Below are 56739 nucleotides of genomic sequence, written 5' to 3' on the forward strand. Positions count from 1 at the left end.
AAGGAGGGATCAAGGTAATGACCGGTCGGTTGATTCATCTGCTGCGACTCGACGGTTACTTCAGCACCATGGCCTGGGTGCTGGCAGCGCTGTTGTTCATCAATCGCCTGAGCAGCATGGTCAAGCTGTTCATGGCGCTGTATCTGCGTCAGGAACTGGGCTTCGCCATCGAGACCGTTGGTTGGCTATTGGCGGCGTATGGCGGCGGGCTGTTGATCGGTTCGATGCTGGGCGGCTTGCTCAGTGACCATGTCCGCACCGCTCGGCTGACGGCGGCACTGTTCTTCGTTTCAGCGTGGGTGCTGCTCGGGCTCGGGCTGGTCACGCAGGTGCCGTTGCTGGCCGGGCTGCTGTTGCTCAGCGGTACGATCGACGGCGCGATCCGTACGCTGCATCAACGCTTGATCATGGAGTATTGCGAGGTTGCGCAGCGCCCACGGGCGCAGGCCTTGAGCCGTATCGCGCGAAACCTCGGGATGGCCGCCGCCGGTATCGCGGGCGGTGTGCTGGCGCAGACGGATTTTCGCTGGGTGTTCTTCATCAGTGCGGCGCTGACGCTGGTGGCGTTGCTCTGGTTTGTCCGCACGACCTGGCGGCGACCGATCCTTGTCCCGCAAGAAACACCTGAGGCGCAGACCGGCTCCGGCCTGCCATACCGCGACAAGCCATTCCTCTGGCTGCTGGCGGCGACCGTCCTGCTCGGCATGGCGTTCGACACGGTCTACAGCACGCTCGGCAACTACCTGCGCGATTACTATCGCTTGAGCACCGAAGCCATTGGCTGGCAGTTCGCGATCAACGCAGTCCTTGTCGTGGCGTTGCAGATTCCAATCTCGCATTGGGGCGAACGCTGGGGCTCGTGTCGGCCATTGATTGCCGGCTGCATACTGCTGGCGGTCGGGCTCGGCATGTTGCCGCTGGGTTCCGGTTTGTTTTATGCCTGCCTGTCGACGGTGGTTTGGACCCTCGGTGAAGCGCTGTTCATGCCGCCGCTGAATGTGCTGGTCATGCAGCATGCGCAACGCGGAAAAAGCGGTCAGTACTTTGGTCTGTTTTTCATGGCCTGGAGTGCGAGCGCGCTGCTGTCACCGGTGCTGAGCGGTCAGCTTTACGGGCAGTTCGGTGGTCACAGCGTCTGGCTGGCCAGTGCGGCGCTGGCGCTGATGTCCGTCCCGTTGGTGTATCTGGCGACCCGTTTGCGGGTGACGGGCAAGCAGCCCTTGCAAACCCGCAAGGCCGCCTCGCTTAGCTGATCCGGTTATGGAGGTTATTCGAAAGCGGTCTGTCCACCCGCAGCAATTATGGGCATTGGTTAGCGTCCTATCTGGTGAACCCGGCTGATCGGAACTAGATTTTATTCAGCGCCGGATCGGCACTCTGGCTTCAATCACGAAAGGATGGAAACGCTCATGAGCATTTTTCAACGCATAGTGTTGTTGCTTAAGGTTTTGGTGATGCTGACGCTCGGCACCACGGCGGCATGGGCGAGTACTGGCGGCCCACCGCAAGGTTTTAACGCTACCCATGGCCACGCAGCGGTGATCATGCTCGCCAAGTCCGAGTCCGAACCGGGTGATCAGGATCAGGGCGGCAGCAAGGACGATGACGACTCGACCACCGACGAGCCGGATACCGATGATCCGGATGATGGCGACAGCCAGACGTAGATTGCAGACAAAAGAAAACCCCTTCTTCCCCGACTGATGCGCAATCGAAGAAGAAGAGGTTTGGTCAACGCTTGAACGACCCGCCCCGGCAACAGGGCGGGTTTTTTATGCCGCGCCGTCGAGGAACTGCTCGGCGTAGTGGCACGCTACCTGACGGGTGTCGAGCTGGCGCAGGGCCGGCTCTTCTGCGCTGCAACGTTCGGTCGCGTACGGGCAGCGCTTGTGGAACGCGCAACCCGGTGGCGGGTTCAGCGGGTTTGGCAACTCGCCGACGATTTTGATTTTCGGCTTGTCCGGATCCGGATGGATGGTCGGAGTCGCCGATAGCAGAGCCTGGGTGTACGGATGCAGAGGCCGGGCGTAGATGTCATCCTTCGGACCGATTTCCACCGGGCGGCCGAGGTACATCACCATCACGTCATCGGCCACGTGCTGCACCACCGCCAGGTTGTGCGAGATGAACACGTAACCGGTGTTGAACTCCTGCTGCATGTCCATGAACAGGTTCAGCACCTGCGCCTGGATCGATACGTCCAGCGCCGAAGTCGGTTCGTCCGCCACCAGCACTTTCGGTTGCAGCATCATCGCTCGGGCCAGCGCGATACGCTGACGCTGACCGCCGGAGAACATGTGCGGATAGCGCTGATAGTGCTCGGGACGCAAGCCGACCTGCTTCATCATCGCCTGGACTTTCTCGCGACGTTCGGCGGCCGACAGGTTGGTGTTGATCAGCAGCGGCTCGGCCAGTTGATCACCGATCTTCTGCCGTGGGTTCAACGAGGCGTACGGGCTCTGGAACACCATCTGCACGTCTTTGCGCAGTTGCTTGCGCTGGGCCTTGTCGGCCCCGGCCACTTCCTGGCCGGCGATTTTCAGGGAACCGGACGACGGCTCCTCGATCAGGGTCAGGGCACGGGCCAGGGTGGATTTGCCGCAGCCCGATTCGCCCACAACGGCGAGGGTCTTGCCGGCTTCCAGTTCGAACGACACACCGTTGAGGGCGCGTACGGTCGCGTGGCCCTTGAACAGGCCACGGGAGACTTCGTAGTGACGGGTCAGGTCGCGGGCGGTAAGTACGACGGCCATTACGCCACCTCCTGGTTCAACGGGTAGAAGCAGCGGGCGAGGCTGTGGCTTTTCGGGTCAAGGGTCGGACGCTGCGCGCGGCAGCTGTCTTGCACGTACGGGCAGCGTGGCGACAACAGGCAGCCTTGCGGACGGTCGTAGCGGCCGGGAACGATGCCCGGCAGGGTCGCCAGACGCTCGGCACCCTGGCTGTGTTCCGGAATCGCCTTGAGCAGCGCTTCGCTGTACGGGTGGGCCGGGATGTCGAACAGTTGCGGCACCTGACCGACTTCAACGGCTTGACCGGCGTACATCACGCACACGCGCTGGGCGGTTTCGGCCACCACGGCGAGGTCGTGGGTGATCAGCACCAGGCCCATGTTCTGCTCTTTCTGCAACGCCAGCAGCAGGTCCATGATCTGCGCCTGGATCGTTACGTCGAGTGCGGTGGTCGGCTCGTCCGCGATCAGCAGTTTCGGCTCGCCGGCAATCGCCATGGCAATTGCCACACGTTGGCTCATACCGCCGGACAGTTGGTGCGGATAGGCGTCCATGCGGCTGGAGGCACCCGGGATTTCAACCTTTTCCAGCAGTTCGATGGCGCGCTTGCGGGCGGCCTTACCGGACATTTTCAGGTGCAGGCGCAGCACTTCTTCGATCTGGAAACCGACGGTGTAGCTCGGGTTGAGCGCGGTCATCGGGTCCTGGAACACCATGGACAGGTCTTTGCCGACGATCTGCCGACGCTGGCGATTGCTCAGCTTGAGCATGTCTTTGCCGTCGAAACTCAGGGAGTCGGCAGTCACGATCCCCGGGTGCTCGATCAGGCCCATCAGCGCCATCATGGTCACGGACTTGCCGGAACCCGATTCGCCCACGATGGCCAGGACTTCGCCCTTGTCCACTTTGAGGTCGAGGCCGTCGACCACCGGTGTGGCGTTCTTGTCGCCGAAGCGTACGTTGAGATTCTTGATTTCTAACAGTGACATGGGAATCTCCTCAGGCGGCGTTCTTGAGTTTCGGGTCCAGCGCATCGCGCAGGCCGTCGCCCATCAAGTTGATTGCCAGCACGCTGAGCAAAATGGTCAAACCAGGCAGACTCACGACCCACCAGGCGCGTTCGATGTAGTCGCGGGCCGAAGCCAGCATGGTGCCCCACTCAGGGGTTGGCGGCTGTACGCCGAGGCCGAGGAAGCCCAGGGCGGCGGCGTCGAGGATCGCCGAGGAGAAGCTCAGGGTTGCCTGAACGATCAGCGGTGCCATGCAGTTCGGCAGCACGGTGATGAACATCAGGCGTGGCAGGCTGGCACCGGCCAGGCGTGCGGCGGTCACGTAGTCGCGGTTCAGTTCGCCCATCACCGCAGCACGGGTCAGGCGCACGTAGGACGGCAGCGAAACCACGGCGATGGCGATCACGGTGTTGATCAGGCCAGGGCCGAGGATGGCGACGATCGCCACGGCCAGCAGCAGCGACGGCAGGGCCAGCATGATGTCCATCAGACGCATGATGGTCGGACCGAGGATCTTCGGGAAGAAACCGGCCAGCAGGCCCATGAATATACCCGGGATCAGCGACATCACCACCGAGGACAGACCGATCAGCAGCGACAGGCGCGAACCCTGGATCAGGCGGGACAGCAAGTCGCGTCCCAGTTCGTCGGTGCCGAGGATGAACTGCCATTGCCCGCCTTCCAGCCACACCGGTGGGGTGAGCAGGAAGTCACGGTATTGCTCGCTCGGATTGTGCGGCGCGACCCAGGGGGCAAAGATCGCGCAGAACACGATCAGGGTGAAGAACGCCAGACCGGCGACGGCGCCCTTGTTCTTGGCGAATGCTTGCCAGAACTCCTTGTACGGCGACGGATACAGCAGGCTTTGATCCACGTTCGAGGTGGCGGTGGCTACTGAGGATGTTGGAGTGCTCATGGGTATTGACCTCAGCGCTGGTGACGAATGCGTGGGTTGGCAAAGCCGTAGAGGATGTCCACCACGAAGTTGACCAGAATCACAATGCAGGCAATCAGCAAGATGCCGTTTTGCACGACCGGATAGTCCCGGGCGCCAATGGCTTCGATCAGCCATTTGCCGATGCCGGGCCAGGAGAAGATGGTTTCGGTCAGGACGGCGCCGGCCAGCAGGGTGCCGACTTGCAGGCCGACCACGGTCAGCACCGGGATCAACGCGTTGCGCAGGCCGTGGACGAACACCACGCGTGCTGGCGACAGGCCTTTGGCACGGGCGGTACGGATGTAGTCTTCGCGCAGCACTTCGAGCATCGAGGAACGGGTCATCCGGGCGATCACCGCCAGCGGAATGGTGCCCAGCACAATGGCGGGCAGGATCAGGTGATGCAGGTAGTCGAGCAGGGCGCCCGGTTCATCGCTGAGCCAGGTATCGATCAGCATGAAGTGCGTTTTGCGCTCAACGTCGATCAACAGGTCGTTCTGCCCGGAAACCGGCGTCCAGCCCAGGCTGACCGAGAAAAACATGATGAGAATCAGGCCCCACCAGAAGATGGGCATCGAGTATCCCGTGAGGGATATGCCCATTACTCCATGATCGAACAGGGACCCTCGCTTGAGGGCGGCAATGACGCCGGCCAGCAGCCCGAAGACACCGGCGAACAGCAGGGCAGCCATCGACAGTTCAAAGGTGGCCGGGAACAGTTGCGTGAACTCGGTCCAGACGCTTTCACGGGTACGCAGGGATTCGCCGAGGTCGCCGTGGGCAAGCTTGCCGATGTAATCCAGGTATTGGGCATACAGCGGCTTGTTCAGACCGAGGCGTTCCATTGCCTGAGCGTGCATTTCGGGATCGACCCGACGTTCGCCCATCATCACTTCCACGGGATCGCCGGGGATCATGCGAATCAACGCGAAAGTCAGCAAGGTGATGCCGAAAAACGTGGGGATCAACAACCCCAGTCGGCGGGCAATAAAACTTAACATCTTGTGTGGTACCTCATCGGCCGGTTAGGCGTGCCCGGCGACCCTGGGGTCAGGGAGGCCGGGAGTTTCTTATCTACTTCACCTGGGTGGTGGCGAAGTTATTGGTTGTCAGAGGGCTGATGTGATAACCCTCAACGTTGTTGCGCATTGCAGTGAACATCCGGGTGTGGGCCATGCTGATCCACGGCTGGTCCTGATTGAAGATGGCCTGGGCTTCTTCGTACAGTTTGGCGCGTTCGGCCGGATCTACTTTAGCCCGTGCTTCGTCGAGCAGGGTCTGGAATTTCTCGTTGCACCAGCGAGCGTAGTTTTCGCCGTTCTTGGCGGCTTCGCAACTGAGCATAGGCGTCAGGAAGTTATCCGGGTCGCCGTTGTCGCCCGCCCATCCGGCCGAAACCATATCGTGTTCGCCGGCTTTGGCGCGTTTGAGCATTTCGCCCCATTCCATCACGCGGATGTCGATCTTGATCCCGACTTTCGCCAGGTCAGCCTGCATCATTTGCGCGCCCAGCATCGGGTTCGGGTTGGTCGGGCCGCCGCCGTTGCGGGTGAACAGGGTGAACACGGTGCCTTCCGGCACGCCGGCTTCCTTGAGCAGTTTGCGCGCTGCATCGAGGTCACGTGGCGGGTTCTTCAGGTCGTGGTTGTAGCCCAGCAGGGTCGGCGGGTACGGGTTGACCGCGACCGACGCATTGCCCTTGCCGAACAGCGCGTTGACATAGGCTTCCTTGTCGAAGGCGATGTCGATCGCTTTACGCACCCGCACGTCGCTGATGTATTTGTGCTGGGTGTTCATGGCGATGTAGGAGACGGTCATCGCGTCCATTTCATCGACTTTCAGCTTGTCGTCTTTCTTGATGCTCGGGATGTCGTCCGGCTTCGGATACAGCGCGACCTGGCACTCGTTGGCCTTGAGTTTCTGCAGGCGAACGTTGTTGTCGGTGGCGATGGCCAGAATCAGGGCATCAGCCGGCGGCTTGCCACGGAAATAGTCCGGGTTGGCCTTGAAGCGAACCTGGGCGTCCTTGTTGTAGCGCTGGAAGACGAACGGGCCAGTGCCGACCGGCTTGTTGTTCAGGTCGCCGGTCTTGTTGGCCTTGAGCAACTGGTCGGCGTATTCGGCCGGGTAGATCGAGGAGAACGCCATGGCGATGTCGGCCAGGAACGGCGCTTCGCGGCGGGTCAGGGTGAACTTGACCGTGTTGTCGTCGACTTTCTCGACGCTCTTCAGCAGTTCCTTGAAGCCCATGCTTTCAAAGTACGGGAAGCCCACGCTCGACAGCTTGTGCCACGGGTGATTCGGGTCCAGCTGACGCTGGAAGCTCCAGACCACGTCGTCGGCGTTCATGTCGCGAGTCGGCTTGAAGTATTCGGTGGTGTGGAACTTGACGCCTTTGCGCAGGTGGAACGTGTAGGTCAGGCCGTCGTCGCTGATGTCCCAGGACTCGGCAAGCGCCGGGATCACTTCAGTGGTGCCTGGCTTGAAGTCGGCCAGACGATTGAAGATGGTTTCGGCCACCGCGTCGGCAGTGACTGCAGTCGTGTACTGGACCATATCGAAGCCTTCCGGGCTGGCTTCGGTGCAGACCACCAAGGGTTTGGCCGAGACGCCGACAGCGACACTCAGCAACGCGGCAGCGATGGCCGCACGTAGGGGAAGCATTTTCATCAAGAACCCTCTGCAATCGGTTGAAGACAAAAAGCCGAACGGCCGACTCGTCACTGAGTCAGCCGTCGGCGTGCGTTTTTACAGGATGTTGAATGGTACGGTGGTCACGAGACGGAACTCGTTGATGCTGCCGTCAGCCTGGTTTTCGCTGGCGCGGTGAGCGGTGTAGGTGCCACGGATGGTGGTGGCCTTGAGTGGGCCGCTCTGTACGGCGTAGGTTGCACCGATGCCGTATTCGTAGTGGTGCTCGCCGTCCATGTTTTTCACGTCATACGCAGTGCCGGTGTAGTGAGTACCGTCGATGCCCCAGCCGCGAGCCTGGTAGATGTTGAACTTCAGGCCTGGCACGCCGTATTCGGCCATGTTCAGACCGTAGGCGACCTGGAAGGATTTCTCGTTCGGGCCGTTGAAGTCGGACAGCAGGGAGTTGGCCAGGTAGATGCCGTTGGTTTCGTGCAGGTAGTCGAAGTACTCGTTACCGTTAATTTCCTGGTACGAGAAGGTCAGGCTGTGGGCCTGGTGGGTCAGACCGAACGACAGGGAGTAGGTGTCGTTGTCGATGTTGCCCATCTCTTTTTTGCCGGTATCGACAGTTTTGTAGTAGTTCAGGCCGGTGGTCAGGCTTACGACGTTGCTGTCACCCAGTTCGTGGGTGGCGCCGAAGTAGTACTGGTTCCAGAAGTCTTCAACCTTGGAAGCGTACAGGCTGGTCTTCAGGCTTTTCAGCGGCTGGTAGTTCAGGCCGACGATGCTCACGCGATCGGTCTCGGCGCTGTTGTTGGTGTACTCGGAACGGAATTTCGACAGGCTCTCTTCGGTACGCGGCGATACGCGGTCGAAGCTGCCGGCATCGAACGACAGGTTGTTCAGCTCTTCGCTGTGCAGGCTGACACCTTCAAAGCTCGAAGGCAGCGCACGGTTGCCGATGGTGTCGACGATTGGCGTGCTGAAGTTCTGGCGACCGGCGGTCAGCGTGGTGTTGGAAACGCGGAACTTGACGTTGGCCAGGCCCAGTTTGCTCCACTGACCTTCAGCGTCGCCGCCTTCTTTGGTCAGCGTACGGTTGTTGCCTGCGCCTGGACGCGAACCCGGTGCGCCACCATTGTTGGAGGCCAGATCCTTACGATCGCGCTCCAGGGCAACGGCGTTGTACGCGGCCACTTCAGTGCTGACACCGACGGTGCCCTGAGTGAAGCCGGAGGTGTAGTTGACGATGGTGCCCTGCACCCAGTTGATACGACGATCGGTCGGGGTCGCGACACCGTCTTTGCGGTAGGTGAACTTGCCGCCACGTTTCAGTTGCTCGTTGGCGTACCAGTTACGGGTCGTGCCGCTGATCTTGGAGCCTTCGAGGAAACCGGTGGCTTCAGCCTGGGCGCTCTGCTCGTTGACGGTAACCGGGGTGTACGCCTGGCTCTGTTCCTCGGCATAAGCCGTGGCGGTGATGCTGCTGATGGCCAGAGCCAGTATCGCGGTGCTGCTCAGTTTCATGGGTGAAGCTCCTTTACTTTCTTTTTATGCCGGCTTTTTTGGGTTGGCCGGTTTTTGGTTTTAGAACTCATTCACACATCGCAAACGTTTGCAAAAGGCCTGATTGGCGAATTTTGGCAAAGCGCTTGCGTGAGGAGGTAGACGGACTCCTCAGCGTTGCGGCTAGTCGGTTTTTTGTTTAATCGATGCTGACACCCGAAAACACGTTGCGACCGAAGGGGCTGACCTTGAATCCTTCGATCCTGGCGCTTAACGGCTGGTTGACCGTCGAGTGGGCGACAGGCGTGATCGGCACTTGCTGCTTGAGCAACTGCTGGGCCTGCTTGTAGAGCACGGTGCGCTGGTCGCGGTCGGTGACGACCTTGGCCTCTTTGATCAGCTTGTCGTAAGCCGGGTCGCACCACATGGAGTAGTTGTTGCCGCCAATGGCGTCGCAGCTGTACAGCGTGCCGAGCCAGTTGTCCGGGTCCCCGTTGTCACCGGTCCAGCCGATCAGGCTGATGTCGTGTTCGCCATTCTTGGTGCGTTTGATGTATTCGCCCCATTCGTAGCTGACGATCTTCACTTTCAGACCGATCTTGGCCCAGTCAGCCTGGAGCATTTCGGCCATCAGTTTGGCGTTCGGGTTGTATGGACGTTGCACCGGCATGGCCCACAGGGTGATCTCGGTGCCTTCCTTGACGCCGGCAGCCTTGAGCAACTCCTTGGCTTTTTCCGGGTTATAGGCGGCGTCCTTGATCGTGGTGTCGTAGGACCATTGGGTCGGCGGCATGGCGTTGACCGCCAGTTGACCGGCACCCTGGTAAACAGCGTTGAGAATCCCTTGTTTATTCACCGCCATGTCCAGCGCCTGACGCACTTCGAGCTGGTCGAACGGTTTGTGGCGCACGTTGTAGGCGATGTAGCCAAGGTTGAAGCCCGGCTTTTCGATCAGTTGCAGTTTCGGGTCGTTCTTCAGTGCCGGCACATCGGCCGGGCGCGGATGCAGAGTGACCTGGCACTCGCCAGCCTTGAGCTTCTGCACGCGGACCGAAGCGTCGGTGTTGATCGCGAAAATCAGGTTCTTCAGCTTCACCCGGCTCTGATCCCAGTAATGCGGGTTGCCGGTGTAGCGGATGTTCGAGTCTTTCTGATAGCTCTTGAACACGAACGGGCCAGTGCCGATCGGCTTCTGGTTGATGTCGCTCGGCTTGCCTTCGGCCAACAGTTTGTCGGCGTATTCGGCAGACAGAATGGCGGCGAAGCTCATGGCGATGTTCTGGATGAACGCGGCGTCGACGCTGTTGAGCGTGAACTGCACGGTCAGCGGCCCGGTCTTCTCGACCTTGGCGATGTTCTTGTTCAGGCTCATCCCGTTGAAATACGGGAACTCGGTAGGATAAGCCTTACGGAATGGCTGTTGCGGATCGAGCATGCGGTTAAACGTGAACAGCACGTCGTCGGCGTTGAAATCACGGGTAGGTTTGAAGTACGCCGTTGTATGGAATTTCACCCCTTCACGCAGGTGAAAGGTGTACTTGAGGCCATCCTCGGAAATATCCCAGCTCGTTGCCAGGCCCGGTACGACATTGGTCGCGCCTTTTTCGAACTCGGCCAGGCGGTTGTACAGCGGCTCGGCGGCGTCGTTATCGGTCGCGGTCGTGTACTGCGCGGTATCGAAACCGGCCGGGCTGCCTTCGGAGCAGAACACCAGACTGTCGCTGGCGGCAAAACTCGCGGACGTGGCGGCCAACAGGCCGGCGCCCAGCAATGCGGAAAAAACCAAGGTGTGGCGCATGACGCTCCCTCTTTTCTCAGTGTTTTTCAATGCGCCGCGATCCCTTCCAGGGAAGTTGTGGCGGCATTGAGCTCAAACCCACAGCAAACCGATAGCCCACGCAGTCACTGGTCAGAACCTGACGGTAGGGGCCGCAGGTCTGGCAGTAAATGCGCTGAGTCCTAAAGACTCGTAGGAAAAGGCGACACGTCCTAAACCAACCTGGTAAGACCAAGTGGAAATGGATGTAGGCAAATTCCTGACTATTCGGCAGAAAAAAACAGCGGCGACGCTGAAAACGTCGCCGCCGGTTTTTTACTTGATGCTGACGCCGTAGAAGGAGTTCAAGCCGAATGGGCTGATCTTGAAGTCCTGCACGTTGGCGCGCATGGGTTGATACACCGTCGAGTGAGCGATAGGTGTCATAGGGACTGCATCTTTGAGGACGTGTTGCGCCTCTTTGTAGAGTTCGGTGCGCTTGGCCTGGTCAGTGGTGCGCTTGGCTTCTTTCACGAGGCCGTCGAATTTCTTGTCGCACCATTTGGAGAAGTTGTTGCCACTCAGGGAGTCGCAACCAAACAACACGTTGAGCCAGTTGTCCGGATCACCATTGTCACCGCTCCAGCCAATGATCATGGCCTGGTTCTCGCCACCTTTGGAGCGCTTGATGTACTCGCCCCACTCGTAGCTGGTGATCTTCACGTTCAGACCGATCTTCTTCCAGTCGGACTGGAGCATTTCGGCCATCAGTTTGGCGTTCGGGTTGTACGGACGCTGAACCGGCATCGCCCACAGGACGATCTCGGTACCTTCCTTGACGCCGGCTTCCTTGAGCAGCTGCTTGGCTTTCTCAGGATCGTACTTGGCGTCCTTGATGGTGGTGTCGTAGGACCACTGGGTCGGTGGCATGGCGTTGACGGCCAGTTGGCCCGCGCCCTGGTAAACCGAGTCGATGATCTGTGGCTTGTTGACGGCCATGTCCAGCGCCTGGCGAACGCGCAGGTCGGCCAGCGGGTTGGCTTCGTTGCTGCCCTTGACCTTGTCCATCACGTTGTAGGCGATGTAGCCCAGGTTGAAACCAGCCTGGTCAGGCATCTTCAGCGCCGGGTCTTCTTTCAGTGCCTTGAGGTCAGCCGGACGAGGGAACAGGGTGACCTGGCACTCGTTCTTCTTCAGCTTCTGGATACGTACCGACGGGTCGGTGGTGATGGCGAAGATCAGGTTGTCGATCTTCACGTCATCAGGCTTCCAGTAGTCCTTGTTGCCGGTGTAACGGATGTTGGAATCTTTCTGGTAGCTCTTGAACACGAACGGACCAGTGCCGATCGGCTTCTGGTTGATGTCGGCAGCCTTGCCTTCTTTCAGCAGCTGGGCTGCGTACTCGGCGGACTGAACCGACGCGAAGCTCATGGCCATGTTCTGGATGAACGCGGCGTCGACTTCTTTCAGAGTGAACTTGACGGTGTGGTCGTCGACTTTATCGATCTTGGTGATGTTGGTATCCATCCCCATGTCGGTGAAGTACGGGAATTCGGTCGGGTACGCCTTACGGAACGGGTCATCCTTGTTAATCATGCGATTGAAGGTGAACAGTACGTCGTCGGCGTTGAACTCACGAGTCGGCTTGAAATACGAGGTGGTGTGGAACTTGACGCCTTCACGCAGGTGGAAGGTGTAAGTCAGGCCATCGGTCGAAATGTCCCAGCTGGTCGCCAGCCCAGGAATCACGGCGGTGCCGCCACGCTCGAACTGGGTCAGACGGTTGAACATGGTTTCGGCTGAGGCGTCGAAGTCGGTTCCGGTGGTGTATTGGCCTGGGTCGAAACCGGCCGGGCTGCCTTCGGAGCAGAACACCAGGTTAGTCGCAGCGGAAGCGAAAGGTGCGGAGGCTAACAAGCCTGCGCCGACTAAAAACGGAATGACCGCGTGTTTAAGCATGTTGGCCTCATGATTTGTTGTCATTTTTTAATATTGAGGTACGACCTCGTGAGTCGTGCCTGCGGATACTTATGCAGGGCCCATACCCAATGCAAGATCCAGAGCGCCCGGCGGCATCAAACGGTGGCACGAACGTACCTTAATGTCGCATCTGTATAACTTCTGACGCATTTGACCGTTTGCGGTCGGTTTTTACGGTGCAAATGAAGCCCCAAAACGGTGCATTGGTCACGATTTGCGCGCCGCCTTGGGGCTCGGTGTTACTTATTTATACCCACGCCATAGAAGGGGGTTAGACCGAACGGGCTGATCTTGAAGTCGGTGACTTCCTTGCGCAGCGGCTGGAACACCGTGGAGTTGGCGATCGGCGTGATCGGCACCTGCTGTTTAAGGATCAGTTGCGCCTGTTGATACAGTTTTACCCGTTGCGATTTATCGGTGGACACCTTGGCCTGCTGCACCAGTTTGTCGTAGGCCGGATCGCACCACTTGGCGTAGTTGCTGCCTTTCACTGCCGCGCAGCTGTAAAGCACGCCCAGCCAGTTGTCCGGGTCGCCGTTGTCACCTGTCCAACCATAGATCATCGCGTCGTGTTCACCATTCTTGGCGCGCTTGATGTACTCGCCCCATTCATAGCTGACGATGTTGGCCTTGATGCCGATCTTCTCCCAATCCTGCTGGATCATCTGTGCCGACATCCGCGCATTCGGGTTGGACGCGCGCTGCACTGTCATCGCCCAGAGGTTGATGGTTGTACCCGGCGCAACCCCGGCTTCCTTGAGTAGCGCCTTTGCTTTCACGGGATCGTACGGCGCGTCCTTGATATTCGGGTCATAGGACCATTGCGCGGGCGGCAAGGCGTTTTGTGCGAGCTGCCCGGCACTCTGGTAAACCGCCTTGATGATCGCTGGTTTGTCGATGGCCATGTCCAGGGCCTGACGCACCTTTAATTGGTCCAACGGCGGGTGAGTGGTGTTGTAGGCAAGGAAACCGAGGTTGAAACCGGCCTGCTTCAACACGCGCAGGTTCGGGTCTTTTTCCATCACTTCGATATCGGCCGGGCGCGGGTAGCCGCTGACCTGGCATTCACCGGTCTTGAGCTTCTGCAGACGCACGGCGGCGTCCGGGGTGATCGAGAACACCAGGTTGTCGATTTTCACGTCCTCGGGTTTCCAGTAGTCCTTGTTCGCCGCGTAGCGGATCTGCGAGTCCTTCTGATAACGCTTGAACACAAACGGGCCGGTGCCGACCGGTTTCTGGTTGAGGTCGGCGGCGTGGCCTTCCTTCAGCAGTTGGGCGGCGTATTCGGCCGATTGCACCGAGGCAAAGCTCATGGCGAGGTTTTGCACGAACGCGGCGTCGATGTTGTTCAGGTTGAAGCGCACGGTGTTTTCGTCGAGTTTTTCCACGGATTTGATCGTGGTGTTCAGGTCCATGTCGGTGAAATACGGGGACTCGGCGGGGTAGGCCTTGCGAAAGTCGTTGTCCGGGTCGAGCAGGCGCTGGAAGGTGAACAGGACGTCGTCGGCGTTGAAGGTGCGGGTCGGGGTGAAGTAGTCGGTGGTGTGGAATTTTACGTTTTGGCGCAGGTGGAAGGTGTATTGGAGGCCGTCCGGGCTTACGTCCCAGTTGGTCGCCAGGCCGGGTTCGACTTCGGTACCGCCGCGTTTGAACTGGGTGAGGCGGTTGAAGAGGGTTTCGGCGGAGGCGTCGAAGTCGGTGCCGCTGGTGTACTGGCTGGGGTCGAAGCCGGCGGGGCTGGCTTCGGAGCAGTAGACCAAGGTTGTTGCTGCGTTGGCGAAGGGGGCGGTAGTTGCCAGGGCGAGGGTTATCAGTAGTGGTTTTAGGGTGAGTCTTTGCATGTCTGCCCCGGGGGTTGGAGGTGATTGTGGCGGGGGAGGTTAGCTGGGTGGTGGGGGGGCGCGGAAATATCGTTTTTCTAGGTGAGGTGTCTAGTTCGGTATATCTGGGGTGGTTGGGTACATATCCGTTGTTGCGGTAACGGCCACTTAGGGTTCCGCCCTTACGGCGGGTCACTTTTTACAAACGCCTAAAAAGTAACCAAAAACGCTTGCTCCTACGTTCGGCCCGCTCGCTGAGGCTCGGGGTTCCTTCGCTCCGGGATTCATCCGGGGGGCATCGCCTACGGTTTGCTTCGCTGCACCTCCTCTCGATGTGTTTGGCTTCGCCAAACGGTCGCTGCGCTCCCACCCCCGGATAAATCCCTCCACTCAGCCTTCCGACGTCGCCAAAAGATCAAGAGCTGCAGCCGAGCTAACGCTCATCCTGTTGAGTGGGGCGGCTGCGCCGCAGGGGGCGTCTATCAAAACTTTTGGGACTGCAGCGGCGATCCGTTTTGCCAGCGATGGCGGCAACCCAAATCCGATGCATAAAAAAACCGGCGATCATCACTGATCGCCGGTTTTTCATTCAGCCGTCATTCAATCACTGCATCAGCACTTCAATCGAGCCATCGGCCGTCAGGCTGACCTGGCTGGTGCCGGCTTCGACTTCAGGTGTGACCGGTGCTGCGTCCATGCCGGCGGCTTTCATCATCATCGGGGCGCGCATGTACGGTTGTGGGAAGCCGTTGCTGTTGAGGTTCAGGTTGACGATTTTGTAGCCCTTGCCGCCCAGGGCGTCGGTCGCCAGTTGGGCGCGGGCCTTGAAGGCGGTGACGGCTTCTTTCAGCAGTTTGTCTTCGCTGGCCTTGCGGGTCGGGTCGGCGATGGCGAAGTCCATGCCGCCCATTTTCAGGTCGGTCAGCAGTTCGCCGGTGAGTTTGGACAGGGCGGCGAAGTCGGCGCTTTCCAGGCGCAGTTCGGCGCGCTCGCGCCAGCCGGTGATTTTCTGGCCCTTGGTGTCGTAGATCGGGTAGCTGTTGCGGCTGCCCTGGCGCAGGGTGATGTCTTTGACTTGCTTGGCCTGGGCCAGGGCCTTGTTCATGGTGGTGCTGACGTCGGCGGCGAGTTTGGCCGGGTCAGTGTTTTGCTCTTCGGTGTAGAGGGTCACGATCATCAGGTCGCGGGCCACTTCCTGGCTGACTTCGGCGCGCAGGGAAATCTGGTTGTAGTGCAGCTCATCGGCGGCCAGGGCCGGAAGGCTGGCGACGCTGCCGACGGTCAGGGCGAGAAGGGCGGCGCTGCGGCGAAATGTGTGCATGAAAGCTCCTTGATGAGGGCGCAGGTGATGGTTCGGGGGCCTGCGTGAAACCATCAGACTGTAGCTTTTATGATCCGGTTCGCCCAGTTACAACTTCTATACAGATGGGCCTTATAGCCGCCGCGAAGCTTTTTGCCATGTGGTCGTTTGCCGCACTTTCGCCTCTCGGGCGCGCGGCTTGGTTATACTCCGTGCGATCCGCCTGGAGCGCTCATCAGGAGAGCTCATGCTCGCCCCCGTACAACTGACTTCCGCCACTCGCCAGAACCTCTGGCGGCTGACTTTCATCCGCACGCTGGTGCTCGCCGCGCAGGCCGGTTCCGTGGGCCTGGCCTACTGGCTGGATTTGTTGCCGTTGCCGTGGGTGCAACTGGTGATGACCCTCGGCTGTTCGATTCTGCTCTGTGTGTTCACCGCCGTGCGCCTGCGCACCTCGTGGCCGGTTACCGAGCTCGAATATGCGCTGCAACTGGCCTGCGATCTGTTTATCCACAGTGCCTTGCTGTATTTCTCCGGTGGTTCGACCAACCCGTTCGTTTCGTATTATCTGGTGCCGCTGACCATTGCCGCGGTGACGCTGCCGTGGCGTTATTCGGTGGTGCTGTCCGGCATTGCGCTGGCCTTGTACACGCTGATGCTGACGCATTTCTATCCGCTGGAAACCCTGCCAGTGGCCCGGGAGAACCTGCAGATCTACGGCATGTGGCTGAGCTTCGCGCTGGCGGCAGCGGTGATCACCTTCTTCGCCGCGCGGATGGCCGAAGAGCTGCGCCGGCAGGAAGAATTACGGGCGATCCGCCGTGAAGAAGGGCTGCGCGATCAGCAATTGCTGGCCGTGGCGACTCAGGCCGCTGGCGCCGCCCATGAACTGGGCACACCGCTGGCGACCATGAGCGTATTGCTTAACGAAATGCAGCAGGATCATCACGACCCGATGCTTCAGGAAGACCTGAAGGTGCTGAAGGATCAGGTGAAGCTCTGCAAGGAGACCCTGCAGCAACTGGTGCGCGCCGCCGAAGCCAATCGCCGGATGGCGGTGGAGATGCAGGACGTCACCGAGTGGCTCGACGAAGCGCTCAATCGCTGGCACCTGATGCGTCCCGAGGCCAGTTACCGCTTCCAGCGCCTGGGCCAGGGCACGTTGCCGCGTGTAGCACCGCCGCCGGATCTGACCCAGGCCTTGTTGAATCTGCTGAACAACGCCGCCGATGCCTGCCCGGAAAACCTTCAGGTGACCCTGGACTGGACCGCTGAAGACCTGACCATCAGCATCCGCGATCATGGCGCCGGTGTACCGCTGGCCATCGCCGAGCAGATCGGCAAACCGTTTTTTACCACCAAGGGCAAAGGTTTCGGCCTGGGCCTGTTTTTGAGCAAGGCCAGCGTGACACGCGCCGGCGGCTCAGTGAAACTCTATAGTCATGAGGAAGGCGGCACGCTCACCGAGCTGCGCCTGCCCCACGGCGCCCGAGGAGAGCAACATGAGTGACGAAATCCAAGTCGAAGGCGAAGAACTGCCGCATTTGCTGTTGGTCGATGACGACGCGACCTTCACCCGGGTGATGGCCCGCGCCATGGCTCGCCGTGGTTTCCGCGTCAGCACCGCCGGTTCCGCCGAGGAAGGCCTGACCATCGCCCAGGCCGATCTGCCGGACTATGCCGCGCTGGACCTGAAAATGGACGGCGACTCCGGTCTGGTCCTGCTGCCGAAGCTGCTGGAGCTGGACCCGGAAATGCGCGTGGTGATCCTCACCGGTTACTCGAGCATTGCCACGGCGGTCGAAGCGATCAAGCGCGGCGCCTGCAATTACCTGTGCAAACCGGCCGACGCCGACGACGTGCTGGCGGCGCTGCTGTCCGAGCACGCCGACCTCGACAGCCTGGTGCCGGAAAACCCGATGTCGGTGGATCGTCTGCAATGGGAACACATTCAGCGCGTGTTGACCGAACACGAAGGCAACATCTCCGCCACTGCCCGCGCCCTGGGCATGCACCGCCGCACCCTGCAGCGCAAACTGCAGAAGCGCCCGGTTCGTCGCTGAACCTGCGCTGAACGGCCATCGCCAGCCCTCGCGATAAAGCGCACCGATCAACTATGATCGGTGCGTGTCTGTTCTTTTCTTTATCGAGCCTTATCCATGAATCAGAACGCTGAATATTCCGCGGTCAACGATGCTGTGCGCGGGCAGTTTTTTCGCAAGGTGTGGGCCATGACCACGCCGTACTGGCGCAGCGAAGAGAAGGGCAAGGCCTGGACGTTGCTGATCGCCGTGATCGCGCTGTCGCTGTTCAGCGTCGGCATCTCGGTGTGGCTCAACAGTTGGTACAAGGATTTCTACAACGCCCTGCAAAAGAAGGACGAGGCGGCGTTCTGGCAGTTGATCCTGTATTTCTGCGGCATTGCGGCCGTGGCGATTCTCGGCTCGGTGTATCGCCAGTACCTGACGCAGATGCTGACCATCCGCTGGCGGGCGTGGCTCACCGAAAACCATTTCAAGCGCTGGCTCGGGCACAAGAATTACTACCAGCTGGAGCAGGGCGGCTACACCGATAACCCTGACCAACGTATTTCCGAAGACCTCAACACCTTTACCACCACTACGCTTGGCCTGGGGCTGGGATTGATCCGCACCGTGGTCAGTCTGGTGTCGTTCTCGATCATTCTGTGGGGCGTGTCCGGCAGTATCGAAGTGTTCGGCATCGAGATTCCCGGCTACATGTTCTGGTGTGCGCTGCTGTATGCAGGGGTTGGCAGTTGGTTGACGCACCTGATCGGCCGTCGCTTGATCGGCCTGAACAACCAACAACAACGCTTCGAAGCCGACCTGCGTTTTTCCATGGTACGGGTTCGCGAGAACGCCGAGAGCATTGCGCTGTACAACGGTGAGCCGAATGAAAACCGTCGCTTGAGCAGTCGCTTCGGGCTGGTCTGGCAAAACTTCTGGGACATCATGCGCGTGTCCAAGCGCCTGACGTTCTTCACCTCGGGTTACGGCCAGATCGCAATCATTTTCCCCTTCATCGTCGCGGCACCCCGTTACCTGTCCGGCAAGATCGAACTGGGTGAGCTGATGCAGATCAACTCGGCATTCGGCAACGTGCAGGAGAATTTCAGCTGGTTCATCGACGCCTATACGTCGCTGGCGGCATGGAAGGCCACCTCCGATCGTCTGCTGAGCTTCCGTCAGGCCATGAGCGACAACGAAGACCGGGCACCGGCCATCGATGTACAGAATCACGGTGATGAACTGAAGGTACACAACCTTGGGCTGGACCTGGCTGACGGTCGTCACCTGCTGACCAGCGCCGACATGACCGTGGAGGCGGGTGATCGAGTGATGCTCAGCGGCCGCTCCGGCAGCGGCAAGTCGACACTGCTGCGGGCGATGGGGCATTTGTGGCCGGCGGGCCACGGCAGCATCCGTCTGCCGGCATCGCGTTATCTGTTCCTGCCGCAAAAACCGTATCTGCCGATCGGCACCCTGCGTGAAGCCTTGAGTTATCCACAACCGGGTGACACCTACTCGCCAGAGCGTTATGCACAAGTGCTGGAAACCTGCCGTCTGCCGCATCTGGTGGCACGACTGGACGAAGCCAATCACTGGCAGCGCATGCTCTCGCCGGGTGAACAGCAGCGTCTGGCCTTTGCTCGTGCGCTGCTCTACGCACCGCACTGGCTGTACATGGACGAAGCGACGTCGGCGATGGATGAAGAAGACGAGGCCACGCTGTATCAGGCGCTGATTGATCAGTTGCCGGGCCTGAGCATCGTCAGCGTCGGCCATCGCAGCAGCCTCAAGCGCTTCCATCCACGGCATGTACGGATCGACAGCGGGCATCTGGTCGAGCAGACCGTCACGGCTTGATGTGTACTGAATCTGTGGGAGCCTGCTCCCACAGAGAACGGTGATCGTACAACTCCCTTGGGCTATGATGCCCCTCTAGCCGAATTTTCGAGATAAACGCAGACCATGGAAAACCCGATCGACACCCCGCGCCTCCCTCGCAAGCGCCGCAGCCTGGCACAGGAACTGGTGACGGTGCTGACCGAGCAGATCCGCGACGGTCTGCTCAAGCGTGGCGACAAGTTGCCCACCGAGTCGGCGATCATGGAAGCCAATGGTGTCAGCCGTACTGTGGTGCGCGAGGCGATTTCCCGACTGCAGGCTGCAGGGCAGGTCGAAACCCGTCACGGTATCGGTACCTTCGTGCTCGACACACCGAGCCCGAGCGGTTTCCGGATCGACCCGGCGACCGTGGTCACCTTGCGTGATGTGCTGGCGATTCTCGAATTCCGTATCAGCCTCGAAGTAGAGTCCGCAGGTCTTGCCGCACAACGTCGCAGCACCGAACAACTGGCCGCCATGCGCGCCGCCCTTGACGCGCTGAACGAAAGCGTCGCCCATGCCAGCGATGCAGTGGCGTCGGACTTCCAGTTCCACCTGCAAATCGCGCTGTCCACCGGCAACCGCTATTTCACCGACATCATGACTCACCTGGGCACCAGCATCATTCCGCGCACACGGCTGAACTCCGCGCGCCTGGCCCATGACGATCAGCAGCACTACATGAATCGCCTGAGCCGCGAGCACGAGGAAATCTACGAGGCCATCGCCCGCCAGGATTCCGATGCCGCCCGCGCGGCCATGCGCCTGCACCTGACCAACAGCCGCGAACGGCTGCGTCAGGCGCATGAAGAGGCGCAGGCGCAGGGTTGAGGAATCAGGCTTCGACGTAGAGCTTCAGCGGCTCCGAACACGGTTCCAGGCTGGACTCATCGGCAAACTTGTAACGCAGTTCGACGGTGCTGTTCAGGTACTTTTCCAGCTCGAATCTTGGGATGCTCAGTTCGATCCCGGTCAGGCCGACCATGTCGTCGAGGGCGTCATCCCAGACGCCGGTCGGTTCCGACAACCCCTGCCATTCAGGCTCTTCCGGATCATCACCGAGGATCGGGTATACATCCCAGTTCGGCGGTGTGTCCTGTCCATCGGGGACGCGGATGATCAGGTCGTCATCCAGGGCAGACAGCCGCAGGATGATCGAATCGCTGGCGTGATCGGGGAATTGCGGAAGGTGTGCAGCGGCAAACGTCATGATTCGTTCTCCTTGAAAGATCTGCCGCGATCCTTCGCGGCAGTCGTCGCACTTTACCCGGCGAATCGGTGAGGCGCGCCGGGGCAATCTTGTCCGGGCATTTCAGCTCCGGGGCAGAATCGAACGATCGACCCTGATCGCCAGTTTGCCCGGGCCGGGCCGGACATCGAATGTCGCCTGGCCCTGGGCATCCACCGACGCCCGGGCGATGGCGACGCCGTCGTGCAGCAATTGCAGCGGCGCACCTTTCAACGATTGGCCGGAAGCCAGTTCCACTTTCAATTTGATCGTCATCGAATCGCTCCTTAATTCGTGTTGCCGGTTGGGTGATAGTCCTTGAGCAGCAGGTAAGTGCTCCAGCCCCACCAGTCGTCGACGGTGGCGGTGTCGTTGAGGTTGTTCACGTCCTTGCGCCGCAGGACTTTGTTGCCCTGAAGGCGGAACAGTGGCGAGAAATTGTTCGTCAGACTCATCACGAAAGTCAGGTCCGGCAACCGTTGCAGCGCGTTGAAGGTGGTCGGCACATTGCCGCTGGAATAGGCGGCATACACTTCGTCCGCCGAATCCTGCACCGCGTGATTCACCTGATTGCGATTGTCAGCGTCGGTCGCCTCGAAGTAGCGCTTGTCGCCGAATGCCCGCCATTGCTCGCCCCGGGCGTTGCGTACCTTGAGGCCGAATTTGCTGTCTTCGTCGTGCATGAACCGGGTGATCAGAGAGCCCAGATCGCTCGGTGTCACTGCGGCGGCCATGGCCTTGCGGGGCACTCGCAAATGCCCGGAGGAGAACAGGTCCGTGAGGTAGTGATCGGCGAACGCGTTCATCGCGTAGGCCCGTTCCAGTTGCAGCTCGTCCTGACTGGCGTGGGCGGCTGCTGCGGTTTGCAGGGCGGCGGTGTGCCCGGCGATGTAGGCCTGGCGGGCCCATTCGCCGAAATGGTCGGCATTGTTCGCCGCCAGTTTCAGGTAGCGACCGAGCGGGAACAGCGCCGAGACGAAACTGCCGCCGCCGGTGATTTTGTTCCACTCTTCCGACAACGTATCTCCCAGTGCGTCGTAGGCTTCGTGGGGTTGCTTGCCGTCCTTGATCGCCTGTTTAACGGCGTCGATCTCTTTTTGCATGATCGCGAGAATCTGTGGCGCTTCGGCCTTGGAGGCCGGTAGGGCGGCGAGGGTGTCAAACGCCGCCGAAAAGCGCTGAAGCCGATCTGCCGGGGTGGCGCCTTCGTTGATCGGCCGGTCGACGACTCCGTAGAAATCTCCGCCCAGCGCCAGCACCTGGCCGTAGGTCAGCGCCAACCCGTTCGGTAGATGCAGTGGCACGTTTTGCGCGAGCACCGGCTCGGCATTTTCAACGAAGCGCAGCCGGGTGTTATCGCCGATCGCCGTGTGTTCCGCGCCTTCGAAGCGCAGTGGCGGCCGAGCTTTCATGGCCTTGCCGGGCAGGGCGGGGACGGGGTCGACGTCGCTGTGCGAGTCAGCAATGTGCAGCAACAGATGCGGATTTTCAGCACTGAAGGCGATGCCGTCGGGGGTAAAAAGATCATCGAAACGGGCGATGATCGGTGTGGGTTTTTCAAGGCATTTTGTTTGTAGACCGGACATTTCTTTCTCCTTGATATGTCGTCGGTGGATTCTTATTTAGCTGTATGTATATACAGTTAAATTGAGCCTAGTCGAGAAAACGCCTACGTCAAAAAGAAATCCTGTCCGACAAAAAATACCTCCCTGCGATGAAATGCAGTTGACGGTTATCTTTTAAGTTGTACGATGACCTACAACTTCGGCGAAGGCTGAACGGTCCACTCACAAAAAACGTTGCTACCAGGGTGTTCGAATAATGAATCCACAAGAACTGAAGTCCATCCTCTCCGCCGGCCTGCTGTCGTTCCCGGTCACCGATTTCAATGCCCAAGGCGATTTCAACCGCGCGGGCTACATCAAACGCCTGGAATGGCTGGCCCCGTACGGTGCTTCGGCCCTGTTCGCCGCCGGTGGCACTGGTGAGTTCTTCTCCCTGGCTGCCCGCGAATACTCGGAAATCATCAAGACTGCCGTCGACACCTGCGCCACCAGCGTGCCGATCCTTGCCGGCGTCGGCGGTTCGACCCGCCAGGCCATCGAATACGCTCAGGAAGCCGAACGTCTGGGTGCCAAAGGTCTGTTGTTGCTGCCGCATTACCTGACCGAAGCCAGCCAGGACGGCGTTGCCGCCCACGTTGAAGCGGTGTGCAAATCGGTGAACATCGGTGTGGTGGTTTACAACCGCAACGTCTGCCGCCTGACCGCGCCGCTGCTGGAACGTCTGGCCGAGCGCTGCCCGAACCTGATCGGTTACAAGGACGGTCTGGGTGATATCGAGCTGATGGTGTCGATCCGTCGTCGCCTGGGCGATCGCTTCAGCTACCTCGGTGGTCTGCCGACCGCCGAAGTCTATGCCGCTGCCTACAAGGCCCTGGGCGTGCCGGTCTACTCGTCGGCGGTGTTCAACTTCATCCCGAAAACCGCGATGGATTTCTACCACGCGATTGCCCGCGAAGATCACGCCACCGTCGGCAAAATCATCGACGACTTCTTCCTGCCGTACCTGGACATCCGCAACCGCAAGGCTGGTTACGCCGTGAGCATCGTCAAGGCAGGCGCCAAGATCGCCGGCTATGACGCAGGCCCGGTGCGGGCGCCGCTGACCGACCTGACCCGCGAAGAGTACGAAATGCTCGCCGCGCTGATCGACAAGCAAGGTGCGCAGTAACCCAACCCTCTAATCAAGGCCGCTGAGCAATCAGCGGCCTTTTGCGTCAGGAGAATGATTCGTGACCAAGCGCTATGACAACTACATCAACGGTGAGTGGATCGCCGGTAACGATTACTCGGTCAACATCAACCCGTCCGAGCTGAGCGACACCATCGGCGACTACGCCAAGGCCGATCTGGCTCAGGTCAACGCCGCCATCGACGCCGCTCGTGCTGCGTTCCCGGCGTGGTCGACCTCAGGCATTCAGGCTCGCCACGACTCGCTGGACAAGGTCGGTACTGAAATCCTCGCCCGTCGCGAAGAACTCGGCACCCTGCTGGCCCGGGAGGAGGGCAAGACCCTGCCGGAAGCCGTTGGCGAAGTGACCCGCGCCGGCAACATCTTCAAGTTCTTCGCCGGTGAATGCCTGCGTCTGTCTGGCGATTACGTGCCGTCGGTGCGCCCGGGCGTCAACGTCGAAGTCACCCGCGAAGCCCTCGGCGTGGTCGGCCTGATCACCCCGTGGAATTTCCCGATTGCCATCCCGTCGTGGAAAATCGCCCCGGCCTTGGCCTACGGCAACTGCGTGGTGTTGAAGCCTGCGGATCTGGTGCCGGGTTGCGCCTGGGCGCTGGCCGAAATCATCTCCCGCGCAGGCTTCCCGGCTGGCGTGTTCAACCTGGTGATGGGCAGCGGACGCGTAGTGGGTGAAGCGCTGGTCAACAGCCCGAAAGTCGACGGCATCAGCTTCACCGGCTCTGTCGGCGTCGGTCGTCAGATCGCGGTCAGCTGCGTGTCGCGCCAGGCCAAGGTTCAGCTGGAGATGGGCGGCAAGAACCCGCAGATCATTCTCGACGACGCCGACCTTAAGCAGGCTGTCGAGTTGTCGGTGCAGAGCGCGTTCTACTCCACCGGCCAGCGTTGCACGGCGTCTAGCCGCTTGATTGTCACTGCCGGGATTCACGACAAGTTCGTTGAAGCCATGGCCGAGCGCATGAAGTCGATCAAGGTCGGTCACGCGTTGAAGGCCGGCACCGACATTGGTCCGGTGGTCTCCCAGGCGCAGCTTGAGCAGGACCTGAAATACATCGACATCGGCCAGTCCGAAGGCGCGCGCGTGGTCAGCGGTGGCGGTCTGGTGACCTGTGACACCGAGGGCTACTTCCTCGCGCCGACCCTATTTGCCGATAGCGAAGCGTCGATGCGCATCAGCCGCGAAGAAATCTTCGGCCCGGTGGCCAACATCGTCCGCGTCGCCGACTACGACGCCGCGCTGGCCATGGCCAACGACACCGAATTCGGTCTGTCGGCGGGTATCGCCACCACGTCGCTGAAGTACGCCAACCACTTCAAGCGTCATTCCCAGGCCGGGATGGTGATGGTCAACCTGCCGACCGCCGGTGTCGATTATCACGTTCCGTTCGGGGGCCGTAAGGGTTCATCCTATGGCTCACGTGAGCAAGGCCGCTATGCGCAAGAGTTCTACACCGTGGTGAAAACCGCCTACATCGGTTCGTAAGTCGCTGCACCCGCGCAGGGTTATTGCCAAGGCCCTGCGCGGCACAAGACCAAAGAATGTTTTACCCGCATAAAAATAATCAGTGGGAGTACATCTACATGCAATCGTCCAAGCCGACTCACGTCCGCTATTTGATTCTGCTCATGCTGTTCCTGGTGACCACGATCAACTACGCCGACCGCGCCACCATCGCGATCGCCGGTTCCAGTTTGCAAAAAGACCTCGGCATCGACGCGGTCACCCTCGGCTACATCTTCTCTGCATTCGGTTGGGCCTACGTGGCCGGGCAAATTCCCGGTGGCTGGCTGCTCGATCGCTTCGGCTCGAAAAAAGTCTATGCCCTGAGCATCTTCACCTGGTCGCTGTTCACCGTGCTGCAAGGCTTCGTCGGTGAGTTCGGCATGTCCACGGCCATCGTCGCGCTGTTCATGCTGCGCTTTCTGGTGGGGCTGGCCGAGGCGCCATCGTTCCCCGGCAACGCGCGTATCGTGGCGGCCTGGTTCCCGACTGCTGAACGCGGTACGGCTTCGGCGATCTTCAACTCGGCGCAGTACTTCGCCACTGTGCTGTTCGCGCCGCTGATGGGCTGGATCGTCTACACCTTCGGCTGGGAGCACGTGTTCATCGTCATGGGCCTGTTCGGCATCGTGTTCTCGCTGATCTGGCTGAAGGTTATCCACAGCCCGCGCCAGCACCCGATGGCCAACGAAGCGGAAGTGAAGTTCATTGCCGACAACGGCGGCATGGTCGACATGGACCAGAAGCAAGGCAAAAAGGCTGACGGCCCGAAATGGGACTACATCCGTCAGTTGCTGACCAACCGCATGATGCTCGGTGTTTACCTGGGCCAGTACTGCATCAACGGCATCACCTATTTCTTCCTGACCTGGTTCCCGGTGTATCTGGTGCAAGAGCGTGGCATGACCATTCTCAAGGCGGGTTTCATCGCCTCGTTGCCAGCGATCTGCGGCTTTATCGGTGGCGTCCTCGGCGGGGTGATTTCCGATTACCTGCTGCGCAAAGGCCATTCGCTGACCTTCGCCCGCAAGGCGCCGATCATTGCCGGCCTGCTGGTCTCCAGCAGCATCGTCGCGTGCAACTATGTTGAAGTGGAATGGATGGTGGTCGGTTTCATGGCCCTGGCCTTCTTCGGCAAAGGTGTGGGTGCGCTGGGCTGGGCGGTGGTCTCCGACACTTCGCCGAAACAGATCGCCGGTCTGAGCGGGGGCCTGTTCAACACTTTCGGCAACATCGCGTCGATCACTACGCCGATCGTCATCGGCTACATCATCAGTTCCACCGGTTCGTTCAAATGGGCACTGGTGTTCGTTGGCGCCAACGCACTGGTGGCGGTGTTCAGCTACCTGGTGATCGTCGGCCCGATCAAACGTGTGGTTCTCAAAGAGCCGCCAGCCAATGGCGGTTCCGAAGCCACCGGTAAATTGTCTCAAGCGCATTCCTGAGGAGCGGCGTCATGCAGTTGATTGAACATTCCGACTCGCCGCGCTACATCCGCCTGCACGAGCGGGACAACGTAGTGGTCGTGGTCAACGATCAGGGCGTTCCGGCCGGCACCGCATTCGCCGATGGCCTGGTGACGGTGGATTTTGTGCCGCAGAGCCACAAGGTCTCCCTCGAGGACATTCCCGAGGGCGGTCAGGTGATTCGTTACGGCCAGATCATCGGCTATGCGTTGCAGCCGATTCCCCGTGGCAGTTGGGTCAAGGAAGATCAACTGCGCATGCCGACCGCGCCACCGCTGGACAGCCTGCCGCTGTCCACTGAGGTGCCGGCCGCGCAGGCACCGCTGGAGGGTTACACCTTCGAGGGTTATCGCAACGCCGACGGCACCGTCGGCACGCGCAACATCCTCGGGATCACCACCACCGTGCAATGCGTCACCGGGGTGCTGGATCACGCGGTAAAGCGGATCAAGGATGAGCTGTTGCCGAAGTACCCGCACGTCGATGACGTGGTGGCGCTGACCCACAGTTACGGTTGCGGCGTGGCCATCACGGCTACCGACGCCTACATCCCGATTCGTACCGTGCGCAATCTGGCACGCAATCCGAACCTCGGTGGCGAGGCGCTGGTGATCAGTCTGGGTTGCGAGAAATTGCAGGCCGGGCAGGTGATGCACGAGGACGACGCGTCGGTCGACCTGAGCGAGCCGTGGCTGTATCGCTTGCAGGATTCCAGTCACGGCTTCACCGAAATGATTGAGCAGATCATGGAACTGGCCGAAGTTCGCCTGAAGAAACTCGACCAGCGCCGCCGGGAAACCGTGCCGGCGTCCGAGCTGATCCTCGGCATGCAGTGCGGTGGCAGTGATGCGTTTTCCGGGATCACCGCCAACCCGGCGCTGGGTTATGCCTCGGATTTGCTGCTGCGGGCGGGGGCGACGGTGATGTTTTCCGAAGTCACCGAAGTGCGCGACGCGATTTACCTGCTGACCTCACGGGCCCAGACCAAAACCGTTGCCGAGGAACTGGTGCGCGAAATGGACTGGTACGACCGTTACCTGGCCAAGGGCGAGGCGGATCGCAGCGCCAACACCACGCCGGGTAACAAGAAGGGCGGGTTGTCGAACATTGTCGAGAAGTCCTTGGGCTCGATCGTCAAGTCCGGCAGCAGCGCGATCAACGGCGTACTTGGCCCTGGGGAGCGCTTCAAGCAGAAGGGTTTGATTTTCTGTGCGACCCCGGCAAGTGATTTTGTCTGCGGCACGTTGCAACTGGCGGCGGGGATGAACCTGCATGTGTTCACCACCGGGCGCGGTACGCCTTATGGTCTGGCCATGGCGCCGGTGGTGAAGGTTTCGACTCGTACCGAACTGGCGCAGCGTTGGCCGGATCTGATCGACATTGATGCCGGGCGCATTGCCACCGGGCGCGCGACCATCGAGGAGTTGGGTTGGGAGTTGTTCCACTACTATCTGGATGTGGCGAGCGGCAAGCAGCAGACGTGGGCTGAAAAGCACAAACTGCATAACGACATTACGTTGTTCAATCCGGCGCCGATTACTTGATGGTTGATCGTTCCCACGCGCTGCGTGGGAACGATCGGGGTGAAAGTGGCTTATCATTAGCCCCCTAACGACGCTCACCTCCAAGGCTCCCCGGCATGCTGGCAATCTTCCTCGAAACCCTGAACATCACCGCGCCGGTGTTTGCCATGCTGTTTCTGGGGGTGTTGCTCAAGCGCATCGACTGGATCAACGACAACTTCATCCACACGGCGTCGTCGCTGGTGTTCAACGTCACCATGCCGGCGCTGCTGTTTCTCGGCATCCTGCACGCCGACCTGCACGCCGCGCTGCAACCGGCGCTGCTGATCTATTTCGCCCTCGCCACGCTGGCCAGTTTTGCCTTGGCCTGGGGCTGGGCGATTTTCCGTTGCCCGCGTGAGGATCGCGGCATCTACACCCAAGGTGCGTTTCGCGGCAACAACGGGGTGATCGGTCTGGCGCTGGCGGCGAGCATGTACGGCGACTACGGGATTTCCCTCGGGGCGATTCTCGCGGCGCTGGTGATCCTCTTCTACAACACGCTGTCGACCATTGTGCTGGCGGTCTACAGCCCGGTGATCAAGTCCGATCCGTGGAGTATCTGCAAAAGCGTCATCAGCAATCCGCTGATCATCAGCGTGATCGCGGCGGCGCCATTTGCCTGGTTCAAGATCGGATTGCCGGGATGGCTGGAAACGTCGGGTCAGTACCTGGCGCAAACCACGCTGCCGCTGGCGCTGATCTGCATTGGCGGCACACTGTCGCTGGCGGCGTTGCGCAAGAGCGGCAGCCTGGCGCTGAGTTCCAGTCTGGTGAAGATGATCGGCCTGCCGGTGCTCGCGACGTTGGGGGCGTGGCTGTGGGGCTTTCGTGGGGCGGAGCTGGGGATTCTGTTTCTGTACTTCGGCAGCCCGACGGCGGCCGCGAGTTTTGTCATGGCCCGTGCAGCCCAGGGCAATCATGAACTGGCGGCGGCGATCATCGTGTTGACCACGTTGATGGCGGCGATCACCACCAACGTCGGGATCTTCTTCTTGCAGTGGGGCGGGTGGATCTGAGAACTGGCGGTTACTCAGGCTTCTGGTAACTGTCGATCACTTCCTGCGCCGCACGAAACGCATCGATCGCCGCCGGCACGCCGGCATACACCGCGCAATGCAGCAGCGCTTCACGGATCTCATCGACCGTGCAGCCATTGTTCAACGCACCGCGCACGTGACCCTTCAACTCCTGCGGGCACTTCAACGCGGTCAGCGCGGCGAGGGTGATCAGGCTGCGGGTTTTCAGCGGCAAACCTTCGCGATTCCACACGCCGCCCCAGGCGTGTTCGTTGACGAAATCCTGCAACGGTTGGGTGAATTCAGTGGCGTTGCCCAGCGCGCGGTCGACAAATGCATCGCCCATTACCTGGCGGCGGATTTCGACCCCGGATTTCTTCGATTCGGTCATGGCACATCCCTCTTGTGGTGTTGGCGGCGCCAGGCGCGCACCGACGTGATAAACAGAAACGTCAGCAGCGTCGGCAGGACATAAAACAGCATCAACCGTTCGAGCTTGCCGGCCAGCGGCATGCCGGTGGTGAAGGACACCACGTGCAGCCCGTACGCCAGGTACAAACCGAGCAGCAACAAGCCTTCGGCCCGGGTCACGCGGTAGCCGGAATAGAACACCGGCAGGCACAGCGCCGCGACGCCGAGCATCACCGGCAGGTCGAAATCCAGTGCATTCGGCGACACTGAGAGTGGTGTTGGTGCGATCAGCGCGGTGATGCCGAGGACCCCGAGCAGGTTGAACAGGTTGGCGCCGATCACGTTGCCCACGGCAATGTCCCGCTGACCACGCAACGCGGCGATCAACGAAGTGGCGAGTTCCGGCAGCGAGGTGCCGACCGCGACCACGGTCAGGCCGATGACTCGCTCGGAGAACCCGAGATCGGTAGCCACCGCGACCGCTGCACCCAGCAGCAAATGTCCGGCAAACACCAGCATGGCCAGACCGGCGACGATCATCAGCAGGCTGGTGAACCAGGGAGCCGGCTGAGTCTGAGGATGATCGGAATGCGGCCGGGCCGAGTGGCGCGACTGGCGCAGCAGCAAGCCGAGATACAGCCCCAACGCGCTCAGCAGCAGAACACCGTCGAAACGGCCGATCTCTTCATTCCAGGCCAGTACGAACACCAGCAGGCTGGCGCCGATCATCAGCGGGATGTCCAGGCGCACCAGTTGCCGCGAAACCCGCAGCGGAATGATCAGCGCCGACAGGCCGAGGGTCACGAGGATGTTGAAAATGCTGCTGCCGATCACGCTGCCGACGGCGATATCGGGGTTGTGCGTCAGGGTTGCTTGCAGGCTGACCGCCATTTGCGGGGCACTGCTGCCGAGGGCGACGATGGTCAGGCCGATGATCAGCGGCCGCACATGCAGGCGCGCAGCCAGACGCACGGCGGCGCGCACCATCAGTTCGGCACCGGCGATCAGCAGGAACAGCCCACAGAGCAGTTCGATCACGTTGATCAGCGGTAAATCGGTCAGTCCGAAAATGGCGGGCGCTCCATCAGTCGTCGAGGGCCTGCACGCGAACCCGTGCCGTGCCGCTGCCAATCATGCCGAGACGTTCGGCGGCTTCGCGTGAAACGTCGATGATGCGCCCACGGGTGTGCGGCCCGCGGTCATTGATGCGCACCACGCAGGATTTGTCGTTTTTCAGGTTGGTGACCTTCACCCGGGTGCCAAAGGGCAACTGGCGATGGGCGGCGGTCAGGGAATTCTGGTTGAACGCTTCGCCGCTGGCGGTGCGTTTACCGTGGTGTTTGGCTCCGTAATAGGAGGCGACGCCGGTCTGGTCGTAACCGTGCGGGTCGATGGTGTCGGTGCTGGCGCAACCGGCCAGCAGAGAGAGCAGGGCGCAGCTGATGAATAGACGCTTCATTCAAAGGTTTCCCGAAAACAGATGTGGGAGCCAGCCTGCCGGCTCCCACAGGGAATGGAGCCAGGCGTTGGAACTGGCCCCATTTTCATCAGCCTTCGAGCTTGCTTTTCAGCAGTTCGTTCACTTGCTGCGGGTTGGCCTTGCCTTTGGAGGCTTTCATGGCCTGACCGACGAAGAAGCCGAACATCTTGCCGCGCTTGGCTTCGTCTGCCGCACGGTATTGCTCGACCTGCTCGGCGTTGGCCGCGAGCATTTCGTCCAGCACTGCCGAAATCGCGCCAGTGTCGGTAACCTGCTTCAGGCCGCGCTTCTCGATGATCTCGTCCGCGCTGCCTTCACCGTTGGCCATCGCTTCGAACACAACCTTGGCGATCTTGCCGGAGATGGTGTTGTCCTTGATGCGCTGCAGCATGCCGCCCAGTTGCTCGGCCGAAACCGGCGAATCCTCGATGTCCAGATTCTGCTTGTTGAGCAGGCTGCCCAACTCGACCATCACCCAGTTCGCCGCCAGTTTGGCGTCGCCGCCGATGCTTGCGACCTTCTCGAAGTAGTCCGCCTGCTCACGGCTGGTGGCCAGCACGTTGGCGTCGTAGGCCGACAGACCGAACGCACTCTGGAAGCGCTCGCGTTTTTGCGGTGGCAGTTCCGGCAGGGTGCCGCGCACGTTGTTGAGGAACGAGTCCTCGATGACCACCGGCAGCAGGTCCGGATCGGGGAAGTAACGGTAGTCGTTGGCTTCCTCCTTGCTGCGCATCGGACGGGTTTCGTCCTTGTTCGGATCATACAGACGGGTCTGCTGGATCACTTTGCCGCCGTCTTCGATCAGGTCGATCTGACGCTGGATCTCGGAGTTGATCGCCTTCTCGATGAAACGGAACGAGTTGACGTTCTTGATCTCGCAGCGCGTGCCGAATTCAACCTGGCCTTTCGGACGGATCGACACGTTGCAGTCGCAGCGCAGCGAGCCTTCGGCCATGTTGCCGTCGCAGATGCCCAGGTAGCGCACCAGCGCGTGGATCGCCTTGACGTAGGCCACGGCTTCCTTGGCGCTGCGCATGTCCGGCTCGGAAACGATTTCCAGCAGCGGTGTGCCGGCACGGTTCAGGTCGATGCCGGTGGCACCGCTGAATTCTTCGTGCAGGCTCTTGCCGGCGTCTTCTTCCAGGTGCGCGCGAGTGATGCCGACGCGTTTGACCGTGCCGTCTTCCAGGGCGATGTCCAGGTGGCCCTTGCCGACGATCGGCAATTCCATCTGGCTGATCTGGTAGCCCTTCGGCAGATCCGGGTAGAAGTAGTTCTTGCGGGCGAACACGTTGTGCTGACCGATCTCGGCGTCAATCGCCAGACCGAACATCACCGCCATGCGCACCGCTTCCTGGTTGAGCACCGGCAGCACGCCGGGCATGCCCAGGTCGATCAGGCTGGCCTGGGTGTTCGGCTCGGAACCGAATGTGGTGGAACTACCGGAAAAGATTTTCGACCGGGTGGTGAGCTGGGTGTGAATCTCCAGCCCGATCACGACTTCCCATTGCATGTGTGTCTCCTCAGAAGCCGGTTGGGGTGCGGGTGTGCCAGTCAGTGTTCAACTGATACTGGTGGGCAACGTTCAACAGGCGACCTTCCTGGAAATACGGAGCGAGCAGTTGCACGCCGACCGGCAGGCCGTCGACGAAACCGGCCGGCATCGACAGGCCCGGCAGGCCCGCGAGGTTGGCGGTGATGGTGTAGACGTCTTCCAGATAGGCAGCGACCGGGTCGCTGTTCTTGGCGCCGAGTTTCCAGGCCGGGTTTGGCGTGGTCGGGCCGAGGATGATGTCGACTTCATTAAAGGCCGTCATGAAGTCGTTCTTCACCAGGCGACGGATCTTCTGCGCTTTCAGGTAGTAGGCGTCGTAGTAACCGGCGGACAGCGCGTAGGCACCGACCATGATCCGGCGCTGCACTTCGGCACCAAAGCCTTCGCCACGGGAGCGTTTGTACAGGTCTTCCAGGTTCTTCGGGTCTGCACAGCGGTGGCCGAAGCGCACGCCGTCGAAACGCGACAGGTTGGAAGAGGCTTCCGCCGGGGCGATCACGTAGTACGCAGGAATCGCGTGTTGCATGTTCGGCAGGCTGATTTCCTTGATCACGGCACCGAGCTTCTGCAGCTCTTTGATGCTGTTCTGGATCAGCTCGGCGATACGCGGGTCGAGACCGGCACCGAAGTATTCCTTCGGCACGCCGATGCGCAGGCCTTGCAGCGAGCCATTCAGACCGGCGGCGTAGTCCGGCACCGGTTCATCGATGCTGGTGGAGTCGTTCGGATCGAAGCCAGCCATGCCTTGCAACAAAATCGCGCAGTCTTCGGCGGTGCGAGCCAACGGGCCGCCCTGATCGAGGCTGGAGGCGTAAGCGATCATGCCCCAGCGCGAAACACGACCGTAGGTCGGTTTCAGGCCGGTGAGGTTGGTGAACGCGGCCGGCTGACGGATCGAGCCGCCAGTGTCGGTCGCGGTAGCCGCCGGCAACAGACGAGCAGCAACGGCCGCCGCCGAACCACCGGACGAGCCGCCCGGTACGTGCTCCAGGTTCCACGGGTTTTTCACCGCGCCGTACCAGCTCGACTCGTTGGCCGAACCCATGGCGAATTCGTCCATGTTGGTCTTGCCCAGGGTCACGGTGCCAGCGGCGGCCAGTTTGGCAACCACGGTGGCGTCGTACGGAGCCTTGAAGTTGTCGAGCATCTTCGAGCCGCAGCTGGTGCGGATGCCCTGGGTGCAGAACAGGTCTTTGTGGGCGATCGGCGCACCAAGCAGGGCGCCGCTCTCACCGTTGGCCCGGCGCACGTCGGCGGCTTTCGCCTGCTCGAGGGCCAGCTCTTCGGTGAGGCTGATGAAACTGTTGAGCTGCGGGTCGAGCTGGGTAATGCGCGCCAGCAGGACTTTGGTCAGCTCTTCGGAAGAAAACTTTTTATCGGCGAGACCGCGGGCGATCTCGGCCAGAGTCATTTGATGCATTGCAGGCTCTTTCCCTTTAGTCGATGACTTTCGGAACCAGATACAGGCCGTTTTCGACCGCTGGTGCGATGGACTGATAGGCCTCGCGGTTATTCGTCTCGGTCACGACGTCGGCGCGCAGGCGCTGACTGGCTTCCAGCGGGTGGGCCAGCGGCTCGATACCATCGGTATTGACCGCCTGCATTTCGTCGACCAGCCCGAGAATGCTGTTGAGGGCCGAAGTGATTTGTGGAAGATCGGCATCATTAAGGCCAAGGCTGGCCAGATGAGCGATTTTTTCCACGTCGGAGCGTTCTAGCGCCATCGGGTTTCTCCAGTGGAAAACAGGACGGACGGCGTCCGTGTGTTAGATTGTCGGAACACTACCGCACTTCTACGGTCATAAGGCCGCGATTGTGGGGCTTGGTGCACAGAAAAGCGGCCAATTTAACATATTGGCGCCTTGCCCAAAATCCCTGTCGTTGTTAGAGTTTGCCGCACTTTTTTACCCACGCGTTGCCTAGGGTCCCTTTCCCATGTTCAAGAAACTGCGTGGCATGTTTTCCAGCGATCTTTCCATTGACCTGGGCACTGCCAACACCCTTATTTACGTGCGCGAGCGCGGTATCGTCCTGAATGAGCCATCGGTTGTGGCCATTCGGACACACGGTAACCAGAAAAGTGTCGTTGCTGTCGGCACCGAGGCCAAGCGCATGCTCGGCCGTACGCCGGGCAACATTGCTGCCATTCGTCCGATGAAGGACGGCGTCATTGCCGACTTCAGCGTCTGCGAAAAGATGCTGCAATACTTTATCAACAAGGTTCACGAAAACAGCTTCCTGCAGCCTAGCCCTCGTGTGCTGATCTGCGTTCCATGCAAGTCCACCCAGGTTGAGCGTCGTGCCATCCGTGAATCGGCCCTTGGTGCCGGTGCGCGTGAAGTGTTCCTGATCGAAGAGCCAATGGCTGCTGCGATCGGTGCCGGCCTGCCGGTTGAAGAAGCACGCGGCTCGATGGTCGTGGATATCGGTGGTGGTACTACCGAAATCGCGCTGATCTCCCTGAACGGCGTGGTCTATGCCGAATCCGTGCGCGTTGGCGGCGACCGCTTCGACGAAGCGATCATCACTTACGTGCGTCGCAACTACGGCAGCCTGATCGGCGAATCCACCGCCGAGCGCATCAAGCAGGAAATCGGTACGGCCTACCCGGGCGGCGAAGTTCGCGAAGTCGACGTTCGCGGTCGCAACCTGGCCGAAGGCGTTCCACGCGCATTCACCCTGAACTCCAATGAAGTGCTGGAAGCTCTGCAAGAGTCCCTGGCAACTATCGTTCAGGCCGTGAAAAGCGCCCTGGAGCAATCGCCGCCGGAACTGGCTTCCGACATCGCCGAGCGTGGCCTGGTGCTGACCGGTGGTGGCGCGCTGCTGCGTGACCTCGACAAGTTGCTGGCCCAGGAAACCGGTCTGCCGGTGATCGTTGCCGAAGACCCGCTGACCTGTGTTGCTCGCGGCGGTGGCCGTGCACTGGAAATGATGGACAAGCACACCATGGACCTGCTCTCCAGCGAATAAGTCGCCGGGTGCAATACGTGGGTGAGCGCGCAGGCAGCACTTTGCAGTGCTGCCTGTTGGCGTTTATCTTCTGTCAGTCTTCATCCAGGCCGGTTTGATGCCGTATGAATAAACAGAACATTTGCCTGGGAGGAGCGGCCTATTAAACCGCTTTTCGCCAAGGGCCCCTCACTGGGCGTGCGCTTGTTGGTGCTGGCCGTGCTGTCGGTCGCGCTGATGGTGGTCGATGCCCGTTTCAGCCTGCTCAAGCCTGCCCGCAGCCAGATGTCGCTGGTGCTGATGGACGCTTACTGGATCACCGACCTGCCCGGCAGGCTGTGGGAAGGTGTCGCCAGTCAGTTCGGCAGCCGCACTGAGCTGGTCGCCGAAAACGAAAAACTCAAGACCGAGAACCTGCTGTTGCAGGGCCGCATGCAAAAGCTTGCCGCCCTCACCGAGCAGAACGTCCGTCTGCGCGAGTTGCTCAATTCCTCCGCGCTGGTCAACGAGAAGGTCGAAGTGGCCGAGCTGATCGGCATGGACCCGAATCCCTTCACTCATCGCATCATCATCAATAAAGGTGAGCGCGACGGCGTGGTGCTCGGTCAGCCGGTGCTTGATGCACGCGGCCTGATGGGGCAGGTGGTCGAACTGATGCCGTACACCTCCCGTGTCTTGCTGCTGACCGACTCGACCCACAGCATTCCTGTGCAGGTGAACCGTAACGGTCTGCGGGCGATTGCCAGCGGCACCGGTAACCCTGAGCGTCTGGAACTGCGCCATGTGGCCGATACGGCCGATGTCAAGGAAGGCGATCTGCTGGTCAGCTCCGGCCTGGGCCAGCGCTTCCCGGCCGGCTACCCGGTGGCGACGGTGAAGGAAGTGATCCACGATTCCGGCCAGCCATTCGCCATTGTCCGCGCCGTACCGACGGCTGCGCTGAACCGCAGCCGCTACCTGTTGCTGGTGTTCAGCGACAACCGTACGGCTGAAGAGCGTGCCAACGATGCGGCGCAGGCTCAGGAAAACCTTGATGCGTTTGGTGGTGGCCCGATCATTCCAGCCACTGTGCCGAAAACGGTGAATACACCGGCTCAGGCTCAAGCACCTGCTGCGGCCAGCACACCTGCTGCTCCCGCTGCTGCTACGCCAGCCAAACCCGCCGCGAGCAAACCGCCAGCGACGCCGGCCAAACCACCCGCAGCGACGCCGGCAGCCACCAAGCCGCCAGCCGCTCAGCCTGCCAGCGCACGGCCGGCCGCCAAACCGCCTGTCACTGCGCCGGCTACCACTGGGGGACGAGAATAATGGTCGGTGTCAAAGCCTCCCGAAACGGCTGGATCGTCTGGCTGACGTTTCTGATCGGCATGCTGCTCAGCGTGTCGCCGCTGCCGCAATTCATGGAAATCCTGCGCCCGCTCTGGCTGGCCCTGCTCCTGGCATTCTGGGCCTTGGCCCTGCCGCAGAAGGTCGGCATGGTCACCGCATTTTGCCTCGGGCTTGCTGAAGACGTGCTGTACGGCACGCTGCTGGGACAGAACGCGTTGATCCTGACGCTGATCACGTTCCTGGTGCTGTCGTTGCAGCAACGCCTGCGGATGTTCCCGATGTGGCAGCAGTGCCTGGTCATCCTGGTGATCTTCGGTCTCGCGCAGCTTGTGCAATTGTGGCTCAGTGCCCTGACCGGCAATCGCCAGCCGACCCTGGCGCTGGTGCTGCCGGCACTGGTCAGCGCCTTGCTCTGGCCGTGGGTCAGCTTCGCTTTGCGTGGATTGCGCCGACGCTACAAAATCAACTGATTCGGTCAGGCATGGGCCCGTACCGGTGCCATGAGGCAGGGCACTCAACAGGGAGATGTTTGGATGAAGTCGCTTTACCTCGCCTCTGGATCGCCGCGTCGGCGTGAGCTGCTCACGCAGATCGGCGTTCCGTTCACCGCCATCAGTGCGGACATCGATGAAACCCCTTTAGCCAATGAATCCCCAACGGCCTATGTCGAGCGTCTGGCGCGCGGCAAGGCCGAGGCCGGGCGGCGCTCTGTCATCTGCGACACGCCATTTTGCGTGCTGGGCGCCGACACTGCCGTGGTGCTGGACGGCAAAATTCTCGGCAAACCGGTGGACGAAGCCGATGCATGCGCCATGCTGATGATGTTGTCCGGCAAGGAACACGAAGTGCTGACCGCCATCGCCGTGCTCGATGGTGAGCGCTGCGAGTCGCAAGTGGTATGCAGTCTGGTACGGTTTCGGGCGATCAGTCGCGAAGAAGCCGCCGCCTACTGGGCCAGCGGCGAACCTCGGGACAAGGCCGGCGGTTACGGTATTCAGGGGCTTGGCGCGGTGTTTGTCGCCGGTCTCAACGGCAGCTATTCGGCTGTCGTGGGATTGCCGGTGTGCGAAAGCGCAGAACTGCTCGGCCATTTCGGCATACCCTGTTGGCAAAACCTGAGTGCGCAGTAAGCGTCGAACGGAACAAGATGCGGCCATTATCGTGAACATGCCTGAACGAGACCCTGCCATGAGTGAAGAGATTCTGATCAACATCACGCCGATGGAATCGCGCGTGGCGGTGGTCGAAAACGGTGTGCTGCAAGAAGTGCATGTCGAGCGCACGCAAAAACGCGGGATCGTCGGCAACATCTATAAAGGCAAGGTCGTACGCGTGCTGCCCGGCATGCAGGCGGCATTCGTCGACATCGGCCTGGACCGTGCGGCGTTCATTCACGCCTCGGAAATCTCCCTGCGCGAAGGCCCGGCAGTGGAAAGCATCAGTGCCCTGGTGCATGAAGGTCAGAGCCTGGTGGTGCAAGTCACCAAGGATCCGATCGGTTCCAAGGGCGCGCGGTTGACCACGCAACTGTCGATCCCGTCGCGCTATCTGGTGTACATGCCGCGCACCGCCCACGTCGGCATTTCCCTGAAAATCGAAGATGAAGCCGAGCGCGAACGTCTGAAACAGGTGGTCAGCGATTGTGTGGCCAAAGAAGGCATCAAGGAGGCCGGTGGTTTTATTCTGCGCACCGCCGCCGAAGGTGCCGGGGCCGATGAAATCCTGATGGACATCCGCTACCTGCGACGCCTGTGGGATCAGATCAGCGAACAGATCAAGACCATCGGCGCGCCGAGCGTGATCTATGAAGACCTTGGTCTGGCATTGCGCACCTTGCGTGACCTGGTCAGCCCGAAGATCGAGAAGATCCGCATCGACTCCCGGGAAACCTTCCAGAAAACCACGCAGTTCGTCGCCGAACTGATGCCGGAAATCGCCGATCGTCTGGAACACTATCCGGGTGAGCGGCCGATTTTTGACTTGTACGGCGTCGAAGACGAAATCCAGAAAGCCCTTGAACGCAAGGTGCCGCTGAAGTCCGGCGGTTATCTGGTGGTGGATCCGGCTGAAGCCATGACCACCATCGACGTCAACACTGGTGCGTTCGTCGGGCATCGCAACCTCGAAGAGACCATCTTCAAGACCAACCTCGAAGCGGCCACCGCGATTGCCCGGCAGATGCGTCTGCGCAATCTGGGCGGGATCATCATCATCGACTTCATCGACATGGAAGATGAAGAGCACCAGCGCCAGGTACTGCGTACCCTGGAAAAACAGCTGGAGCGCGATCACGCCAAGACCAACATCATCGGTATCACCGAGCTGGGTCTGGTGCAGATGACTCGCAAGCGTACCCGCGAAAGTCTGGAGCAAGTGCTGTGCGAGCCTTGCAGCAGTTGTCAGGGGCGGGGCAAGCTGAAGACGCCGGAAACCATTTGCTACGAGATTTTCCGGGAGATCCTGCGCGAGGCCCGGGCCTATCAGGCCGAGGGTTATCGTGTGCTGGCGAACCAGAAAGTCGTCGACCGGCTGCTCGATGAAGAGTCCGGTAACGTCGCCGAGCTTGAAGGGTTTATCGGGCGCACCATACGCTTCCAGGTGGAAACCATGTATTCCCAGGAACAATATGACGTGGTGCTGCTCTGATCCCCTGCGTCACCTATTTCCTGAAACGGCTGGCCTCAGCTTTTTGCAGTATTTTTGCCATGGGAGCCAACTGACATGGAACGTCTGACACGCATTCTGGCCGCACTGACCCGTTGGGGTCTGGGCCTGTGCGCGTTGGTTCTGGTGTTGATGGCGTTGTACGTCAGCCTCGGCCGGGAACTCACGCCACTGGTGGCCGAATACCGTACCGACATCGAAGACAAGGCCAGCGCAGCCTTGGGCATGCCGTTGCAGATCGGTGAGCTGGAAGGCAACTGGAGCGGATTTGCGCCGATCCTGCTGGCCCACGACGTGATGGTCGGCGACGGTGCCAATGCGCTGCGCCTGGATCGGGTGCGCGCGGTGCCGGATCTGTGGGCCAGTCTGCTGGCTCGTGAAGTGCGTATCGCGCATCTTGAACTCAACGGCCTGAAGATCAGCCTCAAGGAAGGTGAAGACGGCCAGTGGGCGCTCGAAGGATTGCCGGTGCAGCAGGATCAGCCCATGGATCCCGAGCAACTGTTCAACCGTATGCAAGTGGTCCAGCAATTGTCGGTGCTCGACAGCCAGGTGACCTTGCAGCCGCGGGACCAGGCGCCGCTGACGTTCACTTACGTCGGCCTCAATCTCAAGACCGGTCTCAATCGTCAGCGCCTCGACGCGCGACTGACCTTGCCCGACGGGCAACCCGTTGCACTGAGCCTGCGTACGCGGATTCGTGCCAGCCAGTTGCAGGACAGCGCGGTCGAGGGCTACGTCAGCTTGCCGCAAAGCGACTGGGCGAAATGGCTGCCCGAGCGCCTGACCCAGCAGTGGAATTTCTCCGAGATCAAGGCCGGCGGCGAGTTGTGGGTCAACTGGAGCGAGGGCGCGTTGCAAAGCGCCGCCATTCGCCTCAACGCTCCGCAACTGACTGGTGCCTACGCCGAGCGCAAGCCGATCCAGATCAACAATCTGGCCCTCAACGGTTATTTCCAGCGCAGCGCCGAGGGCGCGACCGTCACCCTCGATTCGCTGGCGATGAATTTTGGCGAGACCCGCTGGGAGTCCCGTGTTCAGGTCAAGCAGACCGCCGCCACCGACAAGGTCGATGAGCTCTGGCATCTGCAGGCCGATCGCCTCGATCTGACGCCGATCACTCCGTTGCTCAATGCATTGGGCCCGCTGCCGCAAGGCTTTGCCACCGTGGTCGAGCATCTGAAAGTGACCGGTGGCTTACGCAATGTGCTGCTGGATTTCCGGCCCAACGCCACCGACGACAGCAAATTCAGTTTCGCCGCCAACCTCGATCAGGTCGGCTTCGACGCCTATCACGGCGCGCCGGCCGCGCGGAATGTCAGCGGCAGCCTGACCGGCAACCTCGGCGGCGGTGAGTTGCGCATGGACAGCAAGGACTTTGTCCTGCACCTCGATCCGATTTTTGCCAAGCCATGGCAATACATCCAGGCCAATGCCCGACTGACCTGGAAACTCGATAGCGAAGGTTTCACGCTGATCGCACCGTACCTGAAGGTGCTCGGCGAGGAAGGCAAGATTGCCGGCGACTTCCTGATCCGCCTGCATTTCGACCATACCCAGGAAGACTACATGGACCTGCGGGTCGGGCTGGTGGACGGCGACGGTCGCTACACCGCCAAGTATCTGCCCGAAGTCCTGAGCCCGGCCCTCGACGAATGGCTGCGTACCGCGATTCTCAAAGGCGCGGTGGATCAAGGGTTCTTCCAGTATCAGGGTTCCCTGAACAAAGGCGCCGCAGATGCGGATCGCAGCATCAGCCTGTTTTTCAAGGTGCACGATGCCGAGCTGGCATTCCAGCCTGGCTGGCCGCATGTGAGCAAGGTCAGCGGTGATGTGTTCATCGAGGACAGCGGTGTGCGGATCGTCGCCAGCAAAGGCCAGTTGCTCGACACTCAGGTCAACGACGTCTTCGTCAATATCCCCCATGTACCGAGCGGCGAGCACAGCCATATGTACCTCGACGGCGGGTTTGCCGGTGGACTGGGCGACGGCTTGAAAATTCTCCAGGAGGCGCCGATCGGCACCGCCGACACCTTCGCCGGCTGGGAAGGCGAGGGCGACCTGCAAGGCAAACTCAAACTGGATGTGCCGTTGGCCAAGGGCGATCAGCCGAAGATCCTCGTGGACTTCAAGACTGCCAATGCGCGACTGAAACTGGCTGAGCCGAAACTGGAGTTGAGCCAGCTCAAGGGCGACTTCCGCTTCGACAGCGCCAAGGGTCTGAGCGGGCAGAACATCAGTGCCCGGGCCTTCGACAAACCGGTCACCGCGCAGATCTTTGCCGATGGCGGCCCCGGCAAGCTCAAGACCCGGGTAGCGGCGTCGGGGCAGGTCGAAGTCAAGAAACTCACCGACTGGCTCGGCGTGACTCAGCCGTTGCCGGTGTCCGGGACGATTCCCTATCAACTGCAAGTGAACCTGGACGGTGCTGACAGCCAATTGATGGTCAGCTCCAACCTGAAGGGTGTGGCGGTGAATCTGCCCGCGCCGTTCGGCATGACCGCCGATGTCGGGCGTGACACGGTGTTCCGCATGACGCTGCAAGGTCAGGAGCGGCGTTACTGGGTCAATTACGATCAACTGGCCAACTTCACCTTCGCCGCGCCACCGGGCAATTTCGCCGATGGCCGTGGCGAGCTGTTCCTCGGTACCGGTGAGGCCGTGTTGCCGGGCAACAAAGGCCTGCGGATACGCGGTGTGTTGTCCGAGCTGGACGTCAAACCCTGGCAGGATCTGGTGGACAAGTACGCCGGTCAGGATCCGGGCGGCAGCGCCAAGCAACTGCTCAGCAGCGCAGATTTCAAGATCGGCAAACTCACCGCCTTCGGCACCACGCTGGATCAGGCGGCGGTGCAACTGGATCGCAAGCCCGGCGCCTGGGCGCTGGCCCTCGACAGTCAACAGGCCAAAGGCACGGTCGGCATTCCCGACGCCAAAAGCGCGCCGATTGTGGTGAACCTTCAATACGTGCGTTTGCCGGCACCGGACCCGACGGTGCAGGCCGACGATAACGCCCCTGACCCTCTGGCCTCGGTCGATCCAACCAAGATCCCGGCGCTGGACATCACCATCAATCAGCTGTTCCAGGGCCAGGACCTGGTTGGTGGCTGGTCGCTGAAAGTCCGTCCGACCGCCAAGGGTATCGCCCTGAACAATCTCGATCTGGGCCTCAAGGGCATTCTGTTGCAGGGCAGCGGTGGCTGGGAGGGGACGCCCGGTGCCACCAGCAGTTGGTACAAGGGCCGGATTGGCGGCAAGAATCTCGCCGACGTGCTCAAGGGCTGGGGCTTTGCGCCGAGCGTGACCAGCGAAGAATTCCACATGGATGTCGACGGCCGCTGGCCGGGTTCGCCGGCGTGGCTGGCGACCAAGCGCTTCTCCGGCACGCTCGATGCGTCGCTGAACAAGGGGCAGTTCGTCGAAGTCGAGGGCGGTGCTCAGGCGCTGCGAGTGTTCGGTCTGCTCAACTTCAATTCCATCGGCCGGCGTCTGCGCCTCGATTTCTCTGACCTGTTCGGCAAAGGTTTGAGCTATGACCGGGTCAAGGGATTGCTGGTAGCGAACAACGGCGTCTACGTGACGCAGGAGCCGATCAAACTGACCGGGCCATCGAGCAATCTTGAACTCAACGGCACGCTGGATCTGGTCGGCGATCAGGTCGATGCCCGGTTGCTGGTGACCTTGCCGGTGACCAACAACCTGCCGATTGCCGCGTTGATCGTCGGTGCACCGGCGGTCGGCGGGGCGCTGTTCCTGATCGACAAACTGATCGGTGATCGCGTCGCGCGGTTCGCCAGCGTCAAATACACCGTCAAAGGCCCGTGGAAAGAGCCGAAAATCACCTTCGACAAGCCTTTTTGATCAGCCAGGCCGCAAACCGATGGAGTAGCATGGCTGCCTACCTCTTGCGGAGTTCGCCATGTCTTTAGCGGTGATTCAAATGGTCAGCCAGAGCGACGTGCTGGCCAATCTGCGCGATGCCCGACGTTTGCTCGAACAAGCGGCCAACGCTGGCGCGAAGCTGGCGGTGCTGCCGGAAAACTTCGCCGCCATGGGGCGTCGCGACATCGCTGATATCGGCCGTGCCGAAGCACTTGGCGAAGGACCGATCCTGCCGTGGTTGAAACAGACCGCTCGCGACCTCAAGTTATGGATAGTGGCCGGCACCTTGCCGTTGCCGCCGGCGGGGCAACCCGAGGCGAAGTCCCATGCCTGCTCGTTGTTGGTGGACGATCAGGGCGAAATCGTTGCGCGCTATGACAAGTTGCATCTGTTTGATGTGGATGTTGCGGACAATCGCGGCCGTTACCGTGAATCCGATGACTATGCTTATGGCAGTGGCGTGGTGGTTGCGGACACGCCGGTCGGCCGAATCGGCCTGACGGTGTGTTACGACCTGCGCTTCCCGGAGCTGTACAGCGAATTGCGGGCTGCTGGGGCTGAATTGATTACCGCGCCGTCGGCCTTCACCGCAGTGACCGGTGCGGCGCACTGGGACGTGTTGATCCGTGCACGGGCGATTGAAACCCAGTGCTACGTGTTGGCGGCGGCCCAGGGCGGGACGCATCCGGGACCGCGGGAAACCTTTGGCCATGCGGCGATTATCGATCCGTGGGGCCGCGTGCTGGCGCAGCAGGAACAAGGCGAAGCCGTGTTGCTGGCCGAGCGCGACAGTGACGAACAGGCGTCCATCCGGGCGCGAATGCCGGTGACGGGTCATCGGCGGTTTTTTTCGCAGGGCGCACAGCGACCTGCTTCAGAACACGAATTTAAGGCGTAAAACCTATGAGCGAGTTGTTGTCCTCAGTCAGTGATCACCTGTTGGCGCCTGGCGGCGTGACGATCGAGAGCCTGCAAGGCGTGCTCGGTGATCTGGCGGGTCCAGGCATCGATGCGGCCGACCTGTATTTCCAGGGGCAGATTTCCGAGTCCTGGTCGCTGGAAGACGGCATCGTCAAGGAAGGCAGTTTCAACCTCGATCAGGGTGTTGGTGTGCGTGCGCAGTCCGGCGAAAAAACCGGTTTTGCCTACAGCAACGCGATCACCCTCGAAGCGCTTGGCGCGGCGGCCCGTGCGGCCCGTTCGATTTCCCGTGCCGGGCAGAACGGCACCGTGCAGGCGTTCAGCACGCAGGACGTCGCCCAGTTGTATGCGCCGGACAACCCGCTGGAAGTGCTGAGCCGCGCCGAAAAAGTTGAACTGCTCAAACGCATCGATGTTGCCACCCGCGCCCTCGATCCGCGTATCCAGCAGGTCAGCGTGAGCATGGCCGGGGTCTGGGAGCGGATTCTCGTGGCCTCGACCGACGGTGGCCTGGCTGCCGACGTGCGTCCTTTGGTGCGATTCAACGTCAGTGTGATCGTCGAGCAGAACGGTCGTCGCGAACGGGGCGGCCATGGCGGCGGCGGGCGTACCGACTACCGTTATTTCCTCGCCGAAGACCGCGCCATGGGTTATGCCCGTGAAGCGTTGCGTCAGGCGCTGGTGAATCTGGAAGCGATTCCGGCACCGGCCGGCACCTTGCCGGTTGTTCTGGGTTCGGGTTGGTCCGGCGTGCTGCTTCACGAAGCGGTCGGCCACGGTCTGGAAGGCGATTTCAACCGAAAGGGCAGTTCTGCCTACAGCGGGCGTATGGGCGAGATGGTTGCTTCCAAGCTCTGCACCATCGTCGATGACGGCACGTTGGCCGGTCGTCGCGGTTCCCTGAGCGTCGATGATGAAGGCACGCCGACCGAGTGCACCACGCTGATCGAAAACGGCGTGCTCAAGGGCTATATGCAGGACAAGCTCAATGCGCGCCTGATGGGCGTGGCCCGCACCGGCAACGGTCGCCGCGAATCCTACGCGCACCTGCCGATGCCGCGGATGACCAACACTTACATGCTCGGCGGCCAGAGCGATCCGGCGGAAATCATCGCGTCGGTGAAGAAGGGTATCTACTGCGCCAACCTTGGTGGCGGTCAAGTCGACATCACCAGCGGCAAGTTCGTGTTCTCCACCAGCGAGGCTTACCTGATCGAGGACGGCAAGATCACCGCGCCGGTCAAAGGCGCGACGTTGATCGGCAACGGTCCGGAAGCGATGAGCCGGGTGTCGATGGTCGGTAACGATCTGGCGCTGGACAGCGGTGTGGGGACGTGTGGCAAGGATGGGCAATCGGTGCCGGTGGGCGTGGGTCAGCCGACGCTGAAGATCGATGCGATCACCGTGGGTGGCACGGGCGCATAAGAAGGGATGGAGCTTCGGGTGGCGCGCAGTGCGGCCACCCGGTGGCGAATATCAACGCAGACCGCGTTGAGTCTCGTCCAGCTCACGGATGTACTTGAAGATCTTGCGGCTCGAGGCAGGAGGTTTGTTTTGCGCAACCTCATGCTGGGCCTGACGGATCAGGGAACGCAGTTGCTGGCGGTCGGCGTCCGGGTACTCGACGACGAATTTCTCCAGCACGGCATCGTCACCGCCGATCAGGCGGTCACGCCAGCGTTCGAGGTTGTGGAAACGCTCGTTGTACTGACGGGTAGAGGCATCGAGTTGATCGAGCAAGGTGAGAATGGCGTCAGTGTCCTGATCGCGCATCAGTTTGCCGATGAACTGCAAGTGCCGTTTACGCGCGATGTTCGCGGTGTGCTTGGGCGCATCGGCCAGGGCCCGGCGCAAAGCGTCGGTCAATGGCAGTTTCGCCTGCAAGTCGGGCTTGAGCGTTGTAAGGCGCTCGCCAAGGTCAACCAGAGCATGCAGCTCGCGTTTGACCTGGGATTTGCTTTTTTCTCCCGTATCGAGGGAGTCGTCGTAAGAATCAACCATGGTGGCAGTCCGCAAAGAAACGCCGCCATGATAACCAGTCGGGGGCCGCTTGTCCGGCCCGGTCGCTCGAAGGCCCCAGCCGAAAGCAGAATTTGAGTGGAGATGAGCATGAGTGCAGTTGAAAGCGTCGGCCCACAGGCATTGCCGGCACTGCAGGAACAGGTCGAGCAGATCATCGCCGAAGCCAAGCGTCAGGGTGCCAGTGCCTGCGAAGTGGCGGTGTCGCTGGAGCAGGGCCTGTCGACGTCGGTGCGTCAACGTGAAGTCGAAACGGTCGAGTTCAACCGCGATCAGGGCTTCGGCATCACGCTGTATGTCGGCCAGCGCAAGGGTTCTGCCAGCACGTCCGCCACCGGGCCCGATGCGATTCGCGAGACGGTCGCTGCGGCGCTGGCGATTGCCAAGCACACGTCCGAAGACGAAGCTTCGGGGCTGGCCGATGCCGCGCTGATGGCCAGGGATATTCAGGATTTCGACCTGTTCCACCAATGGGACATCACCCCGGAACAAGCCATCGAGAAGGCGCTGCTCTGTGAAGCCGCTGCGTTCGACACCGATGCGCGGATCAAGAATGCCGATGGCACCACCCTCAGCACTCATCAGGGTTGCCGCGTGTATGGCAACAGCCACGGTTTCATCGGTGGTTACGCCTCGACTCGACACAGCCTGAGCTGCGTGATGATCGCCGAGGCCGATGGCCAGATGCAGCGTGATTACTGGTACGACGTGAACCGCCAGGGCAGTTTGCTGGCCGACCCGGTGAGCATCGGTCAGCGCGCTGCACAGCGAGCGGCGAGCCGTCTGGGCGCGCGCCCGGTGCCGACTTGTGAAGTGCCGGTGCTGTTTTCCGCCGAGCTGGCGGGCGGGTTGTTTGGCAGTTTCCTGTCGGCGATTTCCGGCGGCAGCCTGTATCGCAAATCGTCCTTCCTTGAAGGGACGCTGGGGCAGAAGCTGTTTCCGGAGTGGCTGACCATCGACGAGCGCCCGCACCTGATGCGCGCCATGGGCAGTGCGTCGTACGACGGTGACGGTCTGGCGACCTATGCCAAACCGTTCGTCGAAAAAGGCGAACTGGTGTCGTACATCCTCGGCACCTATTCCGGTCGAAAGCTCGGCATGCCAAGCACCGCCAACGCAGGCGGTGTGCACAACCTGTTCGTCACCCATGGCGATGAAGACCAGGCAGCACTGTTGCGACGTATGGGCCGTGGGTTGCTGGTCACCGAGCTGATGGGCCATGGCCTGAACATGGTCACCGGTGATTACTCGCGCGGTGCGGCAGGTTTCTGGGTTGAAAACGGTGAAATCCAGTTCGCGGTGCAGGAAGTGACCATCGCCGGCAACATGCGCGACATGTTCAAGCAGATCGTCGCAGTGGGTAACGATCTGGAGCTGCGCAGCAACATTCGCACCGGTTCGGTATTGATCGAGAAGATGACCGTCGCGGGCAGTTAAGCCCCAGGCACGTACACAAAAGGCGCGCCATCCGATTGGGTGGCGCGCCTTTTTTTGTGTCCGCAAATCTTTCGGGCCGATCAGGCCAGCTAAAAAGCTGCTCTTGTTTTGGTTCTCATTATCATCTAATAATAAATCTCATTATCGGATGAGCCCAGGATCATGAGTTCTGCCTTGCACGAGCAGCCGTACCTCGAAAGCTGGCGCTGGATGAGTCGCCAGATCCGTTGCGCCATGGATCCCGACGAACCGCGTCTGATCGAACACTACCTGGCCGAAGGCCGGTATCTGGCCTGCTGCACGGCGACCTCGCCCTGGACTGTCGCTGAAACTTCTTTCCGTCTGCTGCTCGACACGGCGTCCGACATCGCATTGCCGTGGCACTGGCGCAGCCTCTGTCTTGATCAGGCCTGGCGCCCCTTGCGTGAAATGGAGCGCCTGTCCCTGTGCAAATGCCGGCTCAAACGCTGGCAAAGCTACACCTGGCAGCTCGCCACTTGCGAGTTGCAACCCTCCATTCCTCTTATTGAACTGGTGCAAGGATTTTCAGATGACCAAGACACGTATTGAGCGCGACAGCATGGGCGAACTGCAGGTGCCGGTGGACGCTCTCTACGGCGCGCAAACCCAGCGCGCAGTGGACAATTTCCCGATCAGCGGCAAGCCGATGCCGACCCAGTTCATTCGCGCCCTGATCCTGGCCAAGGCCGCTGCTGCCCGGGCCAACGTCGAACTCAACCAGATCAGCGCAGCACAAGGCAAAGCCATCAGCGACGCGGCCCAGGGTCTGCTTGAAGGCGACTTCATGCAGCATTTTCCGGTGGATATCTTCCAGACCGGTTCCGGCACCAGTTCCAACATGAACGCCAACGAAGTGATCGCCACCCTGGCCAGCCGCCTGCTCGACGAGTCGGTGAACGCCAACGATCACGTCAACTGCGGGCAGAGCAGCAACGACATCATCCCGACCACCATCCACGTCAGCGCCGCGCTGGCCCTGCATGAACAACTGCTGCCGGCGCTGCTGCACCTGGTGCAAGTGATCGAACGCAAGTCTGAACAAGTCCACCACCACGTCAAAACCGGTCGCACCCACCTGATGGACGCCATGCCGGTGCGCATGAGTCAGGTGCTCAATGGCTGGGCGCAGCAGCTCAAGGCCAACATCGGTCACCTGCAGGACTTGCTGCCAAGCCTGCAATCCCTGGCTCAGGGTGGCACGGCGGTCGGCACCGGGATCAATGCGCATCCGGAATTCGCCGCGCGATTCAGCCGCCAGTTGAGTCAATTGACCAACGTGCAATTCACCCCGGGCAAGGATCTGTTCGCGCTGATTGGTTCGCAGGACACTGCCGTGGCCGTCTCGGGTCAGCTCAAGGCGACTGCCGTATCGCTGATGAAAATCGCCAACGACCTGCGCTGGATGAACTCTGGCCCGCTCGCCGGCCTCGGTGAAATCGAGCTGGAAGGCCTGCAACCGGGCTCGTCGATCATGCCGGGCAAGGTCAATCCGGTGATTCCGGAAGCCACCGCCATGGTCGCCGCGCAAGTGATCGGCAATGACTCGGTGATCACCATCGCCGGTCAGTCGGGCAATTTCGAACTGAACGTGATGCTGCCGATCATCGCCCAGAACCTGTTGAGCAGCATCGAATTGCTGGCCAACTCCAGCCGTCTGCTGGGTGACAAGGCGATTGCCAGCTTCAAGGTCAACGAATCGCGCCTCAAGGAAGCGCTGTCGCGCAACCCGATTCTGGTGACCGCACTCAACCCGATCATCGGTTACCAGAAAGCCGCCGAAATCGCCAAGCAGGCCTACAAACAGGGCCGTCCGGTGGTTGACGTCGCGCTGGAGCACACCGACCTGTCGCGCAGCCAACTGGAAGAGTTGCTCAATCCCGAGAAACTCACCGCCGGCGGCGTGTAAACACCGCAACCGCTTTGGAGACTCATCATGGAGCACTGGAAACGCACGATCGAACGGGCCAATCGCTGCTTCATGCTGGGCGAGCTGATCGACGCCCGCGAGGCCTATCTGCAAGCGCTGGCCCTGGCTCAAGTGCTGTTCGAGCGCTGGGCCGATGCCGACGAAGCGGTGGCGGCCTGCGTCATCTCCCATCACAACCTGGCCGACCTGCATCTGCGCCTGAACCAGCCGGAGGAGAGCGCCGAATATCTGTGCGCGATCCACCAGCGCCTGTTGCAGACCATGCAGAACGAGCGCCTGCGCCCGGCCCTGCGTGAGGCGGCGTTGCGCCAGAGCAGCAAGACCTATGTCGAACTGCTCAATTTCATCAGCGAACACGGCGAATACCCGCGCACCCAGCGGCTGCTGCACCCGGATACCGGCAATGCGCGTCGCGTGCCTGCCCAACATCACCATGGAGTCCACTGAAATGGCTTTTACCCTGCCAGCCTTGCCTTACGCCTACGACGCACTGGAACCGCACATCGATGCGCAGACCATGGAGATCCACTACACCAAGCATCACCAGACCTATATCAACAACCTGAACGCCGCGGTCGAGGGCACGGAGTACGCCGAATGGCCGGTGGAAAAACTGGTGGCCAGCGTCCAGCAACTGCCGGAAAAACTGCGTGCGGCGGTAATCAATCAAGGCGGCGGTCACGCCAACCATTCGCTGTTCTGGGAAGTGATGGTGCCAGGCGGTGGCGGCAAGCCGGACGGCGCGCTGGCCAGGGCGATCGATGAGCAACTGGGCGGCCTCGACAGCTTCAAGGATGCTTTCACCAAAGCCGCGCTGACCCGTTTCGGCAGCGGCTGGGCCTGGCTGAGCGTGACCCCGGACAAAAAACTGGTGGTGGAAAGCAGCGGCAATCAGGACAGCCCGCTGATGGGCGGCAATACGCCGATTCTCGGACTCGATGTGTGGGAACACGCCTACTACCTGCGTTATCAGAACCGTCGCCCGGAATACATCAGCGCGTTCTACAACGTGATCAATTGGCCTGAAGTCGCTGTGCGTTATCAGGCTGCACTGGTTTAAGTCTCCTATAAAAACAATCCAAGGCTGACTATGGGCACTGAAACACTGGCGATCGGAAGTGGGCGTATGTTTCGTTACGCATTCGGATCGCTGCTGCTGTTGGCGGGCATGACCTTGCTGGTGGCTCACGGACTCGAATGGCTGAACCTTGAGCCGAAACTGTCCCGGGCATTGCAGGGCGGTGCAATCTGCGCGCTTGGCACGGCACTCGGGGCGGTTCCGGTGCTGGTGATCCGCAACATGCCTCAGGCATTGGGCGACACGCTGCTGGGGTTTGGTGCCGGCGTGATGCTGGCGGCGACCGCGTTTTCGCTGATCGTGCCGGGGATTGCCGCCGCAGAAAGCCTTGGCCTGAGCCCTTGGGGTGCCAGTGGTCTGATCTGTTTCGGCATCATGCTCGGTGCTTTCGGTCTGTATCTGGTGGACCGCAAGGTGTCCGGCGCTTCACCGGAAATGCTCATTGGCACCGTCGAACATCCAGTGATTCCCCCTCGGATCTGGCTGTTCGTGTTTGCCATCATTGCCCATAACATCCCGGAAGGCATGGCCGTCGGTGTCTCCGCGGGCGGCGGCATGCCGGACGCTGACAGCCTGGCGATGGGCATCGCCTTGCAGGATGTGCCGGAAGGGTTGGTGATTGCGCTGGTGCTGGCCGGAGCAGGGATGTCGCGGGTCAAGGCGTTTCTGATCGGGGCGGCATCGGGGCTGGTCGAACCGGTGTTTGCACTGCTGTGTGCGTGGCTGGTCAGTCTGGCTGAATTGTTGTTGCCCCTCGGATTGGCGCTGGCGGCCGGGGCGATGTTGCTGGTGGTGACCCACGAAGTAATCCCGGAGTCGCGACGCAATGGTCACGACAAACTGGCGAGCCTGGGATTGTTGATCGGGTTCTGTCTGATGATGGTGATGGACACGGCGTTGGGATGAGAGGGGGGAGGGAAGCTTGCTCCCTCGCCACCAAAGGCTTTCAACCGCCTTCGTCGAAGTAGTTGTTGATCAGTGCCACCAAGGCATCCAGGGCTTCCTGTTCCTGATGCCCCTCGGTGCTCAGGAAGATTTTGGTGCCCTTGCCGGCAGCGAGCATCATCATCGCCATGATGCTTTTGCCATCTACCGTAGTTTCCGGGGTGCGACCCACTCTGATCGTGCAGTCGGGATACTGCCCCGCCACGCCAACGAACTTTGCCGACGCCCGGGCATGCAGGCCCAGCTTGTTGATGATTTCGATTTCCAGAGCAGGCATCGCGGTGTGAATCCTTTAGCTGAGGTCGCGGTGGCGAACCTGGACGTTCTTCAGGGTTTTCTGCAGGGCCTGACCCAGGCGTTCGGTCAGGTAGACGGAACGGTGATGTCCGCCGGTGCAGCCAATGGCAATGGTGACGTAGGCGCGATTGCTTGCAGCGAAGCGCGGCAGCCATTTGAACAGATACGCATAGATGTCCTGGAACATCTCTTCGACTTCCGGCTGTGCCGCCAGGTATTCGGCCACCGGCTCATCGAGCCCCGATTGCGCGCGTAATTCCGGTTTCCAGTACGGGTTGGGCAGGCAGCGTACATCGAACACCAGATCCGCATCCACCGGCATGCCGCGTTTGAAACCGAACGACTCCACCAGAAACGCCGTGCCCGGCTCCGGCTGGTTCAGCAGCCGCAGCTTGATGGTGTCGCGCAACTGGTACAGGTTCAGATTGGTGGTGTTGACCTTCAGGTCGGCCAGATCGGCGATCGGGCCCAGCAGGGCCGTTTCATCGTTGATGGCTTCCGCCAGCGAACGATTGGCGCTGCTCAGCGGGTGGCGACGACGGGTTTCCGAAAAGCGCTTGAGCAGGGTTTCTTCATCGGCGTCCAGATACAGGACGTCGCACTGGATGTGCCGGCTGCGGACCTCTTCAAGCAACTCCGGAAAGCGCGAGAGATGACTGGGCAGATTGCGCGCATCGATCGATACCGCGACCAGTGGCTGAGACAGTTCCGTATGAATCAGTGCGCGCTCCGCCAGTTCCGGGAGCAGGCCGGCAGGCAAATTGTCGATGCAGTAGTAGCCGTTGTCCTCGAGGACATCCAGAGCGGTACTTTTGCCCGAGCCGGAGCGGCCACTGACGATGATCAAGCGCATGTTTAGTGCCCGTTTTGCTCGTCCAGGACAACCTGATACAAGGCTTCGTTGGTGGTGGCGCGACGCAATTTTTCGCGTACGTCCTTGCGGTCGAGCATGCTGGCGATCTGGCGCAGCAGTTCCAGGTGCGCATCGGTGGCGGCTTCCGGGACCAGCAGCACGAACAGCAGGTCGACCGGTGCACCATCGATGGCGTCGAAATCGATGGGTGCTTCAAGGTGCATCAAGGCGCTGATGGGGGATTCGCAACCCTTGAGGCGGCAATGGGGAATGGCGATGCCGTTGCCAAAACCGGTCGAGCCGAGTTTTTCACGGGCAATCAGTGCCTCGAAGACATCTTGCATCTCCAGATCCGGTACTTCCCGGGCGATCAGGTTGGCAATTTGTTCGAGGGCTTTCTTTTTGCTGCCGCCCGGCACGTTCACGAGGGAACGGCCGGGGGTCAGGATGCTTTCAAGTCGGATCATGGGGGTGGGGGTTATCGACCGGTAGCGCCCTGAAGCAGGCTCTGGGTCTTTTCCTTATGCTTTTTGAGTTGTTTATCAAGCTTGTCGGTCAGCGCGTCGATCGCTGCGTACATATCGGTATGTTCCGCGTTTGCGACGACCTCGTTACCGGGAATATGCAGCGTGGCTTCGATTTTCTGCTTCAGCTTCTCGACGCACATCGTGACTTGCACGTTGGTGATCTTGTCGAAATGCCCCTCAAGCCTCTTGAGCTTTTGCTCAACGTACTCACGGAGAGGTTGGGTAACTTCCAGTTGGTGTCCACTGATGTTGACTTGCATACAGCTTCTCCTTCGTTGCCAGTGCATAAAGCGGCAGGCCGAAGAGCCTGCCACTGGAACGCTGTAACGTGGCTTACATCAACCGCTTGCGTTCGCTCGAAGGCGCGATCCCGAGGGATTCGCGGTACTTGGCGACGGTGCGGCGAGCCACCTGAATGCCTTGTGCCTCCAGTAAACCAGCGATCTTGCTGTCACTCAACGGCTTTTTCTGATTTTCCGCGGCAACCAGTTTCTTGATGATCGCGCGGATCGCCGTGGACGAGCATTCGCCGCCTTCGGAGGTGCTGACGTGGCTGGAGAAAAAGTATTTCAGTTCATAAATGCCCCGGGGGGTATGCATGAATTTTTGCGTGGTCACCCGGGAAATCGTCGACTCGTGCATGCCCACCGCTTCGGCGATGTCATGCAGCACGAGAGGCTTCATGGCTTCGTCGCCGTATTCAAGAAAGCCGCGCTGATGCTCGACGATCTGGGTGGCCACTTTCATCAGGGTTTCGTTGCGGCTCTGCAGGCTCTTGATGAACCAGCGGGCTTCCTGCAACTGATTGCGCATGAAGGTGTTGTCGGCGCTGGTGTCGGCGCGGCGCACGAAACCGGCGTACTGGGCGTTGACCCGCAGGCGCGGCACCGATTCCTGGTTCAGTTCGACCAGCCAGCGCTCGTTGTCCTTGCGTACGATGACGTCAGGCACCACGTACTCGGCTTCGGTGGACTCGATCTGCGAACCGGGGCGCGGGTTGAGGCTCTGCACCAGTTCGATGACCTGGCGCAGTTCATCTTCCTTGAGCTTCATGCGGCGCATCAGCTGGCTGTAGTCGCGGCTGCCGAGCAGGTCGATGTAATCGGTGACCAGACGCTTGGCTTCCGCCAGCCAAGGGGTCTTGGCCGACAGCTGGCGCAATTGCAGCAGCAGGCATTCGCCCAGGTTGCGTGCGCCAATGCCGGCAGGTTCGAATTGCTGGATGCGGTGCAGGACGGCTTCGATCTCGTCCAGCTCGATGTCGAGCTCCGGATCGAAGGCGTCGAGAATTTCTTCGAGGGTTTCGTCGAGGTAGCCCTGATTGTTGATGCAGTCGATCAGGGTGACGGCGATCAGGCGATCGGTGTCAGACATCGGCGCCAGGTTCAACTGCCACAGCAGGTGGCTTTGCAGGCTCTCGCCGGCGGAGGTACGGGTGGTGAAGTCCCACTCGTCGTCATCGCTGCTCGGCAGGCTGCTGGCGCTGGTCTGGTAGACGTCTTCCCAGGCGGTGTCGACGGGGAGTTCGTTGGGGATTCGCTCGTTCCATTCGCCATCCTCTAGATTGTCGACCGTCGGTGCGGTCTCCTGATAGGAGGGTTCCTGGATCTCGGTGTTGGGCTTCTGTTCGGCGTTGTCGGCCATGGGATCGGAGTTGTCGAAGTCGTCGCCGTCTTCCTGGCGTTCGAGCATCGGATTGGATTCCAGAGCCTCCTGGATTTCCTGTTGCAGATCCAGGGTCGACAATTGGAGCAGGCGGATGGCCTGTTGCAGCTGCGGTGTCATCGTCAGCTGCTGGCCCATTCTCAAGACTAGCGATGGTTTCATGGCAGGGGCTTAACACCTTATTCGCCGGCGCTATGCGCCATCCACTACAGGGCGCCGAAGCGCCAAACTTAAGCAAATTATATGCCTGAAACTGTCGTGTTTGCCTAGAGCGCTGTAACAATAAAAGCGTATAAAAGTGCGCTTCAACGTTACAGCACCCGGACGGCTGGTCGAATGCTGTCGCGCTTACAGGCGGAACTCGTGACCCAGATACACTTCCTTCACCAGATCGTTGGCGAGGATGGTCGCGGAGTCGCCTTCGGCGATCAGTTGGCCGTCATTGACGATGTAGGCCGTTTCGCAGATATCCAGCGTCTCGCGGACGTTGTGGTCGGTGATCAGTACACCGATGCCCTTGGCCTTGAGGTGGTGAATGATCTGCTTGATGTCGCCCACGGAGATCGGGTCGACACCGGCGAACGGTTCATCGAGCAGGATGAATTTCGGCGCAGTGGCCAGTGCACGGGCGATTTCCACCCGGCGACGCTCACCACCGGACAGGCTCATGCCGAGGTTGTCGCGGATGTGGCTGATGTGGAATTCCTGCAGCAGGCTTTCCAGCTCCTTGCGACGACCGGCCTTGTCGAGCTCCTGACGGGTCTCGAGGATGGCCATGATGTTGTCGGCCACCGACAGTTTGCGAAAGATCGACGCTTCCTGTGGCAGATAGCCGATACCGGCCTTGGCGCGACCGTGCATCGGCTGGTGGCTGACATCCAGGTCGTCGATCAGCACGCGACCCTGATCGGCCTGCACCAGGCCGACGATCATGTAGAAGCAGGTGGTCTTGCCGGCGCCGTTGGGGCCGAGCAGTCCGACGATCTGACCGCTGTCGATCGACAGGCTGACATCGCGCACGACCTGGCGGCTTTTATAGGCCTTGGCCAGGTGCTGAGCTTTCAGAGTTGCCATTACTGGGATTTCTCGTCGGTTTTCTTCTTCGGCTGGATCACCATGTCAATGCGCGGACGCGCTTCGGTGACCTTGTTGCCGGTGGCACGACCCGCGCTGGCCAGCTTTTTCACCGTGTCATAGACGATTTTCTCGCCCTGAGTGGTGTTGTTGTCCTTGTCGACGACTTTCGCCTTGTCGATCAGCACAACGCGGTTTTGCGCGGCGTGGTACTGGATGGTCACGCCCCAGCCCTGTACAGGCTTGGTGTCGCCAGCCGTCTGCAACTGCTCGAAGTAGGCAAGGTTGCCCACCGAGGTCACGACGTCGATATCGCCGGTCGGGGTGCGGGTGATGGTCACGGTGTTGCCTTTGACGATCATCGAACCCTGAGTGATGATCACGTCACCTTTATAGGTGGCAACGCCATTCTTGTCGTCCAGCTGGGCATCGTCGGCCTGAATGCGGATTGGCTGCTCTTGATCGTTCGGCAGAGCCCAGGCGCTCACGCTTCCCAGTGCTGCGCCCAGACTGAGCAAAATAGGGAGGGTTTTAACGAGCCTCATACTGTCCTCTTACGTTCGATAGCAGGTGTATCCTGCTTTCCTTCAAA

53 protein-coding genes (1 of these 53 only partly in view) are annotated in these 56739 nt (G+C 60.7%); 25 read left to right on the forward strand and 28 right to left on the reverse strand.

The genetic code is table 11. From position 1 onward, the window contains the following. Positions 1-17: 17 nt before the first annotated feature. On the forward strand, positions 18-1253 hold the full coding sequence (locus AC1RMX_RS18025; protein WP_493072665.1) for an MFS transporter: 1236 nt from the start codon (positions 18-20) through the stop codon (positions 1251-1253). 156 nt (positions 1254-1409) lie between these two features. Next, entirely contained in the window at positions 1410-1667 is a 258-nt protein-coding gene (locus AC1RMX_RS18030; protein WP_096818890.1) for a hypothetical protein, read from the forward strand. Between the two features lie 105 nt (positions 1668-1772). Here AC1RMX_RS18030 and AC1RMX_RS18035 read toward each other — a convergent pair whose 3' ends face one another. From AC1RMX_RS18035 to AC1RMX_RS18080, 10 genes are all read right to left on the reverse strand, one after another. Beyond that, the gene (locus tag AC1RMX_RS18035) at positions 1773-2753 is read right to left on the reverse strand and encodes a peptide ABC transporter ATP-binding protein (RefSeq protein WP_096818892.1); all 981 of its coding nucleotides are present in this window, start codon (positions 2751-2753) and stop codon (positions 1773-1775) included. After that, positions 2753-3721 carry an ABC transporter ATP-binding protein gene (locus AC1RMX_RS18040; RefSeq protein WP_085711820.1) on the reverse strand — a complete coding sequence of 323 codons (969 nt, stop codon included), beginning with the start codon at positions 3719-3721 and terminating at the stop codon, positions 2753-2755. The genes AC1RMX_RS18035 and AC1RMX_RS18040 overlap by 1 nt, the downstream gene beginning before the upstream one ends. Before the next feature lie 10 nt (positions 3722-3731). Then, complete coding sequence (locus AC1RMX_RS18045) at positions 3732-4658, reverse strand: ABC transporter permease subunit (protein WP_096818895.1); 927 nt, start codon at positions 4656-4658, stop codon at positions 3732-3734. 11 nt (positions 4659-4669) lie between these two features. Continuing rightward, entirely contained in the window at positions 4670-5680 is a 1011-nt protein-coding gene (locus AC1RMX_RS18050; protein WP_096818896.1) for an ABC transporter permease subunit, read from the reverse strand. 73 nt (positions 5681-5753) lie between these two features. Beyond that, entirely contained in the window at positions 5754-7349 is a 1596-nt protein-coding gene (locus tag AC1RMX_RS18055; protein ID WP_102619421.1) for an ABC transporter substrate-binding protein, read from the reverse strand. A gap of 78 nt (positions 7350-7427) precedes the next feature. After that, complete coding sequence (locus AC1RMX_RS18060; RefSeq protein WP_096818899.1) at positions 7428-8840, reverse strand: OprD family porin; 1413 nt, start codon at positions 8838-8840, stop codon at positions 7428-7430. A 178-nt stretch (positions 8841-9018) separates the two neighbouring features. Beyond that, positions 9019-10617 (reverse strand): ABC transporter substrate-binding protein, encoded by a 1599-nt coding sequence (locus AC1RMX_RS18065; protein WP_096818901.1) that lies wholly within the window; start codon positions 10615-10617, stop codon positions 9019-9021. Between the two features lie 294 nt (positions 10618-10911). Then, entirely contained in the window at positions 10912-12534 is a 1623-nt protein-coding gene (locus AC1RMX_RS18070; protein WP_102619423.1) for an ABC transporter substrate-binding protein, read from the reverse strand. Positions 12535-12794: 260 nt separating this feature from the next. Next, entirely contained in the window at positions 12795-14396 is a 1602-nt protein-coding gene (locus AC1RMX_RS18075) for an ABC transporter substrate-binding protein (protein ID WP_102619424.1), read from the reverse strand. Between the two features lie 583 nt (positions 14397-14979). Then, positions 14980-15696, reverse strand: coding sequence for an SIMPL domain-containing protein (locus tag AC1RMX_RS18080; RefSeq protein WP_096818907.1), 717 nt, complete (start codon positions 15694-15696; stop codon positions 14980-14982). 226 nt (positions 15697-15922) lie between these two features. Here AC1RMX_RS18080 and AC1RMX_RS18085 point away from each other — a divergent pair, with 226 nt between their 5' ends. From AC1RMX_RS18085 to AC1RMX_RS18100, 4 genes are all read left to right on the forward strand, one after another. Beyond that, a complete protein-coding gene (locus AC1RMX_RS18085) occupies positions 15923-17185 on the forward strand; it encodes an ATP-binding protein (RefSeq protein ID WP_096818909.1) in 1263 nt (420 codons plus the stop codon). Then, positions 17178-17738: a response regulator transcription factor gene (locus AC1RMX_RS18090; protein ID WP_003221630.1), complete on the forward strand. Its 561-nt coding sequence runs from the start codon at positions 17178-17180 to the stop codon at positions 17736-17738. The genes AC1RMX_RS18085 and AC1RMX_RS18090 overlap by 8 nt, the downstream gene beginning before the upstream one ends. 96 nt (positions 17739-17834) lie before the next feature. Next, positions 17835-19562 carry an ABC transporter ATP-binding protein/permease gene (locus tag AC1RMX_RS18095; RefSeq protein WP_493072666.1) on the forward strand — a complete coding sequence of 576 codons (1728 nt, stop codon included), beginning with the start codon at positions 17835-17837 and terminating at the stop codon, positions 19560-19562. A 105-nt stretch (positions 19563-19667) separates the two neighbouring features. Beyond that, positions 19668-20414, forward strand: coding sequence for a FadR/GntR family transcriptional regulator (locus AC1RMX_RS18100; RefSeq protein ID WP_096818913.1), 747 nt, complete (start codon positions 19668-19670; stop codon positions 20412-20414). A gap of 4 nt (positions 20415-20418) precedes the next feature. Here AC1RMX_RS18100 and AC1RMX_RS18105 read toward each other — a convergent pair whose 3' ends face one another. The 3 genes from AC1RMX_RS18105 to AC1RMX_RS18115 form a co-directional block, all read right to left on the reverse strand. Continuing rightward, the gene (locus AC1RMX_RS18105) at positions 20419-20793 is read right to left on the reverse strand and encodes a hypothetical protein (RefSeq protein ID WP_493072667.1); all 375 of its coding nucleotides are present in this window, start codon (positions 20791-20793) and stop codon (positions 20419-20421) included. A gap of 102 nt (positions 20794-20895) precedes the next feature. Then, positions 20896-21087, reverse strand: coding sequence for a hypothetical protein (locus AC1RMX_RS18110; protein WP_493072668.1), 192 nt, complete (start codon positions 21085-21087; stop codon positions 20896-20898). An 11-nt stretch (positions 21088-21098) separates the two neighbouring features. Then, positions 21099-22397, reverse strand: a complete 1299-nt coding sequence (locus tag AC1RMX_RS18115; RefSeq protein WP_493072669.1) for a phospholipase — start codon at positions 22395-22397, stop codon at positions 21099-21101. Positions 22398-22632: 235 nt separating this feature from the next. On the opposite strand from AC1RMX_RS18115, the gene kdgD reads away from it, so the two are divergent. The 5 genes from kdgD to AC1RMX_RS18140 all read left to right on the forward strand — a co-directional run bounded on the left by kdgD (position 22633) and on the right by AC1RMX_RS18140 (position 29110). Further along, a complete protein-coding gene (gene kdgD, locus AC1RMX_RS18120) occupies positions 22633-23544 on the forward strand; it encodes a 5-dehydro-4-deoxyglucarate dehydratase (RefSeq protein WP_493072670.1) in 912 nt (303 codons plus the stop codon). Between the two features lie 61 nt (positions 23545-23605). After that, complete coding sequence (locus AC1RMX_RS18125) at positions 23606-25045, forward strand: aldehyde dehydrogenase family protein (RefSeq protein WP_493072671.1); 1440 nt, start codon at positions 23606-23608, stop codon at positions 25043-25045. Between the two features lie 98 nt (positions 25046-25143). Beyond that, positions 25144-26508, forward strand: coding sequence for an MFS transporter (locus AC1RMX_RS18130; RefSeq protein WP_102619615.1), 1365 nt, complete (start codon positions 25144-25146; stop codon positions 26506-26508). Between the two features lie 11 nt (positions 26509-26519). After that, a complete protein-coding gene (gene garD / locus AC1RMX_RS18135) occupies positions 26520-28073 on the forward strand; it encodes a galactarate dehydratase (RefSeq protein WP_493072672.1) in 1554 nt (517 codons plus the stop codon). Positions 28074-28168: 95 nt separating this feature from the next. Next, positions 28169-29110, forward strand: a complete 942-nt coding sequence (locus tag AC1RMX_RS18140) for an AEC family transporter (protein ID WP_096818922.1) — start codon at positions 28169-28171, stop codon at positions 29108-29110. A 10-nt stretch (positions 29111-29120) separates the two neighbouring features. Here AC1RMX_RS18140 and AC1RMX_RS18145 read toward each other — a convergent pair whose 3' ends face one another. The 6 genes from AC1RMX_RS18145 to gatC all read right to left on the reverse strand — a co-directional run bounded on the left by AC1RMX_RS18145 (position 29121) and on the right by gatC (position 34280). Continuing rightward, positions 29121-29501: a carboxymuconolactone decarboxylase family protein gene (locus AC1RMX_RS18145; RefSeq protein WP_085685699.1), complete on the reverse strand. Its 381-nt coding sequence runs from the start codon at positions 29499-29501 to the stop codon at positions 29121-29123. Next, on the reverse strand, positions 29498-30559 hold the full coding sequence (locus AC1RMX_RS18150) for a calcium/sodium antiporter (protein WP_096818926.1): 1062 nt from the start codon (positions 30557-30559) through the stop codon (positions 29498-29500). Before AC1RMX_RS18150 ends, AC1RMX_RS18145 begins: the two co-directional genes overlap by 4 nt. Positions 30560-30605: 46 nt before the next feature. After that, a complete protein-coding gene (locus tag AC1RMX_RS18155; RefSeq protein WP_102619432.1) occupies positions 30606-30980 on the reverse strand; it encodes a septal ring lytic transglycosylase RlpA family protein in 375 nt (124 codons plus the stop codon). Positions 30981-31068: 88 nt separating this feature from the next. Beyond that, positions 31069-32514 carry an Asp-tRNA(Asn)/Glu-tRNA(Gln) amidotransferase subunit GatB gene (gatB, locus tag AC1RMX_RS18160; protein ID WP_096818929.1) on the reverse strand — a complete coding sequence of 482 codons (1446 nt, stop codon included), beginning with the start codon at positions 32512-32514 and terminating at the stop codon, positions 31069-31071. Between the two features lie 10 nt (positions 32515-32524). Further along, positions 32525-33976, reverse strand: a complete 1452-nt coding sequence (gene gatA / locus AC1RMX_RS18165; RefSeq protein WP_096818931.1) for an Asp-tRNA(Asn)/Glu-tRNA(Gln) amidotransferase subunit GatA — start codon at positions 33974-33976, stop codon at positions 32525-32527. Positions 33977-33992: 16 nt separating this feature from the next. Then, positions 33993-34280: an Asp-tRNA(Asn)/Glu-tRNA(Gln) amidotransferase subunit GatC gene (gatC, locus tag AC1RMX_RS18170; protein WP_096818932.1), complete on the reverse strand. Its 288-nt coding sequence runs from the start codon at positions 34278-34280 to the stop codon at positions 33993-33995. A 211-nt stretch (positions 34281-34491) separates the two neighbouring features. Between gatC and mreB the strand changes: the two genes are divergently transcribed. The 8 genes from mreB (at position 34492) to tldD (ending at position 45729) form a co-directional block, all read left to right on the forward strand. Next, complete coding sequence (gene mreB / locus AC1RMX_RS18175) at positions 34492-35529, forward strand: rod shape-determining protein MreB (RefSeq protein WP_002555108.1); 1038 nt, start codon at positions 34492-34494, stop codon at positions 35527-35529. 141 nt (positions 35530-35670) lie between these two features. Continuing rightward, the gene (mreC, locus tag AC1RMX_RS18180) at positions 35671-36816 is read left to right on the forward strand and encodes a rod shape-determining protein MreC (protein ID WP_493072746.1); all 1146 of its coding nucleotides are present in this window, start codon (positions 35671-35673) and stop codon (positions 36814-36816) included. After that, positions 36816-37307 (forward strand): rod shape-determining protein MreD, encoded by a 492-nt coding sequence (mreD, locus tag AC1RMX_RS18185; RefSeq protein WP_085711798.1) that lies wholly within the window; start codon positions 36816-36818, stop codon positions 37305-37307. The genes mreC and mreD overlap by 1 nt, the downstream gene beginning before the upstream one ends. Positions 37308-37370: 63 nt before the next feature. After that, entirely contained in the window at positions 37371-37967 is a 597-nt protein-coding gene (locus tag AC1RMX_RS18190) for a Maf family protein (protein WP_493072673.1), read from the forward strand. Positions 37968-38025: 58 nt separating this feature from the next. After that, positions 38026-39483 (forward strand): ribonuclease G, encoded by a 1458-nt coding sequence (gene rng, locus AC1RMX_RS18195; RefSeq protein WP_096818937.1) that lies wholly within the window; start codon positions 38026-38028, stop codon positions 39481-39483. Between the two features lie 75 nt (positions 39484-39558). Next, positions 39559-43362: a YhdP family protein gene (locus AC1RMX_RS18200; RefSeq protein ID WP_493072674.1), complete on the forward strand. Its 3804-nt coding sequence runs from the start codon at positions 39559-39561 to the stop codon at positions 43360-43362. Between the two features lie 58 nt (positions 43363-43420). Further along, positions 43421-44281 carry a carbon-nitrogen hydrolase family protein gene (locus tag AC1RMX_RS18205; RefSeq protein WP_493072675.1) on the forward strand — a complete coding sequence of 287 codons (861 nt, stop codon included), beginning with the start codon at positions 43421-43423 and terminating at the stop codon, positions 44279-44281. A gap of 5 nt (positions 44282-44286) precedes the next feature. Beyond that, positions 44287-45729 carry a metalloprotease TldD gene (gene tldD / locus AC1RMX_RS18210; protein ID WP_085711794.1) on the forward strand — a complete coding sequence of 481 codons (1443 nt, stop codon included), beginning with the start codon at positions 44287-44289 and terminating at the stop codon, positions 45727-45729. A gap of 51 nt (positions 45730-45780) precedes the next feature. Here the strand turns inward: tldD and yjgA are convergent, their stop codons facing one another. Further along, positions 45781-46305 carry a ribosome biogenesis factor YjgA gene (yjgA, locus tag AC1RMX_RS18215; protein ID WP_096818946.1) on the reverse strand — a complete coding sequence of 175 codons (525 nt, stop codon included), beginning with the start codon at positions 46303-46305 and terminating at the stop codon, positions 45781-45783. A gap of 108 nt (positions 46306-46413) precedes the next feature. Here yjgA and pmbA point away from each other — a divergent pair, with 108 nt between their 5' ends. From pmbA to AC1RMX_RS18245, 6 genes are all read left to right on the forward strand, one after another. Further along, entirely contained in the window at positions 46414-47760 is a 1347-nt protein-coding gene (gene pmbA, locus AC1RMX_RS18220) for a metalloprotease PmbA (RefSeq protein ID WP_096818948.1), read from the forward strand. 162 nt (positions 47761-47922) lie between these two features. Then, a complete protein-coding gene (locus AC1RMX_RS18225; RefSeq protein ID WP_493072676.1) occupies positions 47923-48330 on the forward strand; it encodes a FagA protein in 408 nt (135 codons plus the stop codon). Beyond that, complete coding sequence (locus tag AC1RMX_RS18230; RefSeq protein ID WP_493072677.1) at positions 48311-49687, forward strand: class II fumarate hydratase; 1377 nt, start codon at positions 48311-48313, stop codon at positions 49685-49687. The genes AC1RMX_RS18225 and AC1RMX_RS18230 overlap by 20 nt, the downstream gene beginning before the upstream one ends. A 27-nt stretch (positions 49688-49714) precedes the next feature. Beyond that, positions 49715-50155, forward strand: a complete 441-nt coding sequence (locus AC1RMX_RS18235; protein WP_096818952.1) for a DUF2753 family protein — start codon at positions 49715-49717, stop codon at positions 50153-50155. Position 50156: 1 nt separating this feature from the next. Beyond that, the gene (locus tag AC1RMX_RS18240) at positions 50157-50768 is read left to right on the forward strand and encodes a superoxide dismutase (RefSeq protein ID WP_493072747.1); all 612 of its coding nucleotides are present in this window, start codon (positions 50157-50159) and stop codon (positions 50766-50768) included. Positions 50769-50798: 30 nt separating this feature from the next. Next, entirely contained in the window at positions 50799-51692 is an 894-nt protein-coding gene (locus AC1RMX_RS18245; protein WP_493072678.1) for a ZIP family metal transporter, read from the forward strand. A gap of 40 nt (positions 51693-51732) precedes the next feature. Here AC1RMX_RS18245 and AC1RMX_RS18250 read toward each other — a convergent pair whose 3' ends face one another. The 8 genes from AC1RMX_RS18250 to lptC all read right to left on the reverse strand — a co-directional run. After that, positions 51733-52008: an HPr family phosphocarrier protein gene (locus AC1RMX_RS18250; RefSeq protein WP_096818959.1), complete on the reverse strand. Its 276-nt coding sequence runs from the start codon at positions 52006-52008 to the stop codon at positions 51733-51735. 15 nt (positions 52009-52023) lie between these two features. After that, positions 52024-52881 carry an RNase adapter RapZ gene (rapZ, locus tag AC1RMX_RS18255; RefSeq protein ID WP_096818961.1) on the reverse strand — a complete coding sequence of 286 codons (858 nt, stop codon included), beginning with the start codon at positions 52879-52881 and terminating at the stop codon, positions 52024-52026. Between the two features lie 2 nt (positions 52882-52883). Continuing rightward, positions 52884-53348, reverse strand: coding sequence for a PTS IIA-like nitrogen regulatory protein PtsN (ptsN, locus tag AC1RMX_RS18260; RefSeq protein WP_096818963.1), 465 nt, complete (start codon positions 53346-53348; stop codon positions 52884-52886). An 11-nt stretch (positions 53349-53359) separates the two neighbouring features. Continuing rightward, positions 53360-53668: a ribosome hibernation-promoting factor, HPF/YfiA family gene (gene hpf, locus AC1RMX_RS18265; RefSeq protein WP_007953578.1), complete on the reverse strand. Its 309-nt coding sequence runs from the start codon at positions 53666-53668 to the stop codon at positions 53360-53362. A 73-nt stretch (positions 53669-53741) separates the two neighbouring features. Next, complete coding sequence (locus AC1RMX_RS18270; RefSeq protein WP_011332472.1) at positions 53742-55235, reverse strand: RNA polymerase factor sigma-54; 1494 nt, start codon at positions 55233-55235, stop codon at positions 53742-53744. 186 nt (positions 55236-55421) lie between these two features. Continuing rightward, complete coding sequence (lptB, locus tag AC1RMX_RS18275) at positions 55422-56147, reverse strand: LPS export ABC transporter ATP-binding protein (RefSeq protein ID WP_007953572.1); 726 nt, start codon at positions 56145-56147, stop codon at positions 55422-55424. After that, positions 56147-56692, reverse strand: a complete 546-nt coding sequence (gene lptA, locus AC1RMX_RS18280) for a lipopolysaccharide transport periplasmic protein LptA (RefSeq protein ID WP_096818965.1) — start codon at positions 56690-56692, stop codon at positions 56147-56149. Before lptA ends, lptB begins: the two co-directional genes overlap by 1 nt. Then, positions 56679-56739, reverse strand: partial view of an LPS export ABC transporter periplasmic protein LptC gene (gene lptC / locus AC1RMX_RS18285; RefSeq protein WP_085711782.1) — the final stretch only. 512 nt of this gene lie beyond the right edge of the window; only the last 61 of its 573 coding nucleotides appear in the window; its start codon lies off the right edge, out of view; the stop codon is at positions 56679-56681. The genes lptA and lptC overlap by 14 nt, the downstream gene beginning before the upstream one ends.

The organism is Pseudomonas sp. GW822-FHT03F04, assembly GCF_058801405.1.

Excerpts from the sequence above, each read along its gene's own strand:
- AC1RMX_RS18025 (WP_493072665.1), top strand. The coding sequence starts at position 18 with ATGACCGGTCGGTTGATTCATCTGCTGCGACTCGACGGTTACTTCAGC.
- AC1RMX_RS18030 (WP_096818890.1), top strand. The coding sequence starts at position 1,410 with ATGAGCATTTTTCAACGCATAGTGTTGTTGCTTAAGGTTTTGGTGATG.
- AC1RMX_RS18035 (WP_096818892.1), bottom strand. The coding sequence starts at position 2,753 with ATGGCCGTCGTACTTACCGCCCGCGACCTGACCCGTCACTACGAAGTC.
- AC1RMX_RS18040 (WP_085711820.1), bottom strand. The coding sequence starts at position 3,721 with ATGTCACTGTTAGAAATCAAGAATCTCAACGTACGCTTCGGCGACAAG.
- AC1RMX_RS18045 (WP_096818895.1), bottom strand. The coding sequence starts at position 4,658 with ATGAGCACTCCAACATCCTCAGTAGCCACCGCCACCTCGAACGTGGAT.
- AC1RMX_RS18050 (WP_096818896.1), bottom strand. The coding sequence starts at position 5,680 with ATGTTAAGTTTTATTGCCCGCCGACTGGGGTTGTTGATCCCCACGTTT.
- AC1RMX_RS18055 (WP_102619421.1), bottom strand. The coding sequence starts at position 7,349 with ATGAAAATGCTTCCCCTACGTGCGGCCATCGCTGCCGCGTTGCTGAGT.
- AC1RMX_RS18060 (WP_096818899.1), bottom strand. The coding sequence starts at position 8,840 with ATGAAACTGAGCAGCACCGCGATACTGGCTCTGGCCATCAGCAGCATC.
- AC1RMX_RS18065 (WP_096818901.1), bottom strand. The coding sequence starts at position 10,617 with ATGCGCCACACCTTGGTTTTTTCCGCATTGCTGGGCGCCGGCCTGTTG.
- AC1RMX_RS18070 (WP_102619423.1), bottom strand. The coding sequence starts at position 12,534 with ATGCTTAAACACGCGGTCATTCCGTTTTTAGTCGGCGCAGGCTTGTTA.
- AC1RMX_RS18075 (WP_102619424.1), bottom strand. The coding sequence starts at position 14,396 with ATGCAAAGACTCACCCTAAAACCACTACTGATAACCCTCGCCCTGGCA.
- AC1RMX_RS18080 (WP_096818907.1), bottom strand. The coding sequence starts at position 15,696 with ATGCACACATTTCGCCGCAGCGCCGCCCTTCTCGCCCTGACCGTCGGC.
- AC1RMX_RS18085 (WP_096818909.1), top strand. The coding sequence starts at position 15,923 with ATGCTCGCCCCCGTACAACTGACTTCCGCCACTCGCCAGAACCTCTGG.
- AC1RMX_RS18090 (WP_003221630.1), top strand. The coding sequence starts at position 17,178 with ATGAGTGACGAAATCCAAGTCGAAGGCGAAGAACTGCCGCATTTGCTG.
- AC1RMX_RS18095 (WP_493072666.1), top strand. The coding sequence starts at position 17,835 with ATGAATCAGAACGCTGAATATTCCGCGGTCAACGATGCTGTGCGCGGG.
- AC1RMX_RS18100 (WP_096818913.1), top strand. The coding sequence starts at position 19,668 with ATGGAAAACCCGATCGACACCCCGCGCCTCCCTCGCAAGCGCCGCAGC.
- AC1RMX_RS18105 (WP_493072667.1), bottom strand. The coding sequence starts at position 20,793 with ATGACGTTTGCCGCTGCACACCTTCCGCAATTCCCCGATCACGCCAGC.
- AC1RMX_RS18110 (WP_493072668.1), bottom strand. The coding sequence starts at position 21,087 with ATGACGATCAAATTGAAAGTGGAACTGGCTTCCGGCCAATCGTTGAAA.
- AC1RMX_RS18115 (WP_493072669.1), bottom strand. The coding sequence starts at position 22,397 with ATGTCCGGTCTACAAACAAAATGCCTTGAAAAACCCACACCGATCATC.
- kdgD (WP_493072670.1), top strand. The coding sequence starts at position 22,633 with ATGAATCCACAAGAACTGAAGTCCATCCTCTCCGCCGGCCTGCTGTCG.
- AC1RMX_RS18130 (WP_102619615.1), top strand. The coding sequence starts at position 25,144 with ATGCAATCGTCCAAGCCGACTCACGTCCGCTATTTGATTCTGCTCATG.
- garD (WP_493072672.1), top strand. The coding sequence starts at position 26,520 with ATGCAGTTGATTGAACATTCCGACTCGCCGCGCTACATCCGCCTGCAC.
- AC1RMX_RS18140 (WP_096818922.1), top strand. The coding sequence starts at position 28,169 with ATGCTGGCAATCTTCCTCGAAACCCTGAACATCACCGCGCCGGTGTTT.
- AC1RMX_RS18145 (WP_085685699.1), bottom strand. The coding sequence starts at position 29,501 with ATGACCGAATCGAAGAAATCCGGGGTCGAAATCCGCCGCCAGGTAATG.
- AC1RMX_RS18155 (WP_102619432.1), bottom strand. The coding sequence starts at position 30,980 with ATGAAGCGTCTATTCATCAGCTGCGCCCTGCTCTCTCTGCTGGCCGGT.
- gatB (WP_096818929.1), bottom strand. The coding sequence starts at position 32,514 with ATGCAATGGGAAGTCGTGATCGGGCTGGAGATTCACACCCAGCTCACC.
- gatA (WP_096818931.1), bottom strand. The coding sequence starts at position 33,976 with ATGCATCAAATGACTCTGGCCGAGATCGCCCGCGGTCTCGCCGATAAA.
- gatC (WP_096818932.1), bottom strand. The coding sequence starts at position 34,280 with ATGGCGCTAGAACGCTCCGACGTGGAAAAAATCGCTCATCTGGCCAGC.
- mreB (WP_002555108.1), top strand. The coding sequence starts at position 34,492 with ATGTTCAAGAAACTGCGTGGCATGTTTTCCAGCGATCTTTCCATTGAC.
- mreD (WP_085711798.1), top strand. The coding sequence starts at position 36,816 with ATGGTCGGTGTCAAAGCCTCCCGAAACGGCTGGATCGTCTGGCTGACG.
- AC1RMX_RS18190 (WP_493072673.1), top strand. The coding sequence starts at position 37,371 with ATGAAGTCGCTTTACCTCGCCTCTGGATCGCCGCGTCGGCGTGAGCTG.
- rng (WP_096818937.1), top strand. The coding sequence starts at position 38,026 with ATGAGTGAAGAGATTCTGATCAACATCACGCCGATGGAATCGCGCGTG.
- AC1RMX_RS18200 (WP_493072674.1), top strand. The coding sequence starts at position 39,559 with ATGGAACGTCTGACACGCATTCTGGCCGCACTGACCCGTTGGGGTCTG.
- AC1RMX_RS18205 (WP_493072675.1), top strand. The coding sequence starts at position 43,421 with ATGTCTTTAGCGGTGATTCAAATGGTCAGCCAGAGCGACGTGCTGGCC.
- tldD (WP_085711794.1), top strand. The coding sequence starts at position 44,287 with ATGAGCGAGTTGTTGTCCTCAGTCAGTGATCACCTGTTGGCGCCTGGC.
- yjgA (WP_096818946.1), bottom strand. The coding sequence starts at position 46,305 with ATGGTTGATTCTTACGACGACTCCCTCGATACGGGAGAAAAAAGCAAA.
- pmbA (WP_096818948.1), top strand. The coding sequence starts at position 46,414 with ATGAGTGCAGTTGAAAGCGTCGGCCCACAGGCATTGCCGGCACTGCAG.
- AC1RMX_RS18225 (WP_493072676.1), top strand. The coding sequence starts at position 47,923 with ATGAGTTCTGCCTTGCACGAGCAGCCGTACCTCGAAAGCTGGCGCTGG.
- AC1RMX_RS18230 (WP_493072677.1), top strand. The coding sequence starts at position 48,311 with ATGACCAAGACACGTATTGAGCGCGACAGCATGGGCGAACTGCAGGTG.
- AC1RMX_RS18235 (WP_096818952.1), top strand. The coding sequence starts at position 49,715 with ATGGAGCACTGGAAACGCACGATCGAACGGGCCAATCGCTGCTTCATG.
- AC1RMX_RS18240 (WP_493072747.1), top strand. The coding sequence starts at position 50,157 with ATGGCTTTTACCCTGCCAGCCTTGCCTTACGCCTACGACGCACTGGAA.
- AC1RMX_RS18245 (WP_493072678.1), top strand. The coding sequence starts at position 50,799 with ATGGGCACTGAAACACTGGCGATCGGAAGTGGGCGTATGTTTCGTTAC.
- AC1RMX_RS18250 (WP_096818959.1), bottom strand. The coding sequence starts at position 52,008 with ATGCCTGCTCTGGAAATCGAAATCATCAACAAGCTGGGCCTGCATGCC.
- rapZ (WP_096818961.1), bottom strand. The coding sequence starts at position 52,881 with ATGCGCTTGATCATCGTCAGTGGCCGCTCCGGCTCGGGCAAAAGTACC.
- ptsN (WP_096818963.1), bottom strand. The coding sequence starts at position 53,348 with ATGATCCGACTTGAAAGCATCCTGACCCCCGGCCGTTCCCTCGTGAAC.
- hpf (WP_007953578.1), bottom strand. The coding sequence starts at position 53,668 with ATGCAAGTCAACATCAGTGGACACCAACTGGAAGTTACCCAACCTCTC.
- AC1RMX_RS18270 (WP_011332472.1), bottom strand. The coding sequence starts at position 55,235 with ATGAAACCATCGCTAGTCTTGAGAATGGGCCAGCAGCTGACGATGACA.
- lptB (WP_007953572.1), bottom strand. The coding sequence starts at position 56,147 with ATGGCAACTCTGAAAGCTCAGCACCTGGCCAAGGCCTATAAAAGCCGC.
- lptA (WP_096818965.1), bottom strand. The coding sequence starts at position 56,692 with ATGAGGCTCGTTAAAACCCTCCCTATTTTGCTCAGTCTGGGCGCAGCA.